Here is a 57,671-nt window from a genome sequence, read left to right as displayed (position 1 = left end):
ACGATATTGTGCGGGCTGCCGATCAGTTCTTCGCGGCTGAAACCGCTGACCGCGACAAACTCGTCATTGCAGTAAGTGATCTTGCCGTGAACATCGGTGGCGGAAATCAGCCGCTGTTCGGCGGGAAACACCAGCTCGCGCTGGGTCACAGGAAGATTGTTTCTCATTCTGAAATGCCTCGCAGGAAAGTATTCAATTGCTATTCACTATCAAACAACAACTTCCGCATCCTGCGATGACCTGAAGACATCCTCTGCTTACCCGCAGAACTTTCCAGAGCCAAGTCAATTATTGCAAATGGCCACTATCGATCCAGTCGACTTAAGTCTAGATTCGAGCCTTAATCAGGGTGTGAAAACTTCATCAAGCAATCCCACTTGAACGAGCCGAATTAAAGACTTTTATGACTTACATCAATATTCGCCTAAACATAGGAAGCTAGCTTTCTAATTATTGAGAAGCATTATTTCCAAAATACTCAGCGCCGCTGCAAACTCCATCTTCCGCACATGGAAAACAAACTCGTCAAAGCCTTCCCGCGCGCATTGATCAGTGGCAGATTCCCTTTAACCCCCCCCATTTTTAACCACCACCCGTTGTGCCTCGGACCGATCGGGGCTGGAGTCGCCCTTGATGGACCATCTTGAACTGCGCCCGGCCGCTCGCGACGACTGGCCCTGCCTGGAAAACCTCATGCAGTTCTATCTCTATGAGCTCAGTCAGTGGCTGCCACTCAAATTCGCAGCCCAGGGGCTGTACGCCATCCAGGCCCTGGACGATTACTGGCGCCACCCGGCCACCCATCCCTGGCTGATCCTGGTGGCGGGGGAGCTGACCGGCTTTGCCGTCGTCGACCAGCAACGCTGCGACAGCGATGCGCGGTACAACCTCGGCTACCTGTTCATCGCCCGACGGCTGCGCCGCCTGGGCGTCGGCCGGCAGGTGACGCAACAACTGTTCGAGCACTACAAGGGGCCCTGGCAGGTGATGCACTTCAGCGCCAACCTGCCCGCCCGGGATTTCTGGCAGGCCATGCTGCCGGGGCAAACCCCGACACCGATCATCGCCCAGGGCTATCCCGCCAGCCTGTACCGTTGGCCAGACTGACGCAGCAGCGGCGGCAAGCGGTTCGTTGCGCAGGCTGGGCCCTGCTCGCGGCTTCAACCAGCGCGCCCTGACGACAATGGCAAAGTCCGGGGCGATCACCTACCTTCTCCGGGACCACCCGCACAGGCCTGACCACCACCTGCCACCCGGCGCTCCATCTCATCTGAAGCAAAGAGCCTCGCCCATGTTGTCGTCCACCACCCGCACCACACGCCTGCTGTTACGCCCGCCGACCCTGGCCGACCTGCCGCAGGCCTGCGCCATCCACGGCGACCCGCAGACCCACCGCTTCAACCCCAGCGGCCCCGACAGCGCCGAAGCCACCAGCGACCGGCTGCACAGCTGGATTGCCCATTGGCAGCAGTACGGCTTTGGCTACTGGGCCATCGCCCGGCTGGACGCTCCGCAACAGATCATCGGTTTTGGCGGGCTCATGCGGGCGCACTTCGGGCAGGAGGCCGGGCTGAACCTGTACTTTCGCTTCACCCCCCAAGCCTGGGGCCAGGGTTTCGCCAACGAGATGGCCCAGGCGGCCCTGCAACTGGCCTTCGGCGAACTGCTGGCGCCCCGGGTCACCGGCTTGGTGCGGCCCGACAACCTGCCGTCCAGGCGGGCCCTGGAACGCCTGGGGATGACGCTGGACGGCGAGCTGGAGGACTTTCCCGGGCAGCCACCGAGCCTGCTGTACCGGCTCAACGCCCAGGATCACCGGATGACCCGCAGCGGATGATATGCCGCTGCGCTGACTATTTTTTCTCGGCGCTGCATCCAGATACGTCGCTCAGGGGTAGTACCCATAGCAGTCCTGAAAACTGCCGAACCGATCCCCAATGGAGAGCCACCATGCACGCCAAACAACGTCTTCTCTGCCTCAGCGCAACCTTGACCATCGCCTGCCTGGGCGCCCTGCCTGTGGCCCAGGCGCAGAGCGCATTGCCCGACAGCATCAAGGTGCCGGAGGGCCACAAAGTTGCCCTGGAAACCGTGGGCACCGGTGAAATCACCTACGAGTGCCGGGACAAGGCCAATGCACCGGGCGAGACCGAATGGGTCTTCGTCGGCCCCAAGGCGGTGCTCAGCGATCGCAGCGGCAAAGTGCTGGGTGACTACTTCGGCCCACCAGCCACCTGGCAGGCCAAGGACGGTTCGAAGATCACCGGGACCCAGGTCGCCGTGGCGCCGTCCAGCGCCGGCAACCTGCCCTATCAACTGGTCAAGGCCAATCCGGCCGAAGGCAAGGGGCTGATGAGCGGCGTCAGTTACATTCAGCGAGTGGCCCTCAAGGGTGGCGTGGCCCCCAGCAGCGCGTGCACCGCCGCTAACAAGGGCACCCGTGAAACAGTGAAGTACCAGGCGGACTACATCTTCTGGGCGGCCCGCTGATTCGCCGCCCAAGATGCAAGGCCAGGCATAGGCAACTGGTCTACGCTGCTGACAGCCACTGCACCGCTTGGGTGGCGGTGGCTGTCATCTGTCGCAGGTAAATGCCCTTGTCTCTACCCGAACCCCTGTTTGACCACGCAGGCTGCATCGCCGCTTGTGCCCGAGGTGAGCGCCAGGCTCTGGAAGCCCTTTATCACGAGGAAGGGCCGCGCTTGCTCGGCGTCGCCAACCGCCTGGTACGCGACACGGCCCTGGCCGAAGACATCCTGCACGACGCCTTTATCCGAATCTGGCAAGGCGCAAGCAGTTTCGACCCGGAACGAGGCAGTGCCCGCGGCTGGATGTTCAGCATCACCCGGCATCTGGCGCTGAATTTCCTGCGCCGCCATGGCCGTGAGGTGCCTATTGAAGAACCTTATGCAGACCACCTGGACACCCTTGACGGGCTGGCCATGAACACAGAGGCGGTCACCGCTCTGGCTGATGCCGGACGTCTCCAGCATTGCCTGGGGCAACTGCCCTCACAGCGCCGCGAGTGTCTCCTGCTGGCCTATCTGGACGGCTATTCACACATGGAGATTGCCGCCAGAATGACCACCCCGCTGGGGACGGTCAAAGCCTGGATCAAGCGCAGTCTCAGTGCCTTACGGGAGTGCCTGGGATGAATATCGGTCCACGGGACGACAGCGATCCCACGCTCCAGGCCCTGGCCAGTGAATATGTCCTGGGCACCCTGGACGCCGAACAACGGCGCCTGCTCGAACAGCGCCTGCCCCATGACCCCGCCCTGCGCAGCGCCGTGCAAAGCTGGGAACAGCGCCTGCATCCCCTCACCGCTTTGGCCGATCCCGTCACGCCGTCGCCCTGGCTTTGGCGGCGTATAGAACGCAGCCTGGAGCAACTGGCTGAACCGGAGCCGGTCTCGGCCGTAAATAGCGCCAGGCGCTTCAACCCTCTGGCGCTGTGGCGCGGATTGGCCGCTGCCGGCCTGGCCGCCAGTGTCCTGTTGGCCAGCCTGCTGATGCTGCGCCCCGATGCCCCTCCCAGTTACCTGGTGGTGCTGGTAGCCCCTCAGGACAAATCACCCGGCTGGGTGGTGCAAGCCAATGACACCCGGGAGTTGCAGTTGATTCCACTGGGCAGCATCGAGGTTCCGGCGGACAAGGCCCTGGAGTTCTGGACCAAGGCCGACGACTGGAAGGGCCCGGTGTCTCTTGGGCTGGTCAAGCCCGGCCAGCCGTTGCGTGTGCCGCTTGATCACCTGCCACCCCTGCAAACCAATCAATTGTTCGAGCTGACCCTGGAAGATCGCCAAGGCTCGGCGGTGGGCAGGCCTACCGGCCCCGTGCAGTTCATCGGCCGCGCCGTCAAGACTTTGTGACCAGGGGAGAACCCGCCTTGACCCGGCGTGGCAGCGGCCAATCAACCGAGCCCTGTTCGAGGATTGACAAACCCCGCGCTGGCTTTTAAAACTGTGCGCCTGATTTCAGAGTCTGCCTCAGCCATGTCCCAAGCCCTTACCCTCGATTCTCGCGCCATTGGCCTGCTGGCCAAGGCCGGAGCCTGGGTGGCTTGCAACTCTAAATCGAAGAAACAGTCGCTCATGTGACCGGGGCGCTGTGTCCCGTCAGATGAGCTGACAGGACATCAAGCGCTACGGACACCCGCCCCCTGCTTAACGCCCTTCTACTCTTCTGACGACGACCCGACGGTCAACCATCAGGAGAACACGCATGTCATCGTTTCAAGGAATCTGGGTCCCCATCGTCACGCCCTTTCACAATGGCGCCATCGACTTTGCCGCCCTGCGGCGCCTGAGCGCCCATCTGCTGGAAAGCGGCGTGGCCGGGCTGGTAGTCTGCGGCACCACCGGTGAAGCCGCGGCCCTGGACAAGGACGAACAACTGGCGGTACTCGACGCCGTGCTCGAACAGGCCCCCGCCGGGCGAGTCATCATGGGCCTGGCAGGCAACAACCTGAAATCGCTGCTGAACCTGCAAACGGAAATCCTCAAGCGCCCGGTGGCGGCCCTGCTGGTGCCTGCGCCCTATTACATCCGCCCCTCCCAGGCGGCCCTGGAAAGCTTCTTCCACAGCGTCGCCGATGCCTCCAGCGTGCCGCTGATCGTCTACGACATTCCCTATCGCACCGGGGTCAACCTGGACAAGGACACCCTGCTCAACATTGTGCGTCATCCGCGGATTGCCGCCGTCAAGGACTGTGGCGGCAACCTGGACAAGACCCTGGCGCTGCTGGCCAGCGGCACGGTAGAGGTGCTGTGCGGCGAGGACCTGCAACTGTTCAGCGCCCTGTGCCTGGGGGCTAGCGGAGCCATTGCGGCGGCGGCGCACATTCGTCCGGAGTTGTTCGTGCAGTTGCAGCGCCAGGTCCGCGACCAGCAGCTGGATGCGGCGCGGACCACCTTCCGGCAACTGGTGCCGCTGATTCAGGCGCTGTTCGCCGAGCCCAACCCGGCCCCCGTGAAAGCCTTGCTGGCCCATCAGGGACTGATCGAGCCACACCTGCGGGCACCGATGCACGATTGCAGCGCCGCCACCGCCGTACACCTGCAGAACCTGTTGGCCGACCTGCCCTGATACGGAACATCGGAATTGACGTGCCTGTGGCTCCTACGGCAGCGGGGGCACGACAATCTCGATGCCCCGTCGGCGCCGTTCGAGGCGGTGCGCAGACGCTTTCAGCGGATCGGCGGGATACGGATCTGGCCGGCGCGGCACTGGTTTTTCACACCTTTGCCGCACGGGCCAAAGTCCAGGTCCTTGGTCAGGCAGACCCGGACTTCGGAAAGCTCGGGGCCGCTGCAGAGAATGGCGATGCCGTTTTCGGCGATCCCCGGGTTGCTCTGGCGAAACTGCTGGGCAATCTGCGTGGCTTCAAAGTAACGCACCGCGGTCGAAGGCTGCAGCGCTTGCGGTATCTGCACCGTCGCCAGGGCCTTGTCCGTCGCATCCAGGTACCCCATGCCCCCCAGGCCACTGCAGGTGCCGTGCTTGGTCCATTCGTGGTTCATCAGTTTGGCGGTGGGAAACAGGGTCAGGCCCTTGGCCCGCTCCTCCTGCGTCAGCGGGGTCAAGGGTGGGCAGGACTGGGGCCAGCCGCCCTTGGCGTATTGCGGCCACAGGCCGTGGAGGACAAACCCATAGCCCTTGCCCGAGCACTGTTCGTTCTCCGGATGCATCAGGCAAAAGGTCGGTGACCAGGACAAAGCCAGCAGGTAGTAGTCAAAAGCCCCCGCCACCGACTCGCGCTGCTGTTTGGGCTGACGTGCGTCGCTGATGCCCACCATCCCCAGGGTCAGCACCAGGGCCGCCATCAGGGCAAAAAACTTTCTCATCGTTACCTCTCCTAGGGAAATCGGATCGTCCTGGCCCCGCCATCGGGTTACTGCGGCAGGCACACAGCTTCACTTTCTTGGCATGCCGGGGTTGCAGGAACATGACATTCGCCGCGCCGTGCCCCGGCAAAGCCGGTCAGGCGCGACGAACGCCGAGCGAACGTCGGCCGAGGCGCCAGCGGGACACTGCGCCAGGGCCTGGGGCGGCGCGCGGTGCGAAAGATGACGGAACAACCGGGCACAGATCAAGAGCGGCGATCAGTGCCCGATGTCCAGAGACGGCCCTGGGGCTTCAGGCACGCTGACAAAAATGCTGTAGTGCCCCCCTTCCATGGCCTCAAAGGCGATCAGCTTCTGCACCAGCGGCTCGCTGATCACCTTGCCGGCATTGAGCAGCAGCATGCCGTTGTCGGCATTGAGGTTGCGCCGCAGGACCATCCCCGCCTGCAGATCACGGGTGCCCAGCACCCGGACCGTCGGATCATCGACGGTCACGTCATTGAGGTAGGCCGCACAGACCCGAACAAAGCCTTCCACCATGTTCGGGTCATACAGACGGCCGGCGTACTTGCGAATGAACAGCAAAGCCTCGTCGCTGTTCATGCGCCGCTCCAGAATCAACCCGCACTGCAACTCGATGAAGTCCACCACCAGCTTCAGCAGCCGGGCGCCCCAGGGAATCGCCTCGCCCCGCAGATGCTGGGGAAAGCCGCTGCCATCCCAGCGTTCCTGATGATGGAGGATCAGCCGCGCCGCATCCTGCATCGGCTCCAGCGTCATCAGCAGCGACTCGCTCTGGGAGGGATAGGCCCGATAGCGCTCCTGATCGGCGTGCCGCAACAGCTCCGCCGGAGCGGCCAGCATGGCATCGCTCCAGCTCAGCTTGCCGATGTTGTACAAGGCGGCGGCCATGGTCAGGTCACGGCTGGCGGTTTCGTCCAGGCCATAGCTTGCACAGCAGGCGCGCACCAGTTCGATGATCTTGCGGTTGGTCTGCTTGTCCGCCGGCAGGCGCAGGTTGGCCAGCAGCGAGAACACCTCGGTGCCGGTCACATAGCTGTGCTTGAGCTCTTCATAGGCCAGGTCCAGCATGTCGGCGGTCTGTTGCAGCTCGGCGGTCCGGGACGCCACGCGCTTTTCCAGTTCGGCGTTGCTCACCTTGAGCTGGCGGTTCTGCTCCAGCACCAGTTGCTGCAGGCGCTTGAGCTCGCGCTCGGCGTGCTGGTATTCCAGGGTCTGGCGCAGGATCAGCAGCAGCTCTTCGTCGTTCCAGGGTTTGCTCAGGTACTGGTGGATCTGCCCTTCGTTGACGGCCTTGACGATGGTGCTCAGGTCGGCGTAGCCGGTGAGCAGAATCCTGCGGGTGGCCGGGTATCCCTCGCGCACCCGGGCCAGCAGGGTGGCGCCGTCCATGTCGGGCATGCGCGCATCGCTCATCACCAGGTCAACGGGACGCTGGGCCAGGATTTCCAGGGCCCTGGCACCGCTGTCGGCCAGCAGCACTTCATAGGGCTGGCTGCGTAGCAGGCGCCGCAGGCTGTTGAGGATCGATTCTTCGTCATCCACCAGCAACAGGCTTGGACGCTGTCCTGGTTCGGTGGGCGGCAACGCTTCCATGGTGAGTCCCCCTGTCCTGCATCTCGTTCCCCGGACAGTGCCGCCCGGCCAGCGCCCAGCGGCGCTACAGCCCAGACAATCCTAGCTATTTTTTTGATGTTCACCCGGGAATATCCGCCAAAAAATCCTCTCACGGTGCATGTTCCAGTGACTATGCTCACAGCGTTGGACGCACGCTCAGGACGCTAGGGAAAGTCAATGAACACTGGCTGCGACGCACAGACAAATTCGCAAGACCCCTCGGATACGCCGCCATCTGCGCGAGTCAACCGACGGGTGCTGATTGTGGATGACAGCCTCTCCATTCATGAGGACTTCCACAAAATCCTCATGCCCTCGCAGAACCTGGCCCTGAGCCAGGTCGAAGACCAGTTGTTCGGCAGCGTCAGCCCCCGCCCGCTCCAGGTGTTCAGCCTGGATTCGGCGTTCCAGGGTCGCGAGGCCCTGGCCATGGTCGAGTCGGCCCTGGCCCGTGACACGCCCTATGCCATGGCCTTCATCGACATGCGCATGCCGCCGGGCTGGGACGGCCTGGAAACCATCGAGCAATTGTGGAAGGTCGACCCGGATCTGCAGATCGCGCTGTGTACCGCCTATTCGGACTATTCCTGGGAAACCATGGCCGAGCGCCTGACCTTTGGCGACCAGTTGCTGATCCTGAAAAAGCCCTTCGACAGCCTGGAAATCCGCCAGATGGCCAGTGCCCTGACCTGGAAGTGGCAGATGACCCAGGATGCGCGACACAAGCTCGACGATCTGCAGCGCACCATCGAGGAACGGGTCGCGGAGCTGCTCAAGGTCTCCCACCTGCTGCACTACGATACCCTCACCGGGTTGCCCTCCAGCGCCTTGCTCGGCGATCGCCTGGGCCAGGCCATGGCCCGGGCCCGGCGTTATGGGCAACAGCTGGCGGTGATGTTCCTCGGGCTGGACCGTTTCAAGCGGATCAACAATGCCCTGGGCTACCCGGCAGGCGACGAGTTGCTCAAGAGGATCGCCCACAGCCTGCAGCACAGCATGCGCGAGTCGGACTCGGTGTTCCGCTACGGCTCCGACGAATTCGTGGTGCTGCTCCATGATCAGGAGCCGCCGCCCCAGGTTCGTAGCGTCGCCGAAAAGCTCCTGGCGACGGTGAGCCAGCCCCACGATGTGGCCGGGCACGACCTGCGGGTCACCGCCAGCCTGGGGATCAGCCTCTACCCCGAGGATGGCCAGGATGCCCTGAGCCTGATCAAGAAGGCCGAGATGGCCATGCGCAACAGCAAGGAGCAGGCACCGGGGGGCTACGGTTTCTTTACCGAGGACATGACCCACCGCGCCCGGGAACGCCAACACCTGGAATCGGGCATCCGCCAGGCCCTGGAGCGCCAGGAGTTGAGTTTGCATTACCAGCCCAAGATCCACCTGGCCTCGGGCCAGGTGGTGGGCGCCGAGGCGCTGATTCGCTGGTTCAGCCCGCAACAGGGCTGGATCAGCCCCGCCCAGTTCATTCCAGTGGCCGAGGACAGTGGCCTGATCAACCGGATCAGTCAGTGGGTCGTGGGCGAAGCTACCCGCCAGTCCCGTGCCTGGCAGCAGGCGGGACTGGCGCCGATCCGCCTGTCGGTCAACCTCTCGGCCAACGACTTCAGGCAACCGCAGTTGCTCCAGCAGTTGCAGCACGCACTGCGGGACAGTGCCCTGGACCCGACCCTGCTGGAACTGGAAATCACCGAAGGGGTACTGATGCAGAACGTCGAAGCCACCCTCGCCACCCTGCAAGCCATCAAGGCCCTGGGGGTGCGCCTGGCGGTAGACGATTTCGGCACCGGCTATTCCAGCCTCAGCTACCTGCGCAAGTTCCCGGTGGACGTGCTGAAGATCGACCAGTCCTTCATCCATGGCCTGAGTCACGAGCCCAAGGACGCCGCCCTGGTCAGCGCGATTATCCAACTGGGGCGCAGCCTGAACCTGAGCATCATCGCCGAAGGGGTGGAAACCCAGGAGCAACTGGCGTTCCTCAAGCAACAGGGCTGCGAGGAAGGCCAGGGCTTTTACTTCAGCAAGGCCCTGCCGGCCGACAGTTTTGCCCGCCTGCTGCGGGCCCAGGCGTCCCAGCAGCAGGTAGTCGACCATGATCGCTGAACAGCAGTCCAGGCAACGCCGACGCCGCTCGCACAGCCTCATCGGCCTGCTGCTCTGGGCGATGGCCGCTGTCGCCCCGCCGGCCTTCCCGGCACCGCTGGACGAACCGCTCAAGCCCCTGCCCGCAGTACCCGCCCTCGATCCCCAGCGTGTGGAGCTGGGCCGCCGGCTGTTCAACGAGCCGCGCCTGTCCCTGGACAACAGCCTCTCTTGTGCCAGCTGTCATCGGCTGGACCAGGGTGGGGCCGACGCGCAGGTCAAGTCCCTGGGCATCAAGGGCCAGCTTTCCCAGGTCAACACCCCCAGCGTGTTCAACGCTGCGCTGAACTTTCGCCAGTTCTGGGACGGTCGCGTCGAGACCCTCCAGGCGCAGATCGACAACGTGGTGCAAAGCCCCACCGAGATGGGCAACAACTGGCCCAACCTGCTGCGCACCCTGAATGACGACGCCAGCTACCGCCAGGCCTTCGGCGCGCTGTACCCGGACGCCATCACCGCGGCCAACGTGCAGGACGCCCTGGCCAGTTATGAACGGACGCTGCTCAGTGCCGGCTCGCGCTTCGACCAGTACCTGCAAGGCAACACCGAGATCCTCAGCCGGGAGGAGAAGTACGGCTACCAGCGGTTCAAGGACTACGGCTGCATCGCCTGCCATCAAGGGGTCAATATCGGCGGCAACATGTTCCAGAAGTTCGGCGTGATGAATGACTACTTTGCCGACCGGGGCAACCCCACCGACGCCGATCTGGGGCGTTTCCTGATCACCGGCGACGAGCAGGACCGCAACGTGTTCAAGGTCCCCAGCCTGCGCAATGTGGCGGTCACCGCCCCCTACTTCCACGACGGCTCGGCCACGACCCTGGAACAGGCCGTGGAGGTGATGTTCAAGTACCAGTTGGGCCGTACCCCCAACCCCCAGGACACCCGCCTGATCGTCAAGTTTCTCCAGACCCTCACCGGACAATGGCAGGGCAAGCCGCTATGAAGTTGCGTCGCCGCTGGCCCTCCATGCTCCTGACCCTGGTGGCCCTGGGCCTGGTCCTGGCGCTGGCGTTGCTCTACTTCAAGACCATGATCGGCCAATCCCCGAACTTCGCCCTGTCCCGGGACCTGATCGGCCAGATCAAGCAATTGAACGCCCAATGGGAAACCGAAGTGCTCAAGGCGCGCATCGCCATTACCCACGACTACGATCCGCTGGTGCAGCCGGTGCAGCAGATCAACCAGCTGTGGCAGCGCTTGGATCAGCTCTCGCAACAGGGTCACAGCGCCCCGGCGGCCTGGCAGGCCAGTCACCAGGCGTTCCTCAATGCCTTCCAGGAAAAAGCCGGCCTGGTGGAACGGTTCAAATCCCACAACGCGGTGCTGCGCAACTCACTGGCATTCCTGCCCTACGCCGAGGACGACATCCAGCGCCGGCTGGCCGACCTCGATGATCAGCAGCGACTGGCGCTGCAGAATTTTGCCATCGACACCTACGACCTGCTGCTCAGCAGCCTGGAGTTCGCCCAGATCTCCAGCAGCGACAAAGCCGCGGACATCTTGGTAGGGCTGAACAAACTGACGGTCAACAAGGAACGCCTGCCCACCGCCATGCACGAACCGGTGGACATCCTCAGCAAGCACGTCGCCGTGGTCCTGCGCGAGCAGCCGGTGGTCAATGAACTGCTGGAGCGGCTCACCTCGGTCCCGGTGGCCGAACGCCTGGACGACATCACCCGCCTGCTCAACAACGACCAGCTCCAGGCCGACCTGCAGGACCAGAAGTCCCACCAGTATCTGCTGGCATTCTCGGTGCTGCTGGTGCTGTTGATCCTCTATCTGGCGATCCGCCTGATCAGCAGCTTTGCCGTCATCCGTCGGGTCAACACCGCCCTGCAGAGCGCCAACGAACACCTGGAGCAGCGGGTCGAGGAACGCACCCGGGAACTCAAGGAGGCCCAGAGCGAGTTGCTGGACGCCGCGCGCCAGGCCGGCATGGCGGAAATCGCCACCAATGTCCTGCACAACGTCGGCAACGTGCTCAACAGCGTGAACATCTCCAGCGAGATGCTCAGCCGCACCCTACGCTCCAGCAAGGCTCAGGGCCTGGGCAAGGCGATGGAACTGATCAATCAGCATCAACACGATCTGGGGCATTTTTTCAGTGAGGACGAAAAAGGCAAGCTGCTCCCCGGCTACCTCAACCAACTGGTGCAAGCCATTGCCAGCGAGCAACAGGGCATGAGCGGGGAACTGGCCCAGCTTGGGCGCAGCGTCGACCACATCAAGGAAATCGTCGCCACCCAGCAGTCCTACGCCGGGGCCTCGCGGCTGATCGAGCCGTTGCAGGTCGGCGAACTGATCGATGACGCCTTGCGCATGAACTCCGGCGCCCTGGCCCGGCATCAGGTCACGGTGGTCAAGGACTACACCCAGGTGCCACCGGTCCTGGGCGACAAGCACCGCCTGCTGCTGATCCTGATCAACCTGATCAGCAACGCCAAGTACGCCATGTCCGATCTCGACGAACACTCCCGGACCCTGACCCTGAGTGCCCATGTGATCGACAACCGGACCTTGCGCATTCAAGTCCGCGACCGCGGAGAAGGCATTGCCGCCGAGAACCTGACGCGAATCTTTGCCCACGGTTTCACCACCCGCAAGGAAGGACACGGCTTCGGCCTGCACAGTTGCGCCCTGGCCGCCATGGAAATGGACGGGCAGCTCAGCGTGCACAGTGACGGGCCGGGGCTGGGAGCGACCTTTACCCTGGACATACCGCTGATCAGCGTTGAGGGCCACTGATGGACGATCTGAGCAACCGGCGAATTCTGCTGATCGACGACACCCCGTCGATCCACGACGACTTTCGCAAAATCCTCACCCCGCCTGCGGCGGACGCCAGCAGCCTGGACGACCTGGAAGCGCAGTTGTTCGGCGCCCAGGCCAAGCCCCGGCAACAGCCCTTTGAACTGGACTCGGCCTACGGCGGCCAGGAAGGCTTGAACAAGGTCTGCCAGGCCCTGGAGCAGCAGCGCCCCTATGCCCTGGCCTTCGTCGACATGCGCATGCCCCAGGGCTGGGACGGAGCCCAGACCATCGAGCGCCTCTGGCAAGAGGACCCGCGCCTGCAGGTGGTGGTGTGCACCGCCTATTCCGACTACTCCTGGGAGGACCTGCTGGAGCGACTGCACGGCCACAACCGCCTGCTGATCCTGAAAAAGCCCTTCGACAACATCGAAGTCCAGCAGATGGCCAGCACCCTCACCAGCAAATGGGAGATGACCGCCCGTGCCCTGCTGCAGATGCACCATCTCGAAGATCTGGTGGAGCAGCGCACCGAGGACCTGAGACAGGCCGGCGCGGCCCTGCAACAGGAAATCGACGAGCGCAAGCAACTGGAAAACCAGCTGGTGCAATCGGAGAAACTGGCCTCCCTCGGGCAATTGGCGGCCGGGGTCGCCCACGAGATCAACAACCCCATCGGCTTCGTCGCCTCCAATCTCGGCAGCCTGGCGGGCTACCTGGAACAGATCAGCCAACTGCTCACGGCCTATCGCCAGAGTGAAGAGGCCATCGCCGCGCCGGAGCTGCGCAAGCGCCTGCAAAGCCTGCGCGAAAGCATCGACCTGGACTTTCTCCAGGAGGACATCCCGTTGCTGATCAAGGAGTCCAAGGACGGCATCGGCCGGGTCGAGCAGATCGTCAGGGACCTGAAGAATTTCTCCCGGGTCGACAGCGACCAGCATTGGCAAATGGCGGACCTGCAGCAGGGCATCGACTCGACCCTGAACATCGTCGCCAGCGAACTCAAGTACAAGGCCGACCTGATCAAGCACTACCAGCCGCTGCCAGAGATCGAGTGCCTGCCCTCCCAGCTCAATCAGGTGGTGATGAACCTGGTGATCAATGCCGCCCAGGCCATAGGCCCCGAGCGCGGCACCATCACCCTGAGCAACGGCGTGGCAGGCGAGCGGGTCTGGCTGGAAGTCAGCGACAGTGGCTGCGGCATCGACGAGCAGCACCTGCAGAAGATCTTCGACCCCTTTTTCACCACCAAGCCGGTGGGCCAGGGCACAGGGCTGGGCCTGTCGCTGTCCTACGGGATCGTCAAGAAACACGGCGGGCAAATCAGCGTCCGCAGCCAGTTGGGGGTGGGCAGCACCTTTCGGGTGGAACTGCCGATCCGCCAGGGCCCCCATCGTCCGGACCCGGCCTGAACCGGGTGCGCCCTCCCCGTCCCTGGCGCTGATTGCGAGCGTGGCACAACGGCCAGCGAGTGCTGCAAGGCCCGCCTTAAGTGGTAGAGCGGCTGGCCTGGGACAGCTCGGTGCACAGCCTCACCCAGGCGTCGCTGTCCAGAGGCGGACTCAGGTGCGGCCCCTGGGCCTGATCGCACTGAATGTCCTGCAGCGCCTGGTACTGCTCCGGGCTTTCCACACCTTCGGCAATCACTGTCAGACTCAAGGCATGCCCCAGGTCGACGATGGCCTGGACAATCGAATGCCCGGCCTGATTGCCGCCCAGTCCCGCCACCAGGCTGCTGTCGATCTTCAGGCCGTCCAGGGGAAAGGTCCGCAGGTACTGCAGCGCCGAGTAGCCGCTGCCGAAATCGTCCATCAGCAGTTGCACCCCAAGGGCCTTGAGCCCCTGCATGATCTCCAGCACCTGGCGACCGTCGTCCAGCAGCGCCTTGTCGGTCATTTCCAGCACCAGCCGCGAGGGCGCCAGCCCGCTCTGGCCCAGGACGGTCCTGATCCTGGCCACCAGTTGCCCGCGCTGGAACTCGGCGGCCGACAGGTTGACCGCCAGCAGCAGGCGTTCGGGCCAGGCCCGGGCCGCGCGGCAGGCGGCGTGCAGCACCCAATTGCTCAAGGGCAGGATCAGCCCGGTGTCCTCGGCGATCGGTGAGAACACCTCGGGCCCCAGCAGCCCACGCTGGGGATGCTGCCAGCGCACCACCGCCTCGGCGCCCACCAGCTGTCCGTCCGCCAGCCGATAGCGTGGCTGGAACTGCAGCAGCAACTGATCCTGCTCGATGGCGTGGCGCAGGTCGCGCTCCAGGCCGCGGCGTTCGATGATCCGCACATTCATGTCGCTGGCATAGAACCGCCAGGTACTGCGCCCCGCCGCCTTGGCCTCATACAGGGCGATGTCGGCAAAACGCAGCAGTTCCTCCGCCAGGCTGGCATCCACCGGCGCCCGGGCAATGCCGATGCTGGCACTGATGAAGACTTCATGCTCGGCAATGTAGAAAGGCTCTTCGATCCGCTCGATCAGGCGCCGGCACAGGCCTTCGATCTCGGGTTGGGCAACCTGCCCCGGGACCACCAGGACAAACTCGTCGCCCCCGACCCGGGCCACCAGATCCTCGCCCCGCAGGCATTGGGCCAGACGCTGGGACACCTCATGCAGCACCTGGTCGCCCGCCGCATGCCCCAGCAGATCGTTCACCGGCTTGAAGCGATCGAGGTCGACGCTGAGCATCAACAAGGGCTCCTGCAGGGTCGGCAAGGCCAACAGCTTGCCTTCGAGAAACTCCTGCATGCGCGTACGGTTGGCCAGTCCGGTGAGGGCATCGTGCTGGGACAGGTACTCGATCCGCCGCCTTGCGGCGACCTCCTCGGTAATGTCGCTGGCGGTGCCCCGATAACCACCGGCGGCCATGGCTCGCACCGAGAGGCGGCAGATCCGCGGCTGCCGGTGGCCATCCAGGTAAGCGCATTGCAGGATCGCCTGGGAGCGCCGCTCCGGGGCCGCCAGCCAGTTGAGCAGCGACCCCTGCTCGGAGCTCAGCAGCTCGTTCATCGGCCGCCCCAGCGCGGACTCCCGAGAGAGTCCGGTGACCACCTCGAAACGCTCGGACAGGTAGGTAAAACACAAGTGCCGGTCCACTTCCCAGATCCAGTCGGACGCTGCTTCGGCGACGTCGCGAAAGCGTTCTTCACTGGCCAGCAAGGCGCTACGACTGACCCGCAGGGCCTGGACCTGATCGTCCATGACCCGAGCCGCCGCGCCGGCCCGGCGCAACAGGAAGCCGGCCATGATGCCCGCCAGCAGGCCCGCCAACAGCAGCAACGGCATCACCAGTACCAGCAACTGATGCCCGGGGCGGGTCGGTTGCCATTGCAGGACTCCGGCGCCGTCGGGCAGGGTCAGGGACGGCAGCGCGGCGGCCGGCACGGGGCCGGCCACCTGCAACTGTTCGATGCCCAGTCCCTGCCCCAGCGCCAACAATCGCGACGGTTCCAGGCGCGCAACGAAAATCAGCACCGACTGAGGCCCGCTGTCGGCACGCACTTGCGGGTCGTTGCCTGGGTTCAACAGGTCGGCCACCACCAGCGCCGGGGTCCCGGCAATGGCATGGTAACGGCTGATGGCCTTGCCGCCGGCTTGCGAACGCACCTCCTCCACCAGGGGCGCCAGCTGTTCCCCCAGCCAGTCCCGGGCATCCATCGACGCCAATCGCCCAGCCACCAGGGAATACACGGTGCGGCCTGCCGGACCGATCACGAACACGCCGTCAAAACCCAGATCGTAGTACAGGGTCGGACCGAAGTTCTGCCGGGTGTAGGCCCAGTCGAGGTCGACCCGCAGGTGCAGGTGCTGGTAGGCGTCACCCCACAGGGCATAGTCCTTGAGCGTGGTGCGGGCATTGCTGTCCAGAGACTGCAGGGCCTTTTCGATATCCAGGCGATTGTGCTGTTCGGCGGAAAGGTTCTGGTCGAGGGCGATGTACACCAGCAGCACGCCGGTGAAGAGGAACAGCGCCAGCAGCAGCCCCGAGCACCCCAGCAAGGTGGCACGAGTCAGCGCCTGATTGGAGGTGCTGCGTCCTTGAGATGGGTCCTGACCGAGGTTTTCCATAATGCTCCAGGCGCCATGGCGACAAACTGACCGCTGAGGCCCTGCCCCACACAGTCCTTGACGAAGCTCGCGCTTGCCTATTGACGATAGACAGTATTTTCCCGCGGGGCCTGGAAATGCCGGGTGCACGAAGGCTGCGGCTGTGCTGAGGGGGTTCTTGAAAGGTGGGGTGCAGGCGCTGACGGCCAGCGCAGGCGATCGATCCGCCCCCGCGCTGCACTGAATCAGTCGTCGGGATCAGCGGTCGGAATCAGCCCGGAGCGCGCCCGGCGTCACAGCCGGCAATTGCTCAACCCGGTGATAGACACTCAGGCCCAGGCGCTCGGCGACCCGCACCATGGCGTCGCAGCCCGCCGAGGCCGCGCCGATGCGCAGCACGGCATCACAGCGCTCCAGCAGGCGTTCGGCATAGGCGTGGAACTGCGCGTTGTAGATCTCATCGCCCACCGCCAGGGACCCCGCCAACCGGGTCATGGGCAACGCCACCCACTCCCCCAGCACCGGAAAATGTCCGGCCGCCAGCACCTGGGCGGCGCACTGCTCCATGGCCGCGACATTGCGTGCCAGCACCGCCGGATCGTCGCCGCTGCCAGAGCGGTACGGACCGGCCACCAGCACCATCAGGCTGCGCGGCTTGAGCACATGCAGCTGCAGGTATTGCAGGAGCATGATGGTCTTGCCGTCGATGATTTCGCCGCTGTCGATCATGCCCAGGGCCTGGTCGATGTCCAGCTCCAGGACCTCGATGTCCTCGCCTTCGTGCTCCAGTCCGCCGCCTTCATCGATGCGGTCCTCGGCCTGGTAATGACCGATGAAGAAATGCACCCGCTCGGTCACCGAACCCGGGCTCATGAAGGCTTCGAAAACCTTCTGCACCTCGCCTACCCGGCAACCGGTTTCCTCCTGTGCTTCCTGACGGATGCGCACCTCCGGGCTGGCGTTGTCCAGCAGGCCGGCAGCGGTCTCGATCAGGTAGCCGTGGTGGTCGTTGACGAAGGCCGGCATGCGGAACTGCCGGGTCAGCAGCACCGTGCGCCGCTTGAGGTTGTACAGCAGGATGGTCGCGCCATTGCCCCGGTCATAGACCTCACGGTCCTGGGCCTGCCAGCTGCCGTCGCGGCGACGCAGCTCGAAGCTGTACTTCTTCAGCACATACCAATTATCAGAAAGGGTCCGTTCGGCGGTGATGCGAATCGATGCCTCGCTCATGGCTGCTCCTGAGAGTCTGGGCTGAGGGGGCGAAACCCCGAGAGTTGTTCCAGCAACTGCGCGCGATAGGCTGGCGTCAAGACCAACCCGCCCGCCGCCTGGCGCATTTGGCCGCCGGCCAGCCGTGCCCGAAACCAGTCGTGGATGAAGTCCGGGGCATAGCCACCGGTGCCGAAGCCCTTGGCGAAGGCGATCATGTCGCAGTAGACCTGCAGGTACGACTCTTTGTCGTTGACCGGATAGCAGTTGCGGTACAGCCAGAACAGCAGGTCATACAGCAGTTGCGACAGCGGATCGGCGTGCAGCGCGAAGTAGCGTTTTTCATGGACGATGCGCAAGGCGATCTGGCGGATCAGCGGCCCCAGGTCGGGCACTTCGTGGAACTGTTCGAGCAACTCCTCCAGCAGCGCTGAAAACGGCGCGCTGGCGACCTTGTCCAGATCGTCCAGGTAATCCTGCTCCGAGGTGTCGTAGACCTCGGGGGACACCAGAGCGCGGATAAAGGCCTCGAAATTCGGCGCCAGCACGGTCACTGCATAGTCGCGTTCCTGATCCACGTGCACCACCCGCGGCTCGCCCTCGGGGCCGCATTCGCGGTAGTCCAGAGCCACCATGTCGTGCCCGGCAGACGGGCAATTGCAGATGTACACCCCGAGGTCCGGGTAACCCCATTTCTCGATTTTGAAACGACTGCCCAGGCTGCCGCCCAACGAATAGGCGGCGTCGCGGCCAATGCTCAGGAAGCTGTCGATCGCGCAGTGGTCCTCAGCCCAGGAGGTACCTTGTTCGGTGGGGAAACAGCACAGGTGCGGGCGCCCGCCGTTGTAGCGATTCATGAACGCCACATAGGACGGCGGCAGGCGATAGCCCAGCTCGGCTTGCAGCTCGGCGATCATGGCGGCGCTGGCTGGTGCCTGGTTGATCTTGCAGTGGGTGGCCCGGTCCCAGAACGCGTCCAGGTCGATATCGTGGGGGAAGTCGCTCATCCGATGCATCCGTTGCGGTTTAAAGGTCGGCCTGCGCCGAAAACGGCACAGGCTAGCGCAAATGGCCCTCAGAGCCACCAGCGCAGAAAGAAAAAGAACCCCATGCTCAGCAACATGCTGACCAGGGTGTTGCGGGTGTAGATCACCAGCGCAATGGCCACCAGCGAGCTCAGCAGGTAGGGATTGTCCCAGTGCAGGTTCAACTGGTGATCGGGCATGAACACGATCGGCCCGCAGATGGCGGTGAGCATGCCCGGCACCGCAAAGCCGAGGAACTGCCGGGCATTGCTGCTCAGGCGCAGCGGCAGGCGCGGTTCGAGAAACACGTAGCGATTGAGAAAGACCAACAGGCCCATGCCGAAGATGACTGCCCAGACCATCATGCTTGCCCCCGATACAGTTTGTTGCAGACAAAACCCGCAGCCATCCCCGCCAGGCCCGCCAGGACCAGCGCCGAGCCCCACTGCCAGTAGCTGAACAGCACCGAGCACAGCAGCGACACTGCGACACAGACCACGGTGGGCACATTGCGCACCAGCGGCGTGATCAGGGCGATGAAGGTGGCGGCGATGGAAAAGTCCAGGCCCAGGTGCTCCAGGCCCGGAATGCTCTTGCCCAGCACGATGCCCAGCAGGGTGAACAGGTTCCAGGCCACATAAAAGGTCAGGCCCACGCCCAGGGCGTACCAGCGGTCGAACTGCTGCTTGTCGTGGGCGCTGGTCAAGGCGAACAGCTCATCGGTGAGCAGAAAGCCCAGGCCCACCCGCCAGCGCCCGGGCAAGGGCGAGATCACCGAGCGCAGGCTCATGCCGTAGAGCAAGTGCTGGGACGTGAGCAGCAAGGTGGTCAGCAGGATCGAGAAGATCCCTGCCCCGCCCTTGAGCATGCCGATGGCCACCAGTTGCGCGGCGCCGGCAAAGACGATGCTCGACAAGCCCTGGCCCTGCAGCGGCGTGAGATTGGCTTCGATGGCCATGGAACCGGCCAGCAGCCCCCAAGGCGCGGTGGCCAGGGACAGCGGCATGATGGCGATGGCGCCGCGGATAAAGGCGGCACGAGGTAAGAGAACGCTGGACATGACACCCTGCACACAGATAACGGACGCTGACTGTGCCATCTGCCGGCGCCCCCTGGCTTGAACAATCTTGCGCAATTGCACCACCACCCTAGGAGCTGGCTTGCCAGCGAAGGCGTCGCCAAGACCCGCACAAGGCATGCACCGGCAAGCCGGCTCCTCGATGAAATACGGGGGCAGAAACGACAACGCCCCTCACGAAGGAGGGGCGCTGGCTGACGCTAGACGCGGATTACAGCTGGATCAGGTTGCTGATCTTCACGTCCGGATCGACGTCGGCTTCGTAGTCGACCCCTTCGATCTCGAAACCGAACAGGCGCAGGAACTCTTGCTTGTAACCGACGAAATCGGTCATTTCGTAGAGGTTCTCGCTGGTGACCTGGTCCCACAGCTGCTTGACCCGATCCTGGACTTCGGGTTGCAGTTCCTTGTAGTCGGCACGCAGGCGGCCTTCCTGGTCGATCACCGGCTCGCTGTTGTACAGGCTGTCCTTGTACAGGCCGTAGACCTGCTCGATGCAACCTTCGTGGCTGCCCTGCTCCTTCATCACCTTGAACAGCAGCGACAGGTACAGCGGCATGATCGGGATCGCCGAGCTGGCCTGGGTGACCACGGCCTTGAGCACCGACACCCGAGCGTCGCCGCCCAGGTCGGCCAGTTGCTGGCGCATGCCGATGACTTTCTGGTCCAGGTCCTTCTTGGCTTCGCCAATCGAACCGTTCCAGTAGATGTCGTGGGTCAGCTTCTCGCCCAGGTAGGTGAAGGCGGTGGTTTTCGCGCCTTCGGCCAGGACACCGGCGTCGTGCAGGGCGTCGATCCACATCTGCCAGTCTTCGCCGCCCATCACCGCCACGGTGCCGTCGATCTCTTCCTGGGTCGCCGGTTGCAGGGTGGTTTCCTTGACGATTTCCTTGTCGGTGTCGACACCGCGCAGGGTCACGGACTTGCCCAGGGGCTTGAGGGTCGAACTCAGCACTTCACCGGTCTTGGGGTGGGTGCGACGCGGCGCCGCCAGGCTGTAGACCACCAGGTCGATCTTGCCCAGGTCGCGCTTGATGGTTTCGATGGTCTCGGCCTTGACCGCGTCGGAGAAGGCGTCACCGTTGATGCTCTTGGCGTACAGGCCCTTTTCTTCGGCGAACTTGTGGAACGCCGCGGTGTTGTACCAGCCGGCGGTGCCCAGCTTGCCGTCAACGCTGCCGCGCTCGAAGAACACCCCCAGGGTGTTGGCGCCGCAACCGAAGGCGGCGGTGATCCGCGCGGCCAGGCCGTAACCGGTGGATGCGCCGAGGACCAGCACGTTCTTCGGCCCTGCGTAGATGGCGCCCTGCTGGGTGACGTAATCGATCTGCTGCTTGACGTTGGCTTCGCAACCCACCGGATGGGTCGTCACACAGATAAAGCCGCGAACGCGGGGTTTGATGACCATTTACAATCTCCCAATTTCAATGTGCCAGGCGCCGGTAACGGCGGCGGCAGTGTCACTTGCTAAGGTCGTAGACGCTCACAATGGCTTCGCGTCACCAACTGATGGAATTTGCCCGGCAGGCCAAGGCCTGGCGTCCCTGTGCCGGCACCCTCGGGGCGATATCCAGGCGGCCCGGGCCGAGACTCTAGCAGTTGCACCGGCCGGCTTGTGCATCCACCCGGCGAAATTTCTGCGGCCACATTCATCAACAGATGATGAAGTCCGGCCGGCCTGTGCTTCAGGGCATCCTGTCCAGCGGCAGTTGCTGGCCCTGGCCGCGCGCCTCGTACCAGCGCTGTACCACGTCCGGCAGGCGCTGCTTCCACGCAGGCTCGGTGGTGTAGTAGCGCACCCGCACTTCATCGGCGGGGCCCACCACCGCCAGCAGCGCGACCCACAACTCACCCTTGGCACCGCGCACGAAAATCGCCGCATTGGTGCTAGCCAGCCCCTGCAGCCACATATCGGTGACCTCGGCGCCCGGAAGCTCGGCCGAGGTGTCCTGGGAGAACGCCGAGCCGCTGTCGAGCAGGGTCTGGTAATCCTGTTGCAGCAGCTTGCGGGCGCGCAGATCTTCCTCCTCGGTACGCACCAGCGCGGTGGACAGCAAATCGTACGGGTTCTCCAGGATTTGCCGGGAGGCCACATAGAGCCCGTCGTAATACACCCCCGAACCGGCGCCGCAGGCATAGGCATCGCCCTCCTGGGTCACCTGCAACAGGCCGTTGCGCGGGGTGAAGCGCAGCTTGCAGCCCTCGACGCCGTAGCGGGCTTCACCGTCCTTGAGCTGCAGCTTGCCCGCCAGCGCACCGGAATTGGCGCCGCCCATGGCCGACAGGTCGAAGCTCAGACGATCCTCGCCGCTGCGCCGGATCACCAGCTCACCGCCGTAGAACGGGCTGACCGAGACCCGCTGCCAGGTGCCCTGCCAACTGAACGGGATGTTCACATAGCGCAGCACCGTCAGCCGGCTCAGGTATTGGCTGCGCAGACAGCCCAGGTCGGCCTGGCACTGGTCGCGCTGCTTGAGCCATTCACGCTGGCCCAGGCGCAGCGCCTTGGGGTCCTTGGCCTCGGCCAGGGTCGCCGTCCAGGCCTTGCCCAGCCGGCTGTCCAGCCCGGCGGTATAGGGGTCGGCGCAGATGGCCTTCTCACTGGCACTGGCGGCCTTGGCGCAGTCGAAGCTGCTGGCCTGGGTCGCGGTGGCACAGGCCAGGACAGCGAGCAGCAGGCCACTGGCCCGCAGTGGACGTACAAGGGAGGCGGACATGGTTCGATTCCATTCAAAAAGGGCTTTGCAAGAATACCTGCGTCGACTTCTTACTCACGCCGCATTCATGAAAAAAATCCCTCTGCCCCCGCCTTCCCGGCCCCATGACCACCCATGCAAGCACTGTGACATCACCGACACTTGCAACAGCGCTGCGTTGCCCGATAATCAGCCACCGACTTGAGCCTCGCCCCATGGACTGGAGAACACGATGGCATCCCCCCCCACCCCCTCAGGCCCGAACGGACCGTCGCCACTGCACTTCATCGAAAACGGCCCGTGGAAAGAGGCACTGTTCACCACCTATGCCCTGAGCCTGACCTACTTCGAAAGCTACGTGCTGCCTCGACTGCGCGAAGCCGGCTGTGAAAAAGTCACCCTGCTGGTGGATATCCAGGGTTACCGCGCCTCAATGATGGAATTGCGGGCGCGGCATGTGGGCAAGGATTACGCCTTGATTCCGGTACGGGTCAAAGACGGCATTTTCCACCCGAAGATCACCTACCTGCGCGGCGAGGACCAGGACCTGCTGATGGTCGGTAGCGGCAACCTGACCTTTGGCGGCCACGGCGGCAATGTCGAGGTACTGGAAGTCCTCAGCGCCGGGGAGCAGCCGGGGGCTTTCGCCGACTTCGCCGACTTCCTGGAAAATCTCTGCACCCGGCCGCACCTGCAGATCGCCGACGACAGCGCCCTCTTGCCCTTCATTCAACGGGCCCGGGCCCTCAGCCGGCAGTTTCATGATCAGGCGCCACCGCAGCCGGTGGAACTGCTGCATTCCCTGGACACCGCCATCACCGAGCAATTGATCGAGCGCGCCGCAGGCCGGCGCTGGCACAGCCTGCTGCTGCTTTCGCCCTTCCACAGCCGTGATGGACAGTCCCTGGGCCATCTGCTCAAGACCTTGGGCATCCCTCGGCTCACCGTTGGGGTTCCAGGCAACGGCGTCTGCTCCTTTCCCCTGGAGCAGACCAGAGACTGGCCAGTCGAGATCGACTGGGTGACGCCCAAGGTCGAACACAACCAGCGACGGCTGCACGCCAAGTGGCTGGAGTTGCGCGGCGCCGGCAGCTGGACCCTGACCGGCAGCGTGAATGCCACCCGGACCTCCATGGACAGCACCGACAACGTGGAAGTGGCGGTACTGCGCAAGCTCGACAGCGCCACGGATGAGTGCTGGGAGCCCGTCGAAGCACCGCGCTATGAAGCGGACGCCTTCGAGCGCCAGGACCAGGAGGCGACCCTGTGCGTCTATGCACGCCTCAACGAAGAACAGCAGTTGGAAGGCCGGCTGATCGGTCAGCAAGCGCTGGCCGGAGAATGGCTGGCGACCCTGGAGTGCGCCGAAGAAGTCCTCGAAACGGCGCCACTGCAACTGACCGCGCAAGGCGGCTTCGTCTGGCCGCTGCAGCGGACCCTGGACACCAGACTGGACGAGGGGCTGCAACTGCGCTTGGAGCGCGCGACACAAAGTGCCCGAGGCTGGGTCTGCATTGACGCCTACCTGAGCATGCCCCTGCCGATTCGCAGCCTGTGCGGGGCTCTGGGCCGACTGCTGGGGGGCAACCAGGCCCAGGACGACCTGCAGATCCTGCTCAACTGCCTGGTGCTGCACGCGCAACAACTGCCCGAAGAGCCCGATGCACCGCTACGCACTAAGCCCGCCACGACGCCCGTCAACCCGCCAGGCGGCACTGAGCCGCCTGCGCTACAGCCGCCCCAGCGCCCTCGCCACTGGCTGCCGAGCGTGGCCAAAGCCGCTACCGGCCGCGATGGCAGTTGGGCGTTGCTCCAGGCCATCGCAGGCTTGCTGCACCACGCCAACCCCGGGCAAGGACCCGTGGGGCACGGTGATGCGGCACCTATCATCGAACGGGACGATGGTCGAGAGGACAGCGACTTCGATCCGGCGTCGGACCCCAACCTCGAATCGCTGCCCTCTCCCAACCTGATCAACGAGTTCAACCAGACCCTGCAGAGTCTGGTCAACCTCAAGGGCCTGAGCAGCCGCAAGAAAGCCCAGCTGCTGTATGTCTGGTGCCATGTCGCCCTGGACTTCTATTTGCGTCGCCTGCACCTGCCGGCCAATGCCCGGGATTTTGCCCAGCGCTGGCTCAACTGCGTCGACCATGCGCAACTGGCTGCCGAAGATCGCCCACTGGTGGACGAAGCGGTCTACGGCCTGGCCGCCACCCTGGCGCTGCCGGGCAGGCTGACCTCTGCCGCAACCCTGGGGACGCTGGACGCCACCACCCTGCATGAGTACCTGGAACGCTACGGCCAGGGGCCCGTGGACTTCGTCCAGGCCCGGCACCTGGCACAACGCTGGTTCAACCAGGAACCTGCGCAACGGCTGGTGGACCACGGGGTGGCCGAGGCCCTGGCGGCCCTGGATGCGGTGCAACACACCCGTACCTTGCGGGCGTTGCTCAGCCACTACATCGAAGATCGTCAACAGGCCCGCCAGCAACGCCTGCCGGCGGATCGTTTCACTGCGCAAGAGATCACCGCGCTGCAACACATCCACTCCCCCAACAGCTCCCGGCCGGGTTACTACCGGGTCAACCACCGCACCATCCGCAGTTGCCCCAACACCCGCCAGTGCTACGCCCCGGTGGAGCGCGAAGCCCTTGCTCGCCTGAAACAACGCCGCATCAACCAATGCCAGTATTGCCAGGCCCTGATGGTGTCACTCGAACCATGAACTCATTGCCACAACGTGCCTTTTTCGTCTCCCCCTCCGTGCGTGAGAGCGGCGGCGTGGATTACCTCGGACTGCGACAGGCCAACCTGGAACTGATGGACCAGTTCATGCCCGGGATCAACAACGGTACCCAATGGATTCGTCCGTATTCAGTGATGTGCTGGGCGGTATGGATCTTCAATCAGCACAACCAGACCTACTCGGGCGAACTGCCCGCGGGTCAGCGCTTCCAACGCTTCAGGGAAAAGATCGAGGTGCTGTTCGGCTGGAGCCATCAGTTGGTCGGTGACGGTGCCTACATGGCCGGCAATCGCCAGTACAGCCCGCCCGGCAAAGGCCCTTTCACCCTGGACTTCAAGACCTGGCATCGCGGCCCCAGCTGGTTCGATGCGGTGCAGTACGGCCCCTCGTTCAAGCCTGACACCGGCCTGGGCCTGGCCTGGCCGCAACCCGACGGCACCTACGGCGTCACCGAAGCGGGTGAAGCACTGGCCCGGGCCCTGGATAAAGGTTTGCGTACGCTGGCGCTCTATCCGTGGCTGATCTGCGTCGAAGACCTGCAGGGCAGTGTCAAGCAGGCCGGCGCCGTGCATCTGAAGTGGGATCGCAATTGGCCAACCCGCCAGGAAGCACGGATTTTTCGCGATGAGTTCTACCCACCGGCGGGAACGGCGAAAAACCCCAGGGCCAGCCACCGCGAGTGTTCCATCAACCTGATCCGCGCCACGTTGCAGGTGCTGGGCAGCGAAACCAGCCTGCCGGTGCTGCGCCGGGCCATGGCGCTGCTGCCCCTGGCCGACTTCCCGGCCGAGCAGGTGGCCGGACTGGCCCCGACCCAGGCACTGTGGCGAGTCCTGCAATTGCGCCAGGCCCAGCGCCTGGCCTTTGAAAGCCTGTTCGGCTGGATGGAACTGCATATCGCCCAGGGCCTGCACAGCAGTGAGGCACTGCGCGACCGACTGCTGTCCCTGGACTGCATCCCACTGCGGGCCGAGAGCTCGGTGCAAGCGGTCCTGGAACATTACCGGGCCTTGTCCCCGCAGGCCGCGAACTTGCTGGAGGCGGGGCTGCAAGTGGCCGAGCTGGATCTGTTCGAGCGCATCGACCGTCTGCTGGGATACATCGCCAACCACGACGAGCAAGCCGTCGGCGAGGCCTTGCAGTTGCTGTTTCTGGTGGCGGCCATCACCCAGGACCTCAGCGCCTGCCCCCGGCACAGCGCCTATCTGGACCAGGGGGGCCAGGCGCGGCTGTCATTGCAGTACTGGGCTCGCTCACTGCAGCGCAAACAACAGATCAGCCTGTCGGAACTGGTCCTCAACCTGATCGAGAACAACCTGCTGAGCCAGCACTTCGGCATCGCTGCCATCCGCATGACCGAGGCCAAGCCAAGGCTGCGCATCAGCCTCGAGGACCAAGGCCTGGTGTCCCTGCTGTCCGGTACCGACAAGGCCTGGCAACCCGGACTGACCGAAGACCGGCTGTATTCAACCCTGGCCTTGATGACGGAAAGCCGGCTGCTGCAGTGTCGTCAGTGTGACGAGACCAACGCCCGGCTCTATCGGCGTGCCGACCCATGACGCCTTGTTTTTTCTGGCGACGCCTCGTAGGGGCTCGTACTAAGCTCTGCTCTTCTGTCTATTCAAGGAACACGATGAACTGGGTACTGGGGACCATGCTGTCGCTGTTGAGCCTCACCGCTCACGCTGGCGAGTTGCGCATGCTGACCGACAACCACCCGCCGCTGCACTTTCAGCAGGGCGAGCACATGACGGGCTTCGCTGTGGAGGTGGTGCAAGCCCTGGCGCAACGCACCGGTGATCCGGTGCAGGTGCAGCAACGGCCGATGTTGCGCGCCTTGCGCGATGCCAGCGAGGCCGAAGACACCGCGGTGTTTACCATTTTGCGCACGGCCGAGCGCGAGTCGCGCTATCAGTGGGTGGGGCCGCTGATGCAGACCGAAACCGCGCTGTACGCCCGCACTGGCGACCACAGCGCGGTCACCGACCTGCACCAGACCCGGGGACAGATTGCCGTACCGCGCAAGTGGCTGGTCTATCGCTACCTCAAGCAACAGGGGCTGGACAATCTGTGGGGTGTGGACAGCCCGCAGGTCATGATTCGCCTGCTGCGACTGGGACGGGTGCAATACCTGGTGGCCGACACCATGAGCATCAGCACCTTCGCCGCCGAAGAAGGCATGCCCTTCGATCAGTTGAGCTACCAGATGCCGCTGATGCGCCAGGACGCCTACATCGCCTTTTCCCCCAAGGTCGACGCCGCCCGGGTCGCCCGCTGGCAGCGGGCCCTGGAGGCGATGAAACGCGATGGCAGCCTGCAACGGCTCAAACAGCGCTGGCATATCGACCGCACTGCCTGCTCAAGCGACTGCTGACGACGGCCTCAAGATAGAATTTGCTGACTTGTGAACGGCAGTAAATCTCGTCCGCGGCGGCGAGTTTCGCTACTATGACGAGCCCATTTCTGTCGTTGCCGACCCGCCAATCCGGAGCCCCAATGCCCAGTCCCAAGGACCTCGCCACTGACAGCAACGCCCCGATGATTCCGGAACAGCGCCGCGAGCAGATCCTGCGCCAGTTGCGCAAGCATCAGGTACTCAGCGTGCATCAGCTGATGGAGATGTTCGACTGCTCGCACATGACGGTGCGCCGGGATATCGCCCTGCTGGAACAGGAAGGCCGCGCCCATTCGGTGACCGGTGGCGTGCGCATCGCCAGTCAGTTGCACAGCGAGCCCAGCCATCAATCCAAGGCCGTGGTGGAACTGCCGCAGAAGCAGGCCATGGCCAAGCTCGCGGCGGGCCTGTTGCATGCGGACATGACGGTGTACCTGGATGCCGGCACCAGCACCCTGGAGATCGTGCCCTACATCAAGGCGCTGTCGGGCATGACCGTGATCACCAACGATTTCGGCGTGGTCCAGGCGTTGCTCGACGCGCCCCAAGTGACAGTGATCCACACCGGTGGGCAGCTGGACCATTCCAACCATTCCTGCGTTGGCGGGCTGGCAGTGGCGACTCTGCGCCAGGTGGTCACGGACGTGGCCTTCATCTCCACCAGTTCCTGGGACCTGCGCCGGGGCATCACCACGCCCTCGGCGTTGAAGGTCGAGGTCAAGCAGGTGGCAATGCAATCGGCGACCCAGGTGGTGCTGGTGGCCAGCAGCTCCAAGTACGGCACCTTCGGCATGTACAAGATCGCCGACCTGGAGCAGTTCGACATCATCATCAGCGACGCGGCCCTGGCCCCCGCAGCGGCGGACGGCATTCGCAAGCACGGTGTGGAATTGCTGCTGCCGGCACCATCCTGAGCCAGCGATAGCCCCCAACACCTGCAATCCGTGGCCAGGGAACTTGCTCCCACTCGTCTGCGCAGCAGACGCAATGCCTGATGCCCCTCAATCCTCGAAAGGTCGCGCCGTCCGGGTTTGGGGCGGCGGCGCCACCCGGCATGAGCAGGCTCCCTCGCCACAAAGAGTGAACAGCCCTCCCTAGGCTTTGTACGAAAAGCCTTGATACTCGGTGATGCTGCGTGGAAAACGGTCTCGTGCGCGAGTCCGATCGGAAGGCTCATCTACACCCCGTAAAGTCGAACGTGCCCCGGCCGTTCCTCGAGCGTTTTCGCCTTGCCTGACCTTCGTCTCAACAGTGTTCGGACAGAGCCTAGTGGGCTCTCTCGGTGTCGGCCATGAACTGCCCCAGCTCACGAGCATAGAACCGGGCCATGCCGGTGGTGCCGTGCCCGCGAGTTTCGGCGCTGGCGGGAATCAACAGCAGGCGAGCATCTTTCACTTGCTGGAGCGCCGCTTGCAGGGTGCCGGTTTCCGGCGGGTTGCGCTCATCGTCCGCGGCGTTGATCACCAGCACCGGCGCCTGGATCTTGCTCAACCCCGGCGCGGCGTTGTAGTCCGCCGAAGACTGCCACTGGTAGATGAAGTCGTTGGCATCGGCGGTCTGTGGCGCCTTGAGGCGTTCATCCACCAACTGGTCGGCCTGGGCCCGGGTCGGCGCCAGGGCCTGATAGGCCAGGGTGCCGCCGCTGGTGCCAGTGGCGAACAACGCATTGGCCAGACGCAGAGACGGCGGCTGGACCCGGTAATTGCCGTTGTCCCAGGCCGGGTCCTGCTTGATCGACTCCACCAGCAGCCGGCGCATCATCCAGTTGCGCGAGGACATTTCCCCGGGCTGGGAGGCCATGGGCACCAGGGCGTCCATCATCTGCGGCCATTGCTGGCCCCAGAGCCAGGTCTGCATGCCGCCCATGGAATTGCCGATGATCAGGCGCAGGTGCTTGACCCCCAGCCCCTCGGTGACCAACCGGTACTGGGCCTGGACCATGTCGTCGTAGTTGTACTGGGGAAACCGCGCGCGCAGGCCATCGGAAGGCTTGCTCGACTGGCCGACGCCAATGCCGTCGGTGGCGATGATGTAATACTTGCTCGCGTCCAGAGGTTGCCCCGGGCCGAACAGCTCGCCGCCAAAATCCTTGCTCAGCAGGTCGCTGGCCGGCCGATAGGTGCCGTGCAGATAGAGGATCGCCGGGTGCTTGGGGTTGCCCAGGGTGATGTAGTGCAGTTTCAGGTTGGCCAGCTGTTCGCCGTTGTGGAAAGTGAACTGCGGAGCGACCCAATCGCCCTCGGTGGCCGGCGGCAGGCTCGCGGCCGCGGCCAGGGACATACCGCCCAGGGACAGAATCAGGCCGAACGCGGCCCGGCAGACAAGACGCTGCATGAAAAAACTCCTGTGTTTATCGCTACGAATCATCGCAAGCCGTTCGTGGCCTGCGTACCCTCTGTAGCCGCTGCCGCAGGCTGCGCAAGGCACCGCTGGGGCCTCGGCGGCCGGGGAATCGCTGCGAGCCTGCGGCTCGTTCGCAGCCTTCGGCAGCGGCTACATAGAGCGATGCCCGCAGGGCCTTGCGCGACGCTCCCCAGATACCTTTTCCTGCGCAACCTGCAGTAGCGGCTACACCGCCGAGCCTTGGCGCGCCTGCCAGTCGCGCAGCCATTGCAGGCCGGCGGAGGTGTCGCCGCGAGGGCGGTATTCGCAACCGACCCAGCCGTCATAGCCGAGCTCGTCCATCAATTGGAACAGGTAGGGGTAGTTCAGCTCGCCAAGGTCCGGCTCGTGACGATCCGGCACTCCGGCGATCTGGATATGGCCGATGCCCGGCAGGTCCCGCCGCAGCTTCACCGCCAGGTCGCCTTCGACGATCTGGCAGTGGTAGCAGTCGAACTGCACCTTGAGGTTGGCCGCACCGACTTCCTTGCAGAGGGCCTGGGCCTGGTCCTGGCGATTGAGGAAGAACCCAGGCATGTCCCGGGTGTTGATCGGCTCCAGCAGCACGGTGACCCCGACCTTGGCCGCCTGGGTCGCGGCGTGGGCTAGGTTCTCCAGGTACACCGCGTGATGGCGGGCCCGGTCCTGTTCCGACGGCAGCAGGCCGGCCATCACGTGGATCCGTGAATTGCCCAGCACCGCGGCGTACTCCAGGGCCTTGTCGAAGCCCTGGCGGAACTCCTGCTCGCGTCCGGGCAGGGAGACGATGCCGCGCTCCCCCGCCGCCCAGTCACCGGGCGGCGCGTTGAACAGGGCCTGCTGCAGGCCGTTATCGTCCAGGCGCTGTTTCAGTTGCGCGGGGCTGTAGTCGTAGGGAAACAGGTATTCCACCGCGCTGAAACCATCGGCCGCCGCAGCGGCAAACCGCTCAAGGAAGTCGTGTTGCGGGTAGAGCATGCTGAGGTTGGCAGCAAAACGAGGCATGGGAACTCCTGGGACAAAGGGTCAGACAAACGGCCAGATCAGCAGGGTAATACAGAACCCCAAAGTGCCGAGCAAGGTGGTAATCACGGTCCAGGTGCGCAGGCCATCGGCGACGTTGAGCCCGGCCAGCTTGGTGAAGATCCAGTACCCGGCGTCGTTGATGTGGGACATGGCCAGCCCGCCACCGCCCATGGCCAGGCACAGCAGGGCCATGTGGTTGGGGCTCAGGTTAAGGGTGGCGATCAGCGGCGCGATGATGCCCGCCGTGGTCACCAGGGCCACGGTGGTGGAGCCCTGCACGGCGCGCAGCAGCATGGTCAGCAAGAAGCCCAGGGCCAGGACCGGCAGGCCGGTGGTGCGCAGCAGGTCGGAGACCACGGCACCGATCCCGGTGTCCACCAGGACCTTGCCGAACACCCCGCCGGCCCCGGCAATCAGGATCACCATGGCCACCCCGGGCAGCGCCGAGCCGATCACATCGGACACCTGGCTGCGGCTCCAGCCACGGCGCGAGCCCAGCAGCCAGGCACAGAGCAAGGTGTCCAACAGCAGCGCCACCAGCGGCGCACCGAGCACGGTCAAGACCCCGCGTAGGGTGGATTCCAGAGGCAGCAAGGACGTGGCCAGGGTGCCCAGCAGGATCAACACGATAGGCAGCAGGATCAGGCTGACGATCAGGCCGAAACCCGGTGGCGGCGCCGGCGGCAGTTTCGCCGCCAGAGTGCCGGTGGATTCCTCCAGGCCCATATGGGCCACGGCTGCCAGTGCTTGCGGGCTGGCCGGCTGTGCGGCGCCGTTGTTCCAGGCCGCCAGGTCTTCGTTGGTGACGTGAGGACCGTAGACTTCAGCACGGATATCGTCGGTCATCGGGTAGTTGCGCCGGGTCATGCGCCCCGCCACGCGGTAGCCGACATAGCACAGCAGCGCGGTCAGCGGCAGGCCGAACATCAGCACCCGGCCCAGGTCCGCCCCCAGTTGGCTGGCCGCGGCCACCGCGCCCGGATGGGGCGGCAGGAAGGCATGCACGGTGAGCAAGGCGGCACACATCGGCAAGGCAAACACCAGCAGCGGCTTGCGCGCACTGCGGGCCACGCCGTAGGCCAGGGGCATGAGGATGATCACCCCGACTTCGAAGAACACCGGCACGCCGATGATGAAGCCGGCGATGGTCAGGGCCAGGGGCGTGCGGCGGTTGCCGAAGCGCTCGATCAGGGTCTTGGCCAGGGCCTCGGCACCGCCGGACAGTTCGATGATGCGGCCGATCATGGCGCCCAGGGCAATGATGATGGCGATGTGGCCAAGGGTCTTGCCCATGCCGCCTTCGATGGTGGCCACCAGTTCCGCCGGTTTCACCCCGGCCACCAGGGCCACCAGGATGCTCACCAGCATCAGCGCGACAAAGGGCTGGAACTTGTACTTGAGCACCAGAAACAGCAACAGGGCGATACCGGCCCCGGCGGTGATCATCAGAATCAGCGGGCTCATTGGGCAAGCCCTCCACCCAGTGGTTGGCAGGTGTTGCAGGTGACGCTGGAACCCGTAAAGCCAATGCAGTCATTCATCTCGGGAAGTCCTGTTGTTATTGTTTTTTACCGGCAAGCCGCTCCCCACGAGAGCCCGATGGCGCTCCCGGGGGCGCTTGCCGTGAAGCGTTGTCAGTGATTACCAGGCGGTGCCGAAAGCGTCCCGCAGTTCGTCCAGGGCGTGTTGATCCAGAGGCTCGGGTCGCGGCTGGCTCATGAGCCACAGGCGCGCGGTTTCCTCCAGTTCCTCCAGGGCATAGCTGGCCTTGGACACGCTGCTTTCCCAGACCACCGGGCCCAGGCGTTCGAGCATCACCCCGCGCACCCGGTTGGCCAGTTGCGCCACCTGCTCGGCAACCTTGGGCGAACCCGGACGCTGGTAGCCGATCAGTGGAATGTGCCCGACCTTCATCACCTGATACGGGGTCAGCGGCGGCAGAATGTCGTCGTCGCGCCAGACCCCGGCCAGGGTCAATGCCACCAGATGGGTGGAATGGGTGTGCACCACCCCGCCCACCCCCGGATTGCGGTCATACACCTGGCGATGCAGGGCCAGGGTCTTGGACGGCTTGTCGCCGCTGACCCACTCCCCCGCCAGGTTGACCTTGGCGATGGCCGCCGGATCGAGGCGCCCCAGGCACACGTCGGTGGGGGTGATCAGCCAGCCATCGTCGAGCCGCGCGCTGATGTTGCCGGCGCTGCCCACGGTGTAGCCGCGCTGATAGAGGCTGCGGCCGACGTCGCAGATCTCTTCGCGCAGAGCGTTTTCCCGGCTCATGGCTGACCTCCGGCCAGTTGGCCCAGGGCCTTGCTGAAAAAGTCGCGACCGCCGAAGTTGCCGGACTTCAGGGCCAGGGCCAGGGGCTCGCCGCCGCTGCTGACCGTGGCCGGCACCCCGGGGTCGATCTGCGCGCCGATCTGCAACAGGCGCACGCCCAGGGCCTTGACCACCGCCCCCGAGGTTTCGCCACCGGCCACCACGAAGCGGCGCACGCCGTTATCCCGCAGGCCGCGGGCGATCTCGCCCAGGGCGTTCTCCACCAGGGCCCCGGCGCGCTCGACGCCCAATTGCCGCTGCACCGCCTTGACCTGCTCGGGGGTGCTGGTGGCGTAGATCAGCACGGTGTCCTGCTGCGCCTGGACAAAAGCCAGGGCCTGGGCCACCACCGGTTCACCGGCCGCCAGGGCCAGGGGGTCGATGCGTAGGGCTGGGCGCTCGGCTTCCAGCCAGGCGTCGACCTGGGCATTAGTCGCTGCCGAGGCACTGCCGGCCAGCACCACTTCGCCACCGGCCACCGGCGGCAGGCTCGCGGCGTCCAGGTCCCGCAGCTTGCCGGCGCGGCGGAAGTTCTCCGGCAGGCCCAGGGCCAGCCCGGAACCGCCGGTCAACAGCGGCAGGTCGGCGCAGGCGGCGCCGAGGGTGTAGAGGTCGGCATCGGACAGCGCATCGGCAATCGCCATGGCGACGCCCTTGCCCCGCAGTTCAGCGATCTTCGCCCGCACCGTGTCCACGCCCTGGGCGACGCTGTCGTAACGCAGCAGGCCCACCGGCAGCACAGTCTGCGCTTGCAGCACCCGCACCAGGTTGGCGTCGGTCATCGGCGTCAGCGGGTGATGCTGCATGCCGGACTCGTTGAGCAACTGGTCCTGGACGAACAGGTGGCCACGGAAAATCGTCCGGCCGTTCTCCGGAAACGCCGGGCAAGCCAGGGTGAAATCGCTGCCCAGGGCCTTGAGCAAGGCCTCGCTGACCTGACCGATATTGCCCGCCGCGGTGGAGTCGAAGGTCGAGCAGTACTTGAAGAAGATCTGTTCGCAGCCCTGCTCGCGCAGCCAGTGCAGGGCCGCCAGGGATTCGGCCACCGCCTCGCCCACCGGCGTGGTGCGGGACTTCAGGGCGATCACCACGGCGTCGGCGTCCAGGCCGGCGGCCACTTCGGCGCTGGGAATGCCAATGCTCTGCACCGTGCGCATGCCGCCGCGCACCAGCATGTTGGCCAGGTCGGTGGCGCCGGTGAAGTCATCGGCGATGCAACCCAGCAACGGGCGTGGAGTGGAAGTCGTCATCACAGGCTCCTCAAACGGCATCAGGCTTGGCCACGGGCAGCTCGATGCCCGGGAAGATCTTGATCACCGCCGAGTCGTCCTCGCGGCCGAAACCGGCGCTGGAGGCCTGCATGAACATCTGGTGCGCGGTGGCCGACAGCGGCAGCGGGAACTTGCTGGCCCGGGCGGTATCCAGCACCAGGCCCAGGTCCTTGACGAAGATGTCCACTGCGGACAGTGGCGTGTAGTCGGCCTTGAGAATATGCGGCACGCGGTTCTCGAACATCCACGAGTTGCCGGCGCTGTGGGTGATCACCTCGTACAGGGCATCGGCGTCCACCCCTTCGCGCAGGCCCAGGGCCATGGCTTCGGCGGAGGCGGCAATGTGCACCCCGGCCAGCAACTGGTTGATGATCTTGACCTTGGAGCCCAGGCCATGGGCATCCCCCAGGCGGTAGACCTTGCCCGCCATGCCCGCAAGGATCGCCTCGGCCTTGGCGTAAGCGCCGGCCGGGCCGGAGGTCATCATGGTCATCTCGCCGGCGGCGGCCTTGGCCGCGCCCCCGGAAATCGGTGCATCCAGATAGAGCAAGCCCAGGGCCTCCAGGCGCTGGCCCAGGTCCACGGCGTAGGTCGGGGCCACGGTGGCGCAGCCGATCACCAGGCTACCGGGGCGCAATGCCGCCACCGCCCCGCCCTCGCCAAACAGCACGCTCTCGGTCTGCTCGGCATTGACCACCACGGTGATGATCACCTCGCACTGCTCCGCCAACTGGGCGGCCGAGGCGCAGGCCACGCCGCCTTCAGCGGCGAACTGCTCGGTGACGGCCGCACGCACGTCACAGGCATGCACCTTGAAACCGCTGCGCAGCAACGACCGGGCGATGCCCAGGCCCATGGCGCCAAGACCGATGACACCGACATTGTTGTTATTCATGGGGGACTCCAGAAATAGACCAGGACTGTGCCGCGCCGGACAGGCGCCGGGCAAGAACCGGGCAGGACAGGGAAATCCGGATTGCAGGTCCGGCAAATGCAACACAGAGAGCGGCAACAGGCGCAGCGCCAGACGGCAAGCCCGGAAGGTGCATGGCACCGTGAACCGGTGCCGAGAGAGGCAGGAGCGAAGCGATCATCATGGCCATCCTGTTGCTGTTGTTATCAGGTTGAGCGTTGGCTGTGAACGATCATCCACCAATGAACGGATTATGTGAAGATATTTTTCAATCTAACATTTTTTAACATCGCTTTTTCCTGCCCGCTGCCTCCGGTCCGCGCCCGCCACTGGTCGGAACATCGAGGTCCAGTCGCCATCCCCTGCTACAACCTTTCACAGCCCTGATCTGGATCAGCATTGAGCGCGAGATCCTGACCGAGGCTCAGGACATGAAGCGTGCTGACTGGCGGTAGCACCCTTCATCGCAACCCCGTTGACGCCCCCACTGACCAGGGGCTCAATGGTCCGTCTCGTTATGCTTGGATAAGGATGATTCAACATGGCAAATATTGAAGTTTTATCGGGCGATTTTCTGCAGGGCGCCGGCGAGTACCGCCACGGCACCTTCAGGCTCAAGACAGTGCTCAACAGCGCCGGTGTCGAGATCAAGGCATCGGCCTTCAAGAGCCTGGAAATCGCCACTGAAAGCCCCGTCGCCAACAAGGACGCCTTCGGTTATGGCGTGGCCGGCGCCATGCTGCTGGGGCCAGTAGGCGCGATTGCCGGTTACCTGATGGCGGGCACGGAAAACGAAGTGACCTTCATCGGCACCTTAAAGGATGGACGGCAACTGATGGCCGCCACCGACAGCAACACTTACAAGGATATCTCCCGGCACTTGCTGAACTGATAATCCGCGAAGTTATATTCAGTGCTCATGACGCCCCATCGGTCATGGGCACTTTTTATTTGTATCCCTTATATGTTTCCCACTCTCGACGCCTGAACTCACCCCTCAAGCTGAACCTCACCTGAAACTTCATCATCGAACAACGATTCAGGGCAATTTAACCTTGACTCGATGAACCCTCCTGAGTAAATTGCGCGGGCCGGGAAATCCGGCCTTTTTTCAACTCACTAAAGAAGCCAATGGACACAGTATCTAGACGCTGTCTGGTCACTGCCGCTGCGCAGCGCCAGGCACCCCTGAACAATGACGGGACTCGACTCCGCGGTCGGGTGAGCTGCGCTAGGGCTTGACGCTCCAACGTAACTTGCCTCCCCGGAACCAGTCCGGTCACGAGGCACAAGTTATGCACTTCACATCTTCTGTAATGCCCGGCGTACGCGCCTTTGCCGCCACCATGCGGGTCAAGCTGTGCCGTGAGCCCAAGGCTCTGGCACGCTCGCCGTTCTCCTCATCCTCACCTTGCGCCGCCACCGCCCTGCGGGCCAATTGGCGTGTCTGCCCGATGACCGGCCAGCTCCAGCAACGCTGGAGCCTGGACGACAGCCAGGACCCGCAGAGTCGGGGCGCGGCCCTGCTCTTGCAGCAGGCCGGACTGATCTTCGGCCTGTACCTCGGGGCGCGCACTTACCCATAAATCAACGGTCACTTTCCGTTGTTTCCACACAAACTTCTTACTTGGAAGTTTGACGGCGCCTTATTGCCTTCTCGTTAATAAAACTTGCTGGAGAAAGTTATGGAAGAGGCCAGTAGTAGGTTCGCTGTCCATTCAACTTCATTGTTTGGGCAGCGAACGTTAAAACCTGAAAAACGCCAAGATCCGTATCGATCGCTAACCTGCGGCTCGACATACTTTCGCTCGTCTTTAATTAGTTGAGTGGTCGCTGTGTCGTGCCGTAGTCAGGCGGCAGGAGCACACGCAATGACTGAAAAAACCACAACTTCCCGCAACACCAGCGCCACCCGCGACAGCAACAAACTGTCGATGCGTGCCGCCCGCGAAGCCCAGAACGGCCTGGCCGTGACCCTGGCCAACGTCAACTCCAGCACCGCTGGCCTGACTGAACTGGACGCCGAAGGCCGCCTGCAACGCGACGGCCACAACGAGGTCGCCCACGACCGTCCGCCTCACGCCCTGGTGCAATTGCTGCAAGCCTTCAACAACCCCTTCATCTATGTGTTGATGACCCTGACCGGTATCAGTTTCTTCACCGACTTCTGGCTGCCGCTGCAAGCCGGCGAAGAAACTGATCTGACCGGCGTGATCATCGTCCTGGTGATGGTGCTGGCCAGCGGCCTGATGCGCTTCTGGCAGGAACACCGCTCGGCCAAGGCCGCCGAAGCCCTCAAGGCCATGGTCCGCACCACTGCCGCGGTGCTGCGCCGCGAGCAGATGGGCATGCAGGCCCGGGTTCGCGAAGTCCCCATGCGCGAACTGGTGGTGGGCGACATCATCCAGCTGTCGGCCGGCGACATGATCCCGGCGGACATCCGCCTGATCGAATCCCGCGACCTGTTCATCAGCCAGGCGGTGCTCACTGGCGAAGCCCTGCCGGTGGAGAAATACGACACCCTGGGCGCCGTGCAGGAAAAATCCGCCCAGGCCCTGGCCGCCGACCAGCAGGACCTGCTGGACCTGCCGAACATCTGCTTCATGGGCACCAACGTGGTCAGCGGCACCGCCACCGCCGTGGTGGTGGCCACCGGCGGGCGCACCTACTTCGGTTCCCTGGCCCGCTCCATCGTCGGCTCGCGCACCCAGACCGCCTTCGACCGTGGGGTCAACAGCGTCAGCTGGCTGCTGATCCGCTTCATGCTGGTGATGGTGCCCATCGTCCTGCTGATCAACGGCTTCACCAAGGGCGACTGGGCCGATGCCTTCATGTTCGCCCTGGCGGTGGCGGTCGGCCTGACCCCGGAAATGCTGCCGATGATCGTCAGCGCCAACCTGGCCAAGGGCGCCGCGGCCATGGCCAAGCGCAAGGTGGTGGTCAAGCGCCTCAACGCGATCCAGAACTTCGGCGCCATGGACGTGCTGTGCACCGACAAGACCGGCACCCTGACCCAGGACCGGATCATCCTCGAACACCACGTCGACATCAGCGGCAGCCGCTGCGATGCGGTGCTGCAACTGGCCTGGCTCAACAGCCACCACCAGAGCGGCATGAAGAACCTGATGGACCGCGCCGTGGTCGCCTTCGCCGAGGGCAACCCGCACTTCACCCCGCCCGCCGCCTGGCGCAAGGTCGATGAACTGCCCTTCGACTTCGTCCGTCGGCGTCTGTCGGTGATCCTTGCCGATGCCCGTGGCGATCACCTGTTGGTGTGCAAGGGCGCGGTGGAAGAGATGCTCGAAACCGCCACCCGGGTCCGCCAGGACGGACTGGCCGTGAGCCTCGACGCCGAGCGCCGCGCCGCCCTGCTGCAACTGGCCGAGGACTACAACCGCGACGGCTTCCGCGTGCTGCTGGTGGGCACCCGGGACCTGCCCAAGGGCCAGACCCGCAGCCAGTACAGCGCCAGCGACGAGCGCGAGCTGGTGATCGAAGGTTTCCTGACCTTCCTCGATCCGCCCAAGGAAACCGCCGGCCCGGCCATCGCCGCCCTGCGTGACAACGGCGTGACGGTCAAGGTGCTGACCGGCGACAACCCCATCGTCACCGCGAAGATCTGCCGCGAAGTGGGCCTGGAAGCGGGCGAACCGCTGCTGGGTCGCGACATCGAGCACATGGATGACCAGGTGCTCGGGCGCCTGGTGGAAGAGCGCACGGTGTTCGCCAAGCTCACCCCGCTGCAGAAGTCCCGGGTGCTCAAGGCCCTGCAAGCCAACGGCCACACCGTGGGCTTCCTCGGCGACGGCATCAACGACGCCCCCGCCCTGCGCGATGCCGACGTCGGCATCTCGGTGGACAGCGGCACCGACATCGCCAAGGAATCGGCGGACATCATCCTCCTGGAAAAGAGCCTGATGGTGCTGGAAGAAGGGGTGATCAAGGGCCGCGAGACCTTCGGCAACATCATGAAGTACCTGAACATGACCGCCAGCTCCAACTTCGGCAACGTGTTCTCGGTGCTGGTGGCCAGTGCCTTCATCCCCTTCCTGCCGATGCTGGCGATCCACCTGCTGCTGCAGAACCTGATGTACGACTTCTCCCAGCTGGCCCTGCCCTGGGACAAGATGGACAAGGAATACCTGGCCAAGCCGCGCAAGTGGGACGCCAACAACATCGGGCGCTTCATGCTGTGGATCGGGCCGACCTCGTCGATCTTCGACATCACCACCTTCGCCCTGATGTGGTACGTGTTCGCCGCCAACAGCGTGGAAATGGCCGCCCTGTTCCAGTCCGGCTGGTTCATCGAGGGGCTGCTGTCCCAGACCCTGGTGGTGCACATGCTGCGCACCCGCAAGATCCCGTTCATCCAGAGCACCGCGGCCCTGCCGGTGATGCTGGCCACGGGACTGGTGATGGCCCTGGGGATCTACGTGCCCTTCTCGCCCCTGGGCAGCATGGTCGGCCTGGTGCCGCTGCCGTGGGAGTACTTCCCGTGGCTGGTGGGCACCCTGCTCAGCTACTGCGTGGTCGCCCAGACCATGAAGACCCTGTACATCCGCCGCTTCAAGCAGTGGTTCTAAGGGCCTGGTTCTAAGGGCGTGAGCCCGGCGCGGCCGCCCTCGGACGGCCGCGCCCGATACACCTGACCAACGATGCCACCGTCGGCGCGGCCAGCGCCCTGCCGACGGCGACGCTGTTCGCCCGAAAGGAGCATCGCCATGTATCTCAAGCCTTTTTCCATGGTGCAACGCGGCCTCCAGGCCCTGCTGGTCTGCTGCCTGTGCACCAGCGCCCGCCTGCTCACCCGCGTGAGCATCCGGCTGTATGTCCGCGGCCTGCTGAGCGCCGTTGAAATTCGTTTTCTGCTGGGTTTCAGCGCCGCCATTACCCGCGCCTCGCTGCGGGTGGCGATCGCCTGAACCCGTCACCGACCCGGGAGCACACTCATGTCGGGCACCACACTTCTGATCAACCTGGCCGGGGCCATCGCCCTGCTGCTCTGGGGCTCGCAGATGATTTCCGGATCCCTGCTGCGCGGCTTCGGCAGCCCGCTGCGGCACTGGCTCGGACAACACCTGAACAACCGCTGGCTGGCGCTGCTGTGCGGCGTCGGCATCACCGGCGTGCTGCAAAGCAGCACCGCGGTGAGCCTGATGGCCAGCTCCTTTACCGCCGCCGGCACCCTGGGCCTGGCCCCGGCGCTGGCGGTCATGCTCGGGGCCAATATCGGCTCGACCCTGGTGGTCCAGCTGCTCAGCCTCGACCTGTCGCTGCTGGCCCCGGTGCTGCTGCTGGCGGGTTTCCTGACCTTCCGCCTGCGGGACGACTCGCGCTTTGAAAGCATCGGCTGCGCGCTGATCGGCCTGGGCCTGATGCTGCTGGCCCTGGGCATGCTCGGCGCCACCCTGGGCGCGGTGGAAAGCACCCCGGTGTTCCAGCTGGTGATGACCAGCCTCGACGGCGACCTGCTGCTGGCCCTGCTGGTGGCCATGCTGCTGACCTGGATGTGCCACTCCAGCGTCGCGGTGGTGCTGCTGATCGCCTCCCTGGCCGGCACCGGCCTGCTGTCGCCGGCCACCAGCATGGCCCTGGTGCTGGGGGTCAACCTGGGCGGCACCCTGCCATCCCTGCTCGGCGCCAGCGGCAACGTGGCCCGGCGCCTGCCCCTGGGCAACCTGCTGGTGCGCCTGCTGGGCGTGGTCCTGGTGCTGCCGTGGATCACCGCCCTGGCCCGCCTGGACGCAGTGCAAGCCCTGCCACCGGAGTTGCTGGTGGTCTACCTGCACAGCGCCTTCAGCCTGATCCTCGGTCTGCTGTTCATTGGCTTCACCGAGCTCCTGGGCAAGCTGCTGACCCGGCTGCTGCCGGCCCCCGCCCCGGTCACCGACCCGGGCATGCCGCTGTACCTGGACCAGGCCGGCCTGGAAGTGGCCAATATCGGCCTGGCCAACGCCGCCCGCGAAGCCCTGCGCATGGCCGACATGCTTTCGAGCATGCTCGACCGGGTGCTGCAGCTGTTTCGCACCTCAAGCATCACCCATGCCGAGCAGGTGCGGCACATCGACCAGTCCCTGGACCTGCTCAGCGCGGCGATCCGCGCCTACCTGGCGGACATCGGCAAGGAAGGCATCAGCGACCAGGACGCCGACCGCTCCCAGGAGATCCTGCTGCTGGTGATCAACCTGGAGCACGCCGGCGACATCCTCGCCACCAGCCTGGCGCAATTGGCGGTGCGCCGCCTGCGCCGAGGCGAAGCCTTCTCCGAGTTCGAGCTGGGAACCCTGTACCCACTGCACCAGGAGTTGCTGGACAGCCTGAGCCTGGCCATCACCGTGTTCCTGCGCGAAGACCTGCCCACCGCCCACCAGTTGCTGGCGCGCAAGGAAAACGTGCGGCGCCTGGAAGCCGCCGCCGGCCGCGAGCACTTTCGCCAACTGCGCGAAGACCAGAGCGCCTGGGCCGAGTCCGGGGACATCTTCCAGCGCCTGCTGCGCGACTACCGCCGGGTCCACCACCACATCGCCGCCCTGGCCTACCCGGCCCTGGAGCGCGCCGGTGAGCGCGACATCGAGCACGGCTACCTCAGCGAGCCCCTGGCCGAAGCGCCGGGCGCCGAGCACCCCGTGGCCGGGCTCAAGGAGGACAGCCCATGCGCGTCCTGATCTGCGCCGGCCGCTACTACGCCGACAGCCGCCTGTGTCGCCGGGTCCTGGAAGCCTTCCAGCGCCTGCACGAAGTGCGGGTGGTGATCCACGGCGGCAGCCAGTTCCTCGGCGCCCACATCGAGGACTGGGCCCGGGAAACCGGGGCCCACATCGTCCGCTACCCGCCCAACTGGCAACTGCACGGCAAACACGCCGAGCGCCTGCGCAACAGCTTCATGCTGGCCGACAGCCGCCCGGACATCGTCCTCGCCCTGCCCGGCGGGGAAGACACCGAAGAACTGCTGGCCCAGGCCCGGGTCCGCGGCATCCAGACCCTATCGGTGGACGCCCAGTAAACACCCCACGCAGCACCCACCCGCGCCGGCTCCCCAACCAAACGGTCCGGCGCCCAACAGAACGAGACCTGCCATGTCCAAGCACCGCCCACATCGCTCCTCGCGTTGCGCCTCCTGGGGCCACACCCTGCCTGCCGCGAAAAGCCGCATGCTCAAACGCAACCTGCTGTTCCTCGCCCTCACCGCCGGGGCCACCGCCACCCTGGCCCTGTGCTCCAAGGCCCAGGCCGCCGGCGGCGCCTACGTGGTGGATGACGGCGCCATCAACGCCCCCGGGGAATGCAACGTCGATGCCTGGTACCAGAGCACCCGGCATCAAGGCTCCAGCCACAACAGCGTGATCGCCCCGGCCTGCACCTTCAGCCAACTGCCCTGGGTACAAGTGGGAGCCGCGGTACAGCGCCAGCAGGCTGACGGCCAGGGCGAAACCCAGGTCAGCCCCCAGCTCAAGATCGCCCTGCTGGACCGCGCGGACCTGGGCCTGCAACTGGCCCTGGCCGGCTCCGCCCACTGGGCCCTGAACCGCCACCACAGCTTCGACGGCGGCGACCTCACCCTGCCCCTGACCTTCAGCGCCAGCGACCGCCTGCGGCTGAACCTGAATGCCGGCTGGACCCACGCCTACGACGATGGCGAGCAGAACCACCGCTGGACCTGGGGCAGCGGAGTCGAATACGACCTCATGCCGAGCCTGACCCTGATTGCCGAGCGCTACGGCCAGCGCGGCGGCGAACAAGGCTGGCAGGCTGGCCCGCGCCTGCACGTGGGCCAGCACCTTGACCTGGACCTGATCGTTGGCCAGCACCTGACCGAAGCCCGCGACCGCTGGCTGACCACCGGCGCAACCCTGCGCTTCTGAGCGCCCCAAAGCGTCGCCGCCCCTGTAGCCGCTGCTGAGCCTGCGAAGCTGCGCAAAGGCCCAACGGGCCTTGCCTGACGATCGCCTGCCAAACCTCTATCGTTCTTGAGAACCCTGCGGCCCTACGGGCCGTTCGCAGCCTGCGGCAGCGGCTACAGGGAGCAATCAGCCGGCAGGGGGTACAGGGCTTCGTCGAATTGGTCCAGGCGCGGGAAGACCAGGGGTTGGTCGTTCGCCAGGTGCTGCAGGCGTTGACGGTAGCTGTGCAGGAAGGCTTCTCGGGCTTCCTGGCTGATGTAGGGCACATGCCAGGCCACGAACGGTTCCAGCACCTCGCACCCGACATAGGCCAAGGTGCCCCGCAGCAGCGGGCGCAGCATGTCCTGCAGCGGTCCATGGATCGCGCCTTCGCCAAACATGTGCTCGCGTCCGCCCAGGGTCAGGGTCACCAGGGCCTTTTTGCCCGCCAACCCGCCCTGGTCATAGAAGCGCTTGCCGCCATAGCACACCCCCGACACCAGCACCCGGTCGATCCAGCCCTTGAGCATGGCCGGCACCGAGAACCAGAACACCGGGAAGTTGAGGATCAACAGGTCGGCCCACAGCAGCTTGTCCAGCTCGCCCTGGATGTCGGCGGCGATGCTCTGGTTCTTCACCCCCAGACGTTGCTCCAGGGCGTACACCAGGTACTCCGGATTATCCCGGGCGGCAAAGTCGGCGGCGCTGGCCACCGGGTTCCAGTTCATGGCGTACAGGTCGCTGACCTGCACCTGGTGCCCCTGAGCCTCCAGGGTGCTGCGGGCCTGGTCGCGCAAGGCGGCGGTGAAGGATTGCGGTTCGGGGTGGGCGTGAACGATCAGTACCTTCATGAAGACTCCTCAAACGGTGGGCAAAGTGGCGGGGGCAACGCGGCGGCTCAGGCAGTGTTCGGCGCACAGGGCAATGCGCCGGCAGGCTTCGCGCAAGTCATCCGGCTGCAGCACCAGCCCCAGGCGGATATGCCCGGCGGCGCTGGGGCCGAAGGCTTCGCCGGCCAGTACCGAGACGCCCTGTTCGTCCAGCAGGCGCTGGCTGAAGGCCTGGGCGCTGAGCCCGGTGGCGCGGATGTCGACCATGACGAACATGCCGCCATCCGGCTTCAGCGGCCGGGCGCCGAGGCAATCGGCCAGACAGTCGCAGACCAGATCCCGGCGCTGGCGGTAGGCCTCGGCCATCTCCCGCAACTGCGGCAAGGGTTGCTCCAGGGCCACGATGGCCGCGTCCTGGATGAATTCCGGCGAGCCGTAGAGCATGCACAGGGCGAGGTTTTCCAGGTGCGCGGCCAGGGCCGTCGGCGCCACCACCCAGCCCAGGCGCCAGCCGGTCATAGCGTGGGACTTGGACAGGCTGTTGAGGGTCGCGGTGCGCTCGGCCATGCCCGGCAAGCTGGCCGGGCTGACATGTTCGCCCTCGTACAGCAGCTCGCTGTAGACCTCGTCGCAGATCAGCCACAGGTCATGCTCGATGCACAGCGCCGCCAGGGCCTCCCAGGTGGCCCGGGGGATGCTGGCGCCCGTGGGGTTGTGCGGGCTGTTGAGCACCAGGGCCCGGGTCTTGCCGGTGATGCGCGCCGCTACCGCCTCGGGCTGCACCCGAAAACCGTCCTCGGCCCGCACCGGCAGCGGCACCACCTGGGCATTACAGGCGCCGAACACCGCTTCATAGGTGACGTACATCGGCTCGGCCACGATCACCTCGTCACCCGGGTCCAACAGGCACTGGGCCACGCTGTACAGGGCGCACTGGGCACCGGCCAGTACCACCACTTGTTCGGCATCCACCACTTGCCCGCTGCGCTGCTGATGACGGCGGGCAATGGCCTCGCGCAAGGCGCGCTTGCCGCGCACATCGGCGTAATGGGTGTGGCCGGCCTGCAGGCTGTCGATGGCCGCCTGAACGATGGGCTGGGGGGTGTCGAAATCCGGGTCGCCCACCGACAGCAACCAGACCTCTTCGCCACGTTCGCGTTTGGCCAGGGCCCGGTAGTGAATGTCCCAGGCGGCGGCGCCGTCTCCGGCAATACGTTGGGTCAGTTGAGAAAAGCGCATGCTCAGGCTCCAGGCAAAAAGGGATGGTCAGCGCGCACAGGCGTGCTTGAGTTCGATCAGGCTCAGGCCGTTGCGGGCAAAGCCGTCGCGCAGTGCCTGCTGCAACTCGTCGAGGCTGGCGGGCTGGCTGACGCTGCAACCAAAGGCCCGGGCCAGGGCGGCAAAATCCGGATTGCGCGGCAGCACGCCGATGGGCTCGATGTTCAGATCCAGCATGTCGTCGCGGATCTGCCCCAGGGCGTCGTTGTTCCACAGCAAGACCACCAGCGGGCTGTCCAGCTCCTCCACCGCCGTGGCCAGCTCCTGCACCGTGTAGAGAAAACCGCCGTCGCCCACCAGCACCAGCCCCGGACGCTCGGGGGCACCGAGCTTGGCGCCGATGCCCGCCGGCAAGCCGTAGCCGAGGGTGCCGTAGCCGGTGGGGTGCAGCCAGCTGCGGGTGGCCCGGCTGGGGTACAGGTAGTTGCCGCTGTAGGCCAGCTGGGTCATGTCGCTGGCGATAAAGCCGTGTTCCGGCAGCTCGGCGGCAATGCGTTGCAGGATCGAACGGTGGATCTGTTGCAAGGGCCCCTGCCCGTTCTGCACCGCCTGACGCAGATCGGCCACCGCGTGAATCGCCGCCCCGGCTTCGGCCGGTGTGGGTGGCAAGGCCTGGAGCAAGGCGTCCAGGGTGGCGCGGGCATCGCCGTGCAAGGCCACCGCGCACGGATAGAAGTCATTGAACTTGCGCGGGTCGATGTCCAGGCGCAGCAGCTCACCATTGAGCGGCAAGCGTTCGCGCCAGTAGTCGGTGTCGGCCATCTCGGTGCCCACCGCCAGCACCACATCGGCCTGGCTGATCAGCTGCCAGCCGGGCTCCACGCACAGGGTCGCCCCGGCATTGAGCGGCGCCTCGTCCGGCAGCAGGCCCTTGCCGGCGACGCTGCTGAAAAACACCGCGCCCAGGCGCGTGCTCAAGGCCCGCAACTGCTCGGCCGCATGCAGCGCGCCGCCGCCGGCAATGATCATCGGCCGCTTGGCGCGGCGCAGCTTGTCCGCCGCTAGCTGGATATCTGCCGCCGCGGCCGGGCCACGGGCGGGACGCCGGCGCACCTCGCCGGTCCAGTCCCGGGCGACCCTGGCCGCCAGCACATCCAGGGGCACGCTGATGTGCACCGGGCGCGGGCGCTCGCTGTCGAACACGGCAAAGGCCCGGGCGATCAGCTCCGGCAGGTCTTCCGGGCTCAGGGCCAGGGCCGAGAACGCGGTGATAGGCGCGGTGATGGCGCGCTGATCCTGGGTTTCGTGCAGCGAGCCCCAGCCCTTGCCCAGGCTGGCGCTGTGGTTGACGCTGGAAATCACCAGCAGCGGAATCGAGTCGGCGTACGCCTGGCCAATGGGCGTGGCGACGTTGGTCACCCCCGGGCCGCTGATGACGAAACACACCCCGGGCTTGCCACTGACCCGGGCGTAACCGTCGGCCATGAAGCCCGCGCCCTGCTCATGCCGGGTCAGCACATGGCGAATGCCGCTGCCGGGCAGGCCGCGATACAGCTCCAGGGTGTGCACCCCGGGAATGCCGAACACCGTGTCGACGCCGTAGTTGGCCAGCAGGCGCACCAGGGCCTGGCCACCGGTCAAGGTCTGATCGTGCATGTCTCTCTCCTCAAGCCTGGCCAAGGCGAATCAACGCATCGACCGCGACGGTGCCCTGGGCACCGACCAACAATGGGTTCACATCCAGTTCCAGCAATTGCCCGGCGTGTTCGCAGGCGTAGTCCGCCACCGCGCCGATGGCCGCCACCAGCGCATCGAGATCGGCCGTCGGGCGCCCGCGAAAGCCCTGCAGCAGGGCGGCGCTACGCAGGCTGAGCACGGCCTGGCGGATCGCCCCTTCGGTGGTGGGCAGCAGCAGGCTGCGACTGTCCTTGAGCAATTCCACCAGCACCCCGCCAGCACCGATCACCAGGGCCAGGCCGAAGTCGTTCTCACGCTTGATGCCGACAATCAGCTCCGCCAGGGGTGGCGCGGCCATGGGCTCCAGCAGCACCCGCTCAAAGGCCACGCCCGGCGCATGCTCGGCGATCCGCGTGCGCATCAGGCGCAGGGCTGCGCCCAGGGCTTCAGGGTCCTTGAGATTGAGGGCCACCGCCCCGGCCTCGGTCTTGTGCGGCAACTGCGCGCTGACCGCCTTGAGCACCAGCGGATAACCGACCGCAGCCGCCGCGCTCAGGGCCTGCTCGGGGCTGCTCAGCACCCCGTCCGGGATGCTCAGGCCGAAGCCGCGCAAAGCCTGCTTGGACTGCCACTCGTCCAGCAGCACCCCGGCACCGGGCAGGGCCTGCGGGCACAGCGGCACCAGGGCCGATTCGCCCAGGGCCAGCAACGCTGGACGCCGCTGTTGATAGGCGACGATCCGGCCCCAGGCCGCCAGGCCATCCTCCACCCCTTGCAAGGCGGGAATGCCATGGGCATGCAGACGCTCGCGGGCGCTGGCCGGCAGCAGCTCGGGAAAGGCCGAGGTGACAAAACCGCGCAGGCCGTGGCGTTGCAGCGCGGCGCAGAACAGCTCCAGCAGCAGGTCGCATTCCTTGCGCTCGCCGGTGAACTCGGCCGGGTAATCCAGCACCAGCATGGCGCTGTCGGCCTCGGTACGCAGGGCCGTGTCGAGCATGGCTTGCAAGGCCTGGGCGTCGCCCCAGATGGCGGTGGTGAAATCCAGCGGGTTGACCAGATTGGCGTAGCCGGGCAGTACCTGGGCCAGCTCGGCGCATTGCCCGGCCGCAAGCTTGGGCAGCTGCAGGCCGTTGCGTTCGGCGTAGTCGGCGATCAGCCCGGCATCGCCCCCGGAACAAGCCAGGGCCATCAGCTGCGGCCCGGCCGGCAACTGCCCGCAGGAGGCGGCCTTCAAGGTTTCGACAAAACTCACCGGGCCGCTGACCCGGATCACCCCCAGGCGCTGGAACAGTGCGTCGTACAGCGCGTCCGATCCCGACAGCGAACTGGTGTGACTCAAGGCCAGCTCGGCGCCGATCTGCGACACCCCGGTCTTCAGGGCAATGATCGGAATGCCCTTCTCCAGGGCCTTGTGCGCCGCCCGGGCAAACCCTGGCACATTCTTTAGCCCTTCCAGGTGCAGGCCGATGGCGGTGACCCGGGGTTCGTCCAGCAGCACGTCCATCAGCTCGGCAATGCCCAACTGCGCCTGATTGCCCACCGAGGCCATGTAGGCCACCGGCAGCGAGCGATCGCTCATGGACAGGTTGTAGGCGAAGTTGCCGCTCTGGGTCAGCACCGCCACGCCCCGCTCCACCGGCTTGCCACCATGGGCCACCGGCCACAGCGCGGCGCTGTGCAGGTAGTCCAGCAGGCCGTAGCAGTTGGGGCCCAGCAGCGCCATGTCGCCGGCGGCCGCAAGCAGTTGCCGTTGCAGGGCCTGGCCCTGGGCGCCGGTTTCGGCAAAGCCCGAGGCGTAGCAGATCGCCCCGCCCGCGCCCTTGGCCGCCAGTTCCCCGACGCAAGTCAGGGTCAGCTCACGGTTGGTGGCGACGAACACCGCGTCCGGGCCGCAGGGCAGTTGGTCGATGCTGGCCACGCAGGGCACGCCATCGAGCTCGGCATGCTGCGGGTTGACCAGCCACATGGGCCCGGCAAACCCGCCTTCGGCGCAGCGCTTGAGGGCCCGGGCCATGCTGCGCCCGCCGACAAAGGCCAGATGCCGGGGGGCCAGCAGGCGCTTGAGGTTGTCACGAAGAGTCTGGGACATGACGGCAGTTCTCCAGGGCGCTCAGCGCATCAGCGGCCGCAGCAGTTCACGGGAAATGATGTGGCGCTGGATCTCCGACGTGCCTTCCCAGATCCGCTCGATCCGCGCGTTGCGCCAGATGCGTTCCACCGGACCTTCGTCCATCAAACCCATGCCGCCGTAGATCTGCACCGCCTCGTCGGCCACCCGGCCCAGCACTTCACTGGCGAACAGCTTGGCCATCCCGGCCTCGCCGTCGGTCATGATGCCCTGGTCCATCTTCCACGCGGTGTGCAGGGTCAGCAGCTCAGCGGCGCGGATCTGCGTGGCCATGTCCGCCAGCTTGAACGACACCCCCTGGTAACTGCCGATGGCCTGGCCGAACTGCTTGCGATCCGCCGCCCATTGCAGGGAGGCATCCAGGGCGCGCTGGGCCTGCCCGACGCAGTTGGCCGCCACCATCACCCGCCCGGCAGTGAGCCAGGCGTTGGCCACGTCCCAGCCCTTGCCCACCTCCCCCAGCACCTTGTTGGCCGGCACCCGGCAGTCGTCGAAGAACATCTCGAAGGTGTGGTAGCCCCGGTTGCTCACGCACTTGGGGCCACGGCGGATGGTCAGGCCCGGGGTGTCGCGATCCACCAGGAACGCGGTCACCGCGTTGCGCTGGCGGCCGTTGTGCTCATAGGTGCCGGTGACCGCAAAGACAATGGCGAAATCCGCATGCCCGGCGTGGCTGATGAAGTGCTTGCTGCCGTTGAGCACGAAGTCGCCAGCGTCACGCACGGCGCGGGTCTTGATCGCATTGGCATCGGAACCGGCGCCGGGCTCGGTCAGCGCAAAGCAGTCAACCTTGCGCCCCTGCACGCAGGGCAGCAGGTAGTCGCCGATCTGCGAGCCGGTACAGGCCATGAGGATTTTCGAAGGCCGGGCAACGAACACATGCAAGGCCCAGGAACACTTGGCCAGCTCGCGCTCGATCAGCGCCTGGGACAGGTAATCCAGGCCACCGCCGCCCACCTCCTCCGGCATGTTGAAAGCATAGAAACCGGCGGCGATGGCCTTGCTGCGGATCTCACCGGCGAGGTCGGCGCTGACCTCATCGGCGCGGTCCACCGCCTCTTCGTGGGGCAGCAACTCCTTGCTGACAAAACTGCGAACCGCGTCCACCAGCATTTCTTGTTCTTGGCTGAGTTGGAAATTCATGGCGCTACCTGTGAGTGAGTGACGGTGCAAAAAAACAGTGATCGGGCAGGACGGCCTGCCGAAAAAACCTTCCCGCAGGAGCCGGCCTGCTGGCGAAGAGGCCCTTGAATAAGGCGCTGTTCTTGCGGGCGCCTTCGCCGGCAAGCCGGCTCCTACAAAATGGGCGCATGGCCCAGGGGCCCTTTCGCCGGCAAACGGAGCGCCGCCCGGCCGCTCCTACATGCCCTGGAAACGTGGCGGGCGTTTTTCCGTGGCGGCGCGCAGGGCTTCGGCGCCATCGGCACTGCGCCCACACAGCAGGCCGGCGGCCAGCTCGGCCGCCAACTGCTGCGGCAAGCCGCGCTCGGCGCCCTGGCGGATCAGCTTCTTGGTCTGGGCAAAGGCAAAGGTCGGGCCCGCCGCCAAGCGCGCCGCCAACTCGCCGACGTTGCCGATCAGTTGCTCGTCGGCGCACACCTCACCCACCAACCCGGCGGCCAGGGCCCGTTCGGCGCTCCACAACTCATCGAGAAACAGCAGGCGCTTGGCCTGTTCACTGCCGATCAGGCGCGGCAAGTGCCAACTGGCCCCGGCGTCCGGCGAGTAGGCCATGCTGGTGTAGCCGGCCTTGAACCGCGCCGACTGCGCCGCCACCCGCAGATCGCAGCACAGACTCAAGTCCATGCCCGCGCCCACCGCAGTGCCGTTGATGGCGGCGATGGTGGGTTTGTCCAGGCTGTGCAGGCGGGTCATCAAGGCGTGGGCGGTTTCGGTCCAGCCGTAGCTTTCCAGGGCGCCGCGGGCTTCGGCTTCGGCCCACTCCGCCAGATCGGCCCCGGCGCAGAAACTGCGGCCGCTGCCGGTGAGTACCACGGCTCGGACGCTGGGGTCGCTGTTGCAGGTGTCCAGCAGGCGGTGCAGCGCCTGGAGACTGGGGATGTCCAGGGCGTTGCGTTGCGCCGGGCGGTTGAGGGTGATCCAGGCTACGCCGGCTTCGATCCGGCTGAGCAGCGACGATGAAAGGGTCATGGGCGTCCTCGAATTATTGTGGTTGGCGTGAGGGGGTGGCTTGAGGGTGATACTAAACGAGTGTTCAACAAGGCGGCAATTGGGGGGGCTGGGGGGGCTTTTGGGTCGATTTATTGAGATATCCCTTTGTTTTTATTAGGTAAAAATCTGGATTTTGGGGGTTGATGCGTGGGGGTTGTTACAACTTCGAACAAGCCTCGACAAAAGGGGGGTTGGGGGAGGTTTTTGTGGTGAGGGAGCTTGCTCCCGCTCGGGTGGGTGGCGGCCGTAAACCTGAGGGTGCGGTCTGATTGGTGGGCATATCCGTTGCTGCGGGTGCGACGGCTTATGGTTTCGCTTTTACAGCGGGGGTTGGGTACATATCCGTTCCTGCGGGTGCGGCCGCTTACGGTTCCGCTCTTACAGCGGCTCACTTTTGAAGAGCGCAAAAGTAAGCAAAACGCTCTGCCCCTCCACTCGGTGCCTCGCCTAGGCTCGGCATGCCCTCACTCCGGCATTGATCCGTGGGCCGCCGCCACCGGCCATCCATGGCCGGGTGGCGGCTAACCCGGCATCCCTGCCGGGTTACCCACGGCTCAATGCCTGCGTTCGGCCATCGTGGTTAACGGGGCGTTCAGATCAAAATCAAAAGCAAGATCAAAATCTGACGGCGGCCTGCCGGCCGGCCTGTTTCATTGCCGTTCGCGTTACATGTAGCCGCTGCCGAAGGCTGCGACCGGCTCCGCAGGAGACGCTAAACCTGCCTCCCCGATATTCCTGACCTATCGCGCCGCCTGGTTTTGCGAGCGCGAGCGCTCGTTCGCAGCCTTCGGCAGCGGCTACAAGGAACCAGCCTGCGCACCTTGGCTTTGGCTTTTGATCTTCAGGCCCCTTCCCAGCCGGCCGAGCGCAGGCGTTGCGTAGGGGGCAGCTCGGCATGGATGCCGAGCTAGCCGCCACCCGGCCATGGATGGCCGGTTGGCGGCGGGCCCCCGGAGCAATGCCGAAGCGAGGGAACCCCGAGCCCTAGCGAGGGGCCCATGGAGGGGCAAGCGTTTTTTGGTTCCTTTTTTTGGCGTTTGAAAAAAAGGGACTCGCCGTAAGGGCGAAACCATAAGCAGCCGTAACCGCAGCAACGGATATGTACACAGCCCACCGCTGTAAGAGCGAAACCCTAAGCAGCCATAACCGCAGCAACGGATATGCCCCCCACTCCCCGCCATAAAAGCAAAACCACCAACGGCCACACCCGCAGGAATGGATATATACCCCGCCTCTCTAGCCGCAAAGGCCAACGAAGGCGCCCACCCAGGCGCTGCATGTCTCCCGCCCCCCCTTCGCCGGCAAGCCGGCTCCTACACCGCGGCGGCAGGTTGCAGTTGGCGTTTACGCTGCATCAGGTAATAAGCGCCATAGCACAGAGCAATAAACCCCGACCCCCAATACAACGACGGCCGCTGGGTTTCATCCAGCGCCAAAAACACAAACAACGAGCTGCACAGCACGATGCACAACAACGGCACCAGCGGAAACCACGGCGCGCGGTACTTGAGTTGCTCCAGTTGCCCCCCATCACGCAGGAACTGGCGACGAAAGCGGTACTGGGCCAGGGCAATCACGATCCAGGTCACAGTGCCAGCCATGCCGCTCACGGCCATCAGCACCATGAACAGGGTGTCGGCTGCGATAAAGCTGGTCATCAGCGAGATCAGGGCAAAGCACAGAGTGATGAACAGGGCCCGCAGGGGCACCCCCTGTTTGCTCAGGGGCGACAGGGCCTTGGGCGCCATGCCGGATTTGGACATGGCCCAGAGGATGCGCGTGGAGGCATACAACCCGGAGTTGCCCACCGAAAGAATCGCCGTGAGGATCACGAAGTTCATCAGGTCGGCGGCGTAGGGAATGCCCACCATGTCAAACACCTGGACGAAGGGGCTTTCCACCAGCCCGGCCTGCTGCCAGGGAATGATCGCCGCCAGCACCATCACCGCCAGGACGTAGAAGATCAGTACGCGAAACACCACGTTGCGCACGGCACGCGGAATGCTTTTTTCCGGCTGGTCGGTTTCCCCGGCGGCCACGCCCATGATCTCGCAGCCCTGGAAGGCGTAGACCACGGTCATCATCACCGCGAACACCGCCGGCAGTCCGTTGGGGAACAGGGAGTCGCCCTTGAGGTTGTCGAACATCGGCGCCGGGGCGCCGCTGGGCAGGTCGATGACGCCGAAGATCACCAGCGCGCCGACCACAATGAAGCTCAGGATCGCCAGCACCTTGACCCCGGCGAACCAGTATTCGGCCTCGCCAAAGGCGCGGGTGGCCAGGGCGTTGATGCCGAACAGCAAGGCCACGAACAGCGCCGACCAGTACCAGATCGGCACGTCGGGGAACCAGCGCTGCATGAGCATGCCGGCGGCGGTGAATTCCAGGCCCACGGTGGTGGCCCAGCTCATCCAATAGACCCAGCCGATCATGAAGCCGGTGGCCGGGCCGATGTATTTGGTGGCATGGGCCTGGAACGAACCGGACACCGGCATCTGCACCGACAGCTCGCCGAGGCAGACCATCACCAGGTACATCAGGAACCCGGCCACCAGATACGAGAGGATCGCCCCCCAGGGGCCGCCCTGGTTGATGGTGACCCCGGAGCCCATGAACAGCCCGGTGCCGATCACCCCGCCCAGGGACAGCATGAAAATGTGCCGGCTCTTCAGCGAGCGCGTCAGGTGTATGCCTTTACGTTCAGTGGTGGTTGTCATGGCGCACCTCAGCAGTCAGTGAGGCGCAGGGCGCGGGTCGAGGGGGTGCAGCGGGAGGCGGAAGCAGCTTGCAGGCGTTTCATTATTATTATCTCCAATAAGCTTCGAAGACCGCGGCGGGCGCGGCTCAAGCGATTATTGGAAAGCCATGTAAGTTCGGATTGAACGCCAGGATCGAAGATGTAAAAAGTCGTAAGGATTTTGTACGTCAGGCCGCCAACAGCTGTTGCAGCAAGGCCCGGGACTGCTGCCAGGACGTTTGCAAATTCGCCCCCAGGGCCGCCAACGTCGGGCGATCGGCCTGCTCTGCCGCACTTTCCAACTCCCGCAGCACTCGGGCCAGGGCGCAGAAACCCAGGGAGTCGGCGCTGCCCGCCAGGCGATGGGCCAGGTGCAGGACTTCGGTGCAGTCTTCGGCGGCCAGGGCGTCGGCCAGCCGTGGCCGTTGCTGATCCAGGGCATCGGCCAGGACCTGGAGCAGACCCTGCAATTTCTGCTCGCCCAGCAGGCTGCGATGGGTGTCCAGCACGCTCTGATCGAGCAAGCCTTGCCGGGTGTCGGTCGGCGGCACCTGGACCTGCCCGGCCAGCACCTGCCGCAGGCTGGCCAGCTGCAACGGCTTGCCGAGAATGCCCTGCATGCCGGCCTGCAGATAACCGCGCACCAGCGACGGCTGCACGCTGGCAGTGAGGGCGAAGATTCGCGCCTGCCGATTGGGCCCGGGGCGGCGGCGGATTTCCCGGCACAGCTCGACCCCGCTGATGCCGGGCAGGTGCACATCCAGCAGCAACAGGTCGAAGACTTGCTGCCGGCACAGGGCCAGGGCCGTCTCGCCGTCTTGCGCCAGCCACACCTGATGGCCGTCTCGCTCAAGCAGGCCGCTGGCCACTTCGCGATTCAGGGCCACGTCCTCCACCACCAGGATGTTCAAAGCCTGCATCGGCAACTCAAGCGCGGGCACCGACAAGGGTTCCTGGCCGATGCCCAACGCCAGTTCGAACCAGAAACAACTGCCCTGCCCCAGCTCGCTGTCCACACCGATGCGCCCGTCCAGTTGCTGCAGCAGGTGCTTGCAGATGGCCAGTCCCAGGCCGGTGCCGCCATAGCGCCGGGTCACCTCGTCACTGGCCTGGACGAAACGCTCGAAGATCTTCTCGCGCATCGACGCGGCAATGCCGATGCCGTTGTCGCGCACGCAGCAGCGCAGGCGCTGGCCCTCGGCGCTGCTGTGCAGCACTTGCACCTCGACCCGCACCCAGCCGTCTTCGGTAAAACGAATGGCGTTGGCCAGCAGGTTGCTCAGCACCTGGCGCAGGTACTGCTCGGCGCCCTGCTGACGCGGCGCCAGTTGCTCATCGATGTGCAATTCCAAACGGGTGCGGTTGGCCTCGGCCCGAGGCTGCAACAAGGTGGTGACTTCTTCCAGCAACTGACGCAGGGAGAAGTCCCGCACTTCCGGGCGGCTTTCGCCCTCTTCCAGGCGGGCAAAGGACAGCACTTGGTTGAGGATGCTCAGCAAGCCCTCCCCGGCTTGATGCAAGGCCTGCAAGCGCTGGCGGTCCTGCTGATCCAAAGGCGCCTGGCGCAGCAGTTCGGCCATGCCGAGGATGCCGTTCAACGGGGTGCGCAGTTCATGGCTCATGGTCGCCAGAAAGCGCGACTTGGCCAGGTTCGCGGCTTCGGCCTCGTCCTTGGCGTGCATCAGGCTGGCGGTGCGGCGCTGGACCATTTTCTGCAGTTCGTCGCGCTTGTCCTGCAAGGCCAGGCGGTCGGCTTCGCGGCGCTGCACATCGTCGAGCACCGCCCGGCGCATGTCGTCCAGGGCCCGGGCCACGGTGTCGATCTCGTCGCCGCCGGGGCGCTGGCGCTTGTCCAGGTGCAGGGGCTCGTGCAGTTCGCCGGCCGCCACGCGCCGGGCGAAGTCGGCCATCACTTGCAGGTGCCGGGTCACCAGCCGGTAGAACAGCCCGGACAAGGCCACCGCCAGCCCGCAGAGAAACACGCTCATCCACAACAGGCTGGCCAGCCCGGTGGCGTACAGGCGCCGGTACACCGCCCCCAGGTCGGTGCTGACCTGCAATTCGCCGAGCTGGCGCAAGGGCCCGGACGGCGGTTGATAGCTCAAGGGAAAACGCTCCACCCGTAACGGCCCGATCAGCTCGGCGCTGCCCTGCTGCAAGTCGAAATCGTTGCTGATCAGGTGCACCCGGGCCACGTCGGAAAAGTCCACCAGCCCCTGCAACTGCACGGTCAGTTGCTCCTGGTTGAGGTCCCACAGGTTGCGTTCCAGGCTGCCCAGGTAACCGGCGCGGATCAGCTCCATGCGGCTGTCGATCTCCCGCATTTCCCGGCGGTATTCGAAGTACAGCTGCACGCTGCTGGCGAGCACGGTGAAGCACAGGCTGAACAGCAAAATAAACAGCAGCAGGCGGCGCAACAGGCCGGCGGAACGCAGGGGGATCATGGCGCCGTTCCCCGTTGCGCCTTGAGCATGGCGCGGTAGTCGTCCTGGCTTTGCGCCAGCCAGCGCTGTACCGCGCCGCTGTCCACCTGCTGCTGCAACCGGGCGTCGATCTCGGCCATGCGCGGCGCCAGGGGCGAGTGGCGCGACACCGCCAGGCGCAGGTAGTCGACGCTCACCGCCTGGGGCAAGGCGACTATGTCCTCGGCCCCCGGCAGTTGCTCGATAAACAGCTGCCCGGTGCGCCGTTCATGGGGGATGAAATCGATGCGCTGGCGGATCAGCTTGCCGAAGTTCTGCTGGCTGCTGGAGACCCATTCGATGTTGCCGTGCTGCACCACCTCGCGGTCGAAATCCTGGCCGTAGCTCTCGCCGAACAGCAGGCCGCCGCGATAGGCGCGCAAATCCTGCAAGTGGTTGAAACGCGGCAGCTGGCGGCGGTTGACGAACAGCGCGACTTCTTCGCGCAGCACCGGCACCCGGGAAAACAGCAGGTCCTGCTGGCGCTGGCTGGTGCTGTAGGCCAGCACCACGTCCACCCGGCCGGCGGCGGCATCCAGCAGACAGCGTTTCCAGTTGCCCAGCACCACCACCTGCACCTGATACCCCAGCTCCCCCAGCACCTGCCGCACCAGGGTCGGCGCCAGCCCCCGCACTTGCTGGCCGTCGCTCCAGGAAATCGGCGGGTACACCGGGTAGTCGCAATAGCGCAGCGCGGGTTGGGGTTCAGCGAACGTCGGGCCGGCCAGCAGGATCAAGCACAGGCTCAGGCACAGGTTCAGTGCGCGACGCGGCAATTCAGGCGGCCACGCTGGCGGTGAACAGGTAACCGGCACCGTGGATGGTGATGATCAGTTCCGGCTCGGCCGGGTCGTCGTGCAGCTTGCGTCGCAGACGGCCCACCAGCACGTCGATGGAACGGTCGCTGGGCACCCATTCGCGGTTGCGGATCTGGTCCATCAACTGGTCGCGGCTCAGGGTGTGGCCGCTGTTGCGCAGGAACACGCTGAGCAACTGGTACTCACCGTGGGTCAGCAGGGTTTCGCCGCCACGCGGGTCGATCAGCCGACGGCGGTCGGTGTCCAGGGCCCAGTCGGCGAACTGCTTGACCGGGCTCGGGCAGCCGGCCTGGGGC

Annotated in this window: 46 protein-coding genes and 1 pseudogene (2 of these 47 cut by a window edge); 21 read left to right on the top strand and 26 right to left on the bottom strand. The window is 65.2% G+C overall.

What is annotated here, in order from left to right; genetic code table 11:
- Positions 1 to 167 (bottom strand): annotated as a pseudogene (locus tag DWF74_RS31140) (PAS domain-containing protein); its annotated part reaches 100 nt to the left of the window's first position; the annotation flags it as partial.
- Between the two features lie 466 nt (positions 168 to 633).
- Here DWF74_RS31140 and DWF74_RS29745 point away from each other — a divergent pair.
- The 6 genes from DWF74_RS29745 to dapA all read left to right on the top strand — a co-directional run bounded on the left by DWF74_RS29745 (position 634) and on the right by dapA (position 5,087).
- Positions 634 to 1,107, top strand: a complete 474-nt coding sequence (locus DWF74_RS29745) for a GNAT family N-acetyltransferase (protein ID WP_115582349.1) — start codon at positions 634 to 636, stop codon at positions 1,105 to 1,107.
- A 184-nt stretch (positions 1,108 to 1,291) separates the two neighbouring features.
- Positions 1,292 to 1,837, top strand: a complete 546-nt coding sequence (locus DWF74_RS29740) for a GNAT family N-acetyltransferase (protein WP_102864567.1) — start codon at positions 1,292 to 1,294, stop codon at positions 1,835 to 1,837.
- 113 nt (positions 1,838 to 1,950) lie between these two features.
- A complete protein-coding gene (locus DWF74_RS29735) occupies positions 1,951 to 2,490 on the top strand; it encodes a DUF3455 domain-containing protein (RefSeq protein ID WP_102864566.1) in 540 nt (179 codons plus the stop codon).
- 107 nt (positions 2,491 to 2,597) lie between these two features.
- Positions 2,598 to 3,155, top strand: coding sequence for a sigma-70 family RNA polymerase sigma factor (locus DWF74_RS29730; RefSeq protein WP_430757463.1), 558 nt, complete (start codon positions 2,598 to 2,600; stop codon positions 3,153 to 3,155).
- The gene (locus DWF74_RS29725) at positions 3,152 to 3,871 is read left to right on the top strand and encodes an anti-sigma factor (protein WP_115582347.1); all 720 of its coding nucleotides are present in this window, start codon (positions 3,152 to 3,154) and stop codon (positions 3,869 to 3,871) included. Before DWF74_RS29730 ends, DWF74_RS29725 begins: the two co-directional genes overlap by 4 nt.
- A gap of 352 nt (positions 3,872 to 4,223) precedes the next feature.
- A complete protein-coding gene (gene dapA / locus DWF74_RS29720) occupies positions 4,224 to 5,087 on the top strand; it encodes a 4-hydroxy-tetrahydrodipicolinate synthase (protein ID WP_115582346.1) in 864 nt (287 codons plus the stop codon).
- Positions 5,088 to 5,188: 101 nt separating this feature from the next.
- Here dapA and DWF74_RS29715 read toward each other — a convergent pair whose 3' ends face one another.
- Both DWF74_RS29715 and DWF74_RS29710 read right to left on the bottom strand, forming a co-directional pair.
- On the bottom strand, positions 5,189 to 5,845 hold the full coding sequence (locus DWF74_RS29715) for a ribonuclease T2 family protein (RefSeq protein ID WP_102864562.1): 657 nt from the start codon (positions 5,843 to 5,845) through the stop codon (positions 5,189 to 5,191).
- A gap of 258 nt (positions 5,846 to 6,103) precedes the next feature.
- On the bottom strand, positions 6,104 to 7,462 hold the full coding sequence (locus DWF74_RS29710; RefSeq protein ID WP_102864561.1) for an HD domain-containing phosphohydrolase: 1,359 nt from the start codon (positions 7,460 to 7,462) through the stop codon (positions 6,104 to 6,106).
- Between the two features lie 198 nt (positions 7,463 to 7,660).
- Between DWF74_RS29710 and DWF74_RS29705 the strand changes: the two genes are divergently transcribed.
- The 4 genes from DWF74_RS29705 to DWF74_RS29690 are packed head-to-tail and all read left to right on the top strand — an operon-like array spanning position 7,661 to position 13,788.
- Positions 7,661 to 9,586, top strand: a complete 1,926-nt coding sequence (locus tag DWF74_RS29705; RefSeq protein ID WP_115582345.1) for a putative bifunctional diguanylate cyclase/phosphodiesterase — start codon at positions 7,661 to 7,663, stop codon at positions 9,584 to 9,586.
- Positions 9,576 to 10,571 (top strand): cytochrome-c peroxidase, encoded by a 996-nt coding sequence (locus DWF74_RS29700; protein ID WP_115582344.1) that lies wholly within the window; start codon positions 9,576 to 9,578, stop codon positions 10,569 to 10,571. Before DWF74_RS29705 ends, DWF74_RS29700 begins: the two co-directional genes overlap by 11 nt.
- Positions 10,568 to 12,373 carry a DAHL domain-containing protein gene (locus tag DWF74_RS29695; protein ID WP_115582343.1) on the top strand — a complete coding sequence of 602 codons (1,806 nt, stop codon included), beginning with the start codon at positions 10,568 to 10,570 and terminating at the stop codon, positions 12,371 to 12,373. Before DWF74_RS29700 ends, DWF74_RS29695 begins: the two co-directional genes overlap by 4 nt.
- On the top strand, positions 12,373 to 13,788 hold the full coding sequence (locus DWF74_RS29690) for an ATP-binding protein (RefSeq protein WP_115582342.1): 1,416 nt from the start codon (positions 12,373 to 12,375) through the stop codon (positions 13,786 to 13,788). Before DWF74_RS29695 ends, DWF74_RS29690 begins: the two co-directional genes overlap by 1 nt.
- A 76-nt stretch (positions 13,789 to 13,864) precedes the next feature.
- Here the strand turns inward: DWF74_RS29690 and DWF74_RS29685 are convergent, their stop codons facing one another.
- The 7 genes from DWF74_RS29685 to DWF74_RS29655 form a co-directional block, all read right to left on the bottom strand.
- Positions 13,865 to 16,435: a bifunctional diguanylate cyclase/phosphodiesterase gene (locus DWF74_RS29685; protein ID WP_102864557.1), complete on the bottom strand. Its 2,571-nt coding sequence runs from the start codon at positions 16,433 to 16,435 to the stop codon at positions 13,865 to 13,867.
- A gap of 237 nt (positions 16,436 to 16,672) precedes the next feature.
- The gene (nudK, locus tag DWF74_RS29680) at positions 16,673 to 17,644 is read right to left on the bottom strand and encodes a GDP-mannose pyrophosphatase NudK (protein WP_115582341.1); all 972 of its coding nucleotides are present in this window, start codon (positions 17,642 to 17,644) and stop codon (positions 16,673 to 16,675) included.
- On the bottom strand, positions 17,641 to 18,630 hold the full coding sequence (locus tag DWF74_RS29675) for an SMI1/KNR4 family protein (protein ID WP_102864555.1): 990 nt from the start codon (positions 18,628 to 18,630) through the stop codon (positions 17,641 to 17,643). The genes nudK and DWF74_RS29675 overlap by 4 nt, the downstream gene beginning before the upstream one ends.
- Before the next feature lie 68 nt (positions 18,631 to 18,698).
- Positions 18,699 to 19,010, bottom strand: a complete 312-nt coding sequence (locus DWF74_RS29670; RefSeq protein ID WP_162884178.1) for an AzlD domain-containing protein — start codon at positions 19,008 to 19,010, stop codon at positions 18,699 to 18,701.
- Positions 19,010 to 19,708 carry an AzlC family ABC transporter permease gene (locus DWF74_RS29665; protein WP_115582340.1) on the bottom strand — a complete coding sequence of 233 codons (699 nt, stop codon included), beginning with the start codon at positions 19,706 to 19,708 and terminating at the stop codon, positions 19,010 to 19,012. Before DWF74_RS29665 ends, DWF74_RS29670 begins: the two co-directional genes overlap by 1 nt.
- Before the next feature lie 229 nt (positions 19,709 to 19,937).
- Complete coding sequence (gene fabV, locus DWF74_RS29660; protein WP_115582339.1) at positions 19,938 to 21,134, bottom strand: enoyl-ACP reductase FabV; 1,197 nt, start codon at positions 21,132 to 21,134, stop codon at positions 19,938 to 19,940.
- Between the two features lie 277 nt (positions 21,135 to 21,411).
- Positions 21,412 to 22,443: a lysozyme inhibitor LprI family protein gene (locus tag DWF74_RS29655; protein WP_115582338.1), complete on the bottom strand. Its 1,032-nt coding sequence runs from the start codon at positions 22,441 to 22,443 to the stop codon at positions 21,412 to 21,414.
- A 211-nt stretch (positions 22,444 to 22,654) separates the two neighbouring features.
- Here DWF74_RS29655 and DWF74_RS29650 point away from each other — a divergent pair, with 211 nt between their 5' ends.
- From DWF74_RS29650 to DWF74_RS29635, 4 genes are all read left to right on the top strand, one after another.
- Entirely contained in the window at positions 22,655 to 25,147 is a 2,493-nt protein-coding gene (locus DWF74_RS29650; RefSeq protein ID WP_115582337.1) for a phospholipase D family protein, read from the top strand.
- A complete protein-coding gene (locus DWF74_RS29645) occupies positions 25,144 to 26,727 on the top strand; it encodes a hypothetical protein (RefSeq protein WP_115582336.1) in 1,584 nt (527 codons plus the stop codon). The genes DWF74_RS29650 and DWF74_RS29645 overlap by 4 nt, the downstream gene beginning before the upstream one ends.
- A 74-nt stretch (positions 26,728 to 26,801) precedes the next feature.
- Complete coding sequence (locus tag DWF74_RS29640) at positions 26,802 to 27,542, top strand: substrate-binding periplasmic protein (RefSeq protein ID WP_102864548.1); 741 nt, start codon at positions 26,802 to 26,804, stop codon at positions 27,540 to 27,542.
- Positions 27,543 to 27,664: 122 nt separating this feature from the next.
- The gene (locus tag DWF74_RS29635) at positions 27,665 to 28,477 is read left to right on the top strand and encodes a DeoR/GlpR family DNA-binding transcription regulator (protein ID WP_102864547.1); all 813 of its coding nucleotides are present in this window, start codon (positions 27,665 to 27,667) and stop codon (positions 28,475 to 28,477) included.
- Positions 28,478 to 28,829: 352 nt separating this feature from the next.
- Here the strand turns inward: DWF74_RS29635 and DWF74_RS29630 are convergent, their stop codons facing one another.
- From DWF74_RS29630 to ltnD, 6 genes are all read right to left on the bottom strand, one after another.
- Positions 28,830 to 29,897 carry an alpha/beta fold hydrolase gene (locus tag DWF74_RS29630; RefSeq protein ID WP_115582335.1) on the bottom strand — a complete coding sequence of 356 codons (1,068 nt, stop codon included), beginning with the start codon at positions 29,895 to 29,897 and terminating at the stop codon, positions 28,830 to 28,832.
- A 234-nt stretch (positions 29,898 to 30,131) separates the two neighbouring features.
- Positions 30,132 to 30,929, bottom strand: coding sequence for a 2-oxo-tetronate isomerase (gene otnI / locus DWF74_RS29625; protein WP_115582334.1), 798 nt, complete (start codon positions 30,927 to 30,929; stop codon positions 30,132 to 30,134).
- A 21-nt stretch (positions 30,930 to 30,950) separates the two neighbouring features.
- Complete coding sequence (locus DWF74_RS29620) at positions 30,951 to 32,414, bottom strand: SLC13 family permease (protein ID WP_115582333.1); 1,464 nt, start codon at positions 32,412 to 32,414, stop codon at positions 30,951 to 30,953.
- 177 nt (positions 32,415 to 32,591) lie between these two features.
- A complete protein-coding gene (locus DWF74_RS29615; RefSeq protein WP_115582332.1) occupies positions 32,592 to 33,230 on the bottom strand; it encodes an aldolase in 639 nt (212 codons plus the stop codon).
- Entirely contained in the window at positions 33,227 to 34,519 is a 1,293-nt protein-coding gene (gene otnK, locus DWF74_RS29610; RefSeq protein WP_115582331.1) for a 3-oxo-tetronate kinase, read from the bottom strand. Before otnK ends, DWF74_RS29615 begins: the two co-directional genes overlap by 4 nt.
- Before the next feature lie 10 nt (positions 34,520 to 34,529).
- A complete protein-coding gene (ltnD, locus tag DWF74_RS29605) occupies positions 34,530 to 35,435 on the bottom strand; it encodes an L-threonate dehydrogenase (RefSeq protein ID WP_060843417.1) in 906 nt (301 codons plus the stop codon).
- Positions 35,436 to 35,994: 559 nt separating this feature from the next.
- Here ltnD and DWF74_RS29600 point away from each other — a divergent pair.
- The 7 genes from DWF74_RS29600 to DWF74_RS29570 all read left to right on the top strand — a co-directional run bounded on the left by DWF74_RS29600 (position 35,995) and on the right by DWF74_RS29570 (position 43,315).
- The gene (locus DWF74_RS29600; protein WP_102864542.1) at positions 35,995 to 36,345 is read left to right on the top strand and encodes a hypothetical protein; all 351 of its coding nucleotides are present in this window, start codon (positions 35,995 to 35,997) and stop codon (positions 36,343 to 36,345) included.
- A gap of 403 nt (positions 36,346 to 36,748) precedes the next feature.
- Positions 36,749 to 37,039, top strand: coding sequence for a hypothetical protein (locus DWF74_RS29595; RefSeq protein ID WP_102864541.1), 291 nt, complete (start codon positions 36,749 to 36,751; stop codon positions 37,037 to 37,039).
- Between the two features lie 285 nt (positions 37,040 to 37,324).
- Positions 37,325 to 40,036 (top strand): magnesium-translocating P-type ATPase, encoded by a 2,712-nt coding sequence (gene mgtA / locus DWF74_RS29590; protein WP_115582330.1) that lies wholly within the window; start codon positions 37,325 to 37,327, stop codon positions 40,034 to 40,036.
- Positions 40,037 to 40,174: 138 nt separating this feature from the next.
- Complete coding sequence (locus tag DWF74_RS29585) at positions 40,175 to 40,375, top strand: hypothetical protein (protein ID WP_102864539.1); 201 nt, start codon at positions 40,175 to 40,177, stop codon at positions 40,373 to 40,375.
- A 27-nt stretch (positions 40,376 to 40,402) separates the two neighbouring features.
- Complete coding sequence (locus tag DWF74_RS29580) at positions 40,403 to 42,118, top strand: Na/Pi cotransporter family protein (RefSeq protein WP_115582329.1); 1,716 nt, start codon at positions 40,403 to 40,405, stop codon at positions 42,116 to 42,118.
- A complete protein-coding gene (locus tag DWF74_RS29575) occupies positions 42,106 to 42,456 on the top strand; it encodes a DUF2493 domain-containing protein (RefSeq protein WP_060839003.1) in 351 nt (116 codons plus the stop codon). Before DWF74_RS29580 ends, DWF74_RS29575 begins: the two co-directional genes overlap by 13 nt.
- 73 nt (positions 42,457 to 42,529) lie before the next feature.
- Positions 42,530 to 43,315 (top strand): hypothetical protein, encoded by a 786-nt coding sequence (locus DWF74_RS29570; protein ID WP_115582328.1) that lies wholly within the window; start codon positions 42,530 to 42,532, stop codon positions 43,313 to 43,315.
- A 152-nt stretch (positions 43,316 to 43,467) separates the two neighbouring features.
- Here the strand turns inward: DWF74_RS29570 and DWF74_RS29565 are convergent, their stop codons facing one another.
- The 10 genes from DWF74_RS29565 to DWF74_RS29515 form a co-directional block, all read right to left on the bottom strand.
- Complete coding sequence (locus DWF74_RS29565; protein WP_115582327.1) at positions 43,468 to 44,184, bottom strand: NAD(P)H-dependent oxidoreductase; 717 nt, start codon at positions 44,182 to 44,184, stop codon at positions 43,468 to 43,470.
- 9 nt (positions 44,185 to 44,193) lie between these two features.
- A complete protein-coding gene (locus DWF74_RS29560; protein ID WP_115582326.1) occupies positions 44,194 to 45,402 on the bottom strand; it encodes a pyridoxal phosphate-dependent aminotransferase in 1,209 nt (402 codons plus the stop codon).
- 27 nt (positions 45,403 to 45,429) lie between these two features.
- Positions 45,430 to 47,037 carry a 5-guanidino-2-oxopentanoate decarboxylase gene (locus DWF74_RS29555; RefSeq protein WP_115582325.1) on the bottom strand — a complete coding sequence of 536 codons (1,608 nt, stop codon included), beginning with the start codon at positions 47,035 to 47,037 and terminating at the stop codon, positions 45,430 to 45,432.
- Between the two features lie 10 nt (positions 47,038 to 47,047).
- The gene (locus DWF74_RS29550; protein WP_115582324.1) at positions 47,048 to 49,147 is read right to left on the bottom strand and encodes an acetate--CoA ligase family protein; all 2,100 of its coding nucleotides are present in this window, start codon (positions 49,145 to 49,147) and stop codon (positions 47,048 to 47,050) included.
- Positions 49,148 to 49,168: 21 nt separating this feature from the next.
- A complete protein-coding gene (locus DWF74_RS29545) occupies positions 49,169 to 50,329 on the bottom strand; it encodes an acyl-CoA dehydrogenase family protein (protein ID WP_115582323.1) in 1,161 nt (386 codons plus the stop codon).
- Positions 50,330 to 50,545: 216 nt separating this feature from the next.
- A complete protein-coding gene (locus tag DWF74_RS29540) occupies positions 50,546 to 51,337 on the bottom strand; it encodes an enoyl-CoA hydratase/isomerase family protein (protein ID WP_115582322.1) in 792 nt (263 codons plus the stop codon).
- 1,334 nt (positions 51,338 to 52,671) lie between these two features.
- Positions 52,672 to 54,075, bottom strand: coding sequence for an amino acid permease (locus DWF74_RS29530; protein ID WP_060838995.1), 1,404 nt, complete (start codon positions 54,073 to 54,075; stop codon positions 52,672 to 52,674).
- A gap of 208 nt (positions 54,076 to 54,283) precedes the next feature.
- The gene (locus tag DWF74_RS29525; RefSeq protein WP_115582321.1) at positions 54,284 to 56,539 is read right to left on the bottom strand and encodes an ATP-binding protein; all 2,256 of its coding nucleotides are present in this window, start codon (positions 56,537 to 56,539) and stop codon (positions 54,284 to 54,286) included.
- Positions 56,536 to 57,333 carry a substrate-binding periplasmic protein gene (locus tag DWF74_RS29520; protein WP_115582320.1) on the bottom strand — a complete coding sequence of 266 codons (798 nt, stop codon included), beginning with the start codon at positions 57,331 to 57,333 and terminating at the stop codon, positions 56,536 to 56,538. The genes DWF74_RS29525 and DWF74_RS29520 overlap by 4 nt, the downstream gene beginning before the upstream one ends.
- A 1-nt stretch (position 57,334) precedes the next feature.
- On the bottom strand, positions 57,335 to 57,671 hold the 3' end of the coding sequence (locus DWF74_RS29515) for a response regulator (RefSeq protein ID WP_060838992.1). The gene runs 380 nt beyond the window's last position; only the last 337 of its 717 coding nucleotides appear in the window; its start codon lies off the right edge, out of view; the stop codon is at positions 57,335 to 57,337.

The organism is Pseudomonas protegens (assembly GCF_003363755.1).
Classification (GTDB): Bacteria; Pseudomonadota; Gammaproteobacteria; order Pseudomonadales; family Pseudomonadaceae; genus Aquipseudomonas; species Aquipseudomonas danubii.
Note: the sequence above shows the minus strand (reverse complement) of the source record. Positions and strands in the feature narration are given on the sequence as shown.

Coding starts and splice junctions, on each gene's coding strand:
- DWF74_RS29745 (WP_115582349.1), top strand. CDS start 634: ATGGACCATCTTGAACTGCGCCCGGCCGCTCGCGACGACTGGCCCTGC.
- DWF74_RS29740 (WP_102864567.1), top strand. CDS start 1,292: ATGTTGTCGTCCACCACCCGCACCACACGCCTGCTGTTACGCCCGCCG.
- DWF74_RS29735 (WP_102864566.1), top strand. CDS start 1,951: ATGCACGCCAAACAACGTCTTCTCTGCCTCAGCGCAACCTTGACCATC.
- DWF74_RS29725 (WP_115582347.1), top strand. CDS start 3,152: ATGAATATCGGTCCACGGGACGACAGCGATCCCACGCTCCAGGCCCTG.
- dapA (WP_115582346.1), top strand. CDS start 4,224: ATGTCATCGTTTCAAGGAATCTGGGTCCCCATCGTCACGCCCTTTCAC.
- DWF74_RS29715 (WP_102864562.1), bottom strand. CDS start 5,845: ATGAGAAAGTTTTTTGCCCTGATGGCGGCCCTGGTGCTGACCCTGGGG.
- DWF74_RS29710 (WP_102864561.1), bottom strand. CDS start 7,462: ATGGAAGCGTTGCCGCCCACCGAACCAGGACAGCGTCCAAGCCTGTTG.
- DWF74_RS29705 (WP_115582345.1), top strand. CDS start 7,661: ATGAACACTGGCTGCGACGCACAGACAAATTCGCAAGACCCCTCGGAT.
- DWF74_RS29700 (WP_115582344.1), top strand. CDS start 9,576: ATGATCGCTGAACAGCAGTCCAGGCAACGCCGACGCCGCTCGCACAGC.
- DWF74_RS29695 (WP_115582343.1), top strand. CDS start 10,568: ATGAAGTTGCGTCGCCGCTGGCCCTCCATGCTCCTGACCCTGGTGGCC.
- DWF74_RS29690 (WP_115582342.1), top strand. CDS start 12,373: ATGGACGATCTGAGCAACCGGCGAATTCTGCTGATCGACGACACCCCG.
- DWF74_RS29685 (WP_102864557.1), bottom strand. CDS start 16,435: ATGGAAAACCTCGGTCAGGACCCATCTCAAGGACGCAGCACCTCCAAT.
- nudK (WP_115582341.1), bottom strand. CDS start 17,644: ATGAGCGAGGCATCGATTCGCATCACCGCCGAACGGACCCTTTCTGAT.
- DWF74_RS29675 (WP_102864555.1), bottom strand. CDS start 18,630: ATGAGCGACTTCCCCCACGATATCGACCTGGACGCGTTCTGGGACCGG.
- DWF74_RS29670 (WP_162884178.1), bottom strand. CDS start 19,010: ATGGTCTGGGCAGTCATCTTCGGCATGGGCCTGTTGGTCTTTCTCAAT.
- DWF74_RS29665 (WP_115582340.1), bottom strand. CDS start 19,708: ATGTCCAGCGTTCTCTTACCTCGTGCCGCCTTTATCCGCGGCGCCATC.
- fabV (WP_115582339.1), bottom strand. CDS start 21,134: ATGGTCATCAAACCCCGCGTTCGCGGCTTTATCTGTGTGACGACCCAT.
- DWF74_RS29655 (WP_115582338.1), bottom strand. CDS start 22,443: ATGTCCGCCTCCCTTGTACGTCCACTGCGGGCCAGTGGCCTGCTGCTC.
- DWF74_RS29650 (WP_115582337.1), top strand. CDS start 22,655: ATGGCATCCCCCCCCACCCCCTCAGGCCCGAACGGACCGTCGCCACTG.
- DWF74_RS29645 (WP_115582336.1), top strand. CDS start 25,144: ATGAACTCATTGCCACAACGTGCCTTTTTCGTCTCCCCCTCCGTGCGT.
- DWF74_RS29640 (WP_102864548.1), top strand. CDS start 26,802: ATGAACTGGGTACTGGGGACCATGCTGTCGCTGTTGAGCCTCACCGCT.
- DWF74_RS29635 (WP_102864547.1), top strand. CDS start 27,665: ATGCCCAGTCCCAAGGACCTCGCCACTGACAGCAACGCCCCGATGATT.
- DWF74_RS29630 (WP_115582335.1), bottom strand. CDS start 29,897: ATGCAGCGTCTTGTCTGCCGGGCCGCGTTCGGCCTGATTCTGTCCCTG.
- otnI (WP_115582334.1), bottom strand. CDS start 30,929: ATGCCTCGTTTTGCTGCCAACCTCAGCATGCTCTACCCGCAACACGAC.
- DWF74_RS29620 (WP_115582333.1), bottom strand. CDS start 32,414: ATGAGCCCGCTGATTCTGATGATCACCGCCGGGGCCGGTATCGCCCTG.
- DWF74_RS29615 (WP_115582332.1), bottom strand. CDS start 33,230: ATGAGCCGGGAAAACGCTCTGCGCGAAGAGATCTGCGACGTCGGCCGC.
- otnK (WP_115582331.1), bottom strand. CDS start 34,519: ATGACGACTTCCACTCCACGCCCGTTGCTGGGTTGCATCGCCGATGAC.
- ltnD (WP_060843417.1), bottom strand. CDS start 35,435: ATGAATAACAACAATGTCGGTGTCATCGGTCTTGGCGCCATGGGCCTG.
- DWF74_RS29600 (WP_102864542.1), top strand. CDS start 35,995: ATGGCAAATATTGAAGTTTTATCGGGCGATTTTCTGCAGGGCGCCGGC.
- DWF74_RS29595 (WP_102864541.1), top strand. CDS start 36,749: ATGCACTTCACATCTTCTGTAATGCCCGGCGTACGCGCCTTTGCCGCC.
- mgtA (WP_115582330.1), top strand. CDS start 37,325: ATGACTGAAAAAACCACAACTTCCCGCAACACCAGCGCCACCCGCGAC.
- DWF74_RS29585 (WP_102864539.1), top strand. CDS start 40,175: ATGTATCTCAAGCCTTTTTCCATGGTGCAACGCGGCCTCCAGGCCCTG.
- DWF74_RS29580 (WP_115582329.1), top strand. CDS start 40,403: ATGTCGGGCACCACACTTCTGATCAACCTGGCCGGGGCCATCGCCCTG.
- DWF74_RS29575 (WP_060839003.1), top strand. CDS start 42,106: ATGCGCGTCCTGATCTGCGCCGGCCGCTACTACGCCGACAGCCGCCTG.
- DWF74_RS29570 (WP_115582328.1), top strand. CDS start 42,530: ATGTCCAAGCACCGCCCACATCGCTCCTCGCGTTGCGCCTCCTGGGGC.
- DWF74_RS29565 (WP_115582327.1), bottom strand. CDS start 44,184: ATGAAGGTACTGATCGTTCACGCCCACCCCGAACCGCAATCCTTCACC.
- DWF74_RS29560 (WP_115582326.1), bottom strand. CDS start 45,402: ATGCGCTTTTCTCAACTGACCCAACGTATTGCCGGAGACGGCGCCGCC.
- DWF74_RS29555 (WP_115582325.1), bottom strand. CDS start 47,037: ATGCACGATCAGACCTTGACCGGTGGCCAGGCCCTGGTGCGCCTGCTG.
- DWF74_RS29550 (WP_115582324.1), bottom strand. CDS start 49,147: ATGTCCCAGACTCTTCGTGACAACCTCAAGCGCCTGCTGGCCCCCCGG.
- DWF74_RS29545 (WP_115582323.1), bottom strand. CDS start 50,329: ATGAATTTCCAACTCAGCCAAGAACAAGAAATGCTGGTGGACGCGGTT.
- DWF74_RS29540 (WP_115582322.1), bottom strand. CDS start 51,337: ATGACCCTTTCATCGTCGCTGCTCAGCCGGATCGAAGCCGGCGTAGCC.
- DWF74_RS29530 (WP_060838995.1), bottom strand. CDS start 54,075: ATGACAACCACCACTGAACGTAAAGGCATACACCTGACGCGCTCGCTG.
- DWF74_RS29525 (WP_115582321.1), bottom strand. CDS start 56,539: ATGATCCCCCTGCGTTCCGCCGGCCTGTTGCGCCGCCTGCTGCTGTTT.